A 57,671-nucleotide genomic window follows, 5' to 3' on the forward strand; every position below is an offset into this window, starting at 1 on the left:
AACGAGTAACGACGCGAACTGGCAGCTGATGCCCATAAAATCGTTTCCAGAGGGCATTTACTGCCTGTTCGCGCTAAGGCCGCTACCGCAGCCCAAACCCTTAGCGTCGGAGCGCTATTACGACGACGGCGACGGTCGCCACAGCGAGGATCGCCAACCCCACGTATGCAAGCACCTGAAGGCGCTGCTTTCGAATTTCCCGCTTCGATTCACGAGCCGACAGCCCAATCATCTTGTTCCCCATACGGGGAGCGTACGCCGCGATTGTTTCGCTCGGGCAACAAGAAAGATAACTGTTACGAAGTTCCCAGCTGGCAACCCCTGGCTAAGAACCGTGTCCCCTATACTGACATCTGAATACTTGTTCAGATGTTGGAGGTCCCGTGGTTGCCAGTGAAGCTGTCGATGAATGCGGCGTGAAACTCGTCGACCCCGACAGGGTCGAACTCGTCCGTGCAGCCCTGCCCTCGGATCATGACATTGTCGAGCTGGCGGACGTGTTCTCGCTGCTCGGCGATCCTGGGCGCTTGCGGCTGTTGACGTCGCTGCTGGAAGGCGGGGAACTGTGCGTCTGCGACCTTGCCGCGACGACGGCGATGAGCGAGAGCGCGGTCAGCCATGCGTTGCGGCTGCTGCGCGCCCACCGGGTGGTTTCCGTTTCGAGGCGCGGCCGGATGGCGTACTACCGCCTGGATGATGCGCACGTGCGGATGCTGCTGGACCTGGGTCTGACCCACACGGGACATACCGTCGCTGTCCACCCCGAGCGCACGGCCAAGGAGGCCAAAGGCCAATGAGCACCCACAACCACGACGCGCCCGGCACCGCGCCAGGCAACCCCGCCAAGCACCACGCCCACGGCCACAGCCACGCGATAGCAGCGAATGCAGACCGGCGCTATCTGGTTATCGCGTTGGCCCTGATTGTCGGGTTCATGATCCTCGAGGTGATTGTCGCCGTCGTTTCCGGCTCGCTGGCGCTGCTCTCCGACGCCGGGCACATGCTGACCGACGCCGGTGCGATCGCCGCGTCGCTGTGGGCGATCAACCTCGCGGCCCGTCCAGCGCAGGGAATCTGGACATTCGGATTCAAGCGCGCGGAAATCCTCTCAGCGGCCGCCAACGGAATCACCTTGCTGGTCATCAGCGCCCTCGTGGCCGTGGAGGCCATCCACCGCCTCCTTGATCCGCCACCTGTCGAGGGCGGCCCTGTCCTGGTGGTCGCGATCCTCGGGATCATCGTGAACCTCGTGGCCGTGTGGGTGCTGGCCAAAGCAAACCGGTCCAGCCTGAACGTGGAAGGATCCTTCCAGCACATCCTGACCGACCTCTACGGATTCATTGCGACGGCGGTCGCCGGGCTCGTCGTCCTGACCACCGGTTTCACCCGTGCGGACGCGATAGCTTCGCTCGTCGTCGTGGCCCTGATGCTGCACGCCGCGTGGGGCCTGCTGCGGGACTCCGGGAGGATCCTCCTGGAAGGCGCACCGGAAGGTGTCGACCTGGACCAGGTCAGGGAACACCTCCTCGAAACCGGGCACGTGCACGACGTCCATGACCTGCACGTCTGGACAGTCACCTCGGACCTTCCCGCCCTGTCCGCGCACGTCGTCCTGGACGAGAGCTGCTTCCACGACGGACATGCCCCGCTCATCCTTGACCAGCTGCAGAACTGCCTTACCGGGCATTTCGACGTCGAACACTCCACCTTCCAGCTCGAACCCGCCGGCCATGCCATCCACGAAACCGGAACCCATTGATGACCCCCCCCTGCCCCAACCACAGACTCCGGGAGGTTGTTGCGTCGCGGGCTGCGGCTGGAATACGCAACCCTGGGCTGGAACGTGGTGGGCCTCGGCGTTCTGGCAGCCGCCGCCATTCAAGCCGGTTCCCCGGCCCTGGCCGGTTTCGGCCTGGATTCCCTGATCGAGATCTTCGCTTCGATCGTGGTGGTGTGGCAGCTCAAAGGTGCCAACAAGGAACGCGAAGCCCCCGCAATGCGCCTGATAGGGATAGCCTTCGCCGTCCTCGGCTCCTACCTGCTCATCCAGGTGGCCATCGTGTTTGCCACCGGAGTCCGCCCTGCCACCTCAGGTGCGGGCATCGCCTGGACGGCCCTGACCTTCGTGGTCATGCTCGCCCTCGCGTGGGGCAAGATCCGCACCGGAAGCGCCTTGGGCAATCCGGTGCTCCGGGCAGAAGGAAAAGTGACCCTCGTGGACGCCTACCTGGCCGGCGCGGTCCTGGCAGGCCTGGTTCTGAATGCCCTTTTCGGGTGGTGGTGGGCCGATCCCCTGGCGGGGGTGGTCATCATTTACTACGCAGCAATGGAGGCCCGCCACGCCTTCAAGCACACCCCTTAGTGGTGTGCTTGCGTCTCCTGGAGCCGCTTGATGAACCAGCGTGATTGCTCGGGTCCGTAGGGAAGCACCGGGATCGCCTTGGTAGCGTCCGACGGCGTGTCCCGGATCGACTGCCTCGCTTGCCTTACCGCTGTGGACATGGTGTTGGCCATGGTCTTCACGAACTGGTCGCTGCAGGGCTTGCCGTGGCCGGGGATGAGGAACTCGTAGCGGTGGCGCAGGGCCGAGATGTGCCGCAGCACGTCTGCCCAATCTTCCGGGTACGAGTCCTCGAACGACGGATGTGCGCCTTGTTCCACGAGGTCACCGGCGAAAAGGGTGCTGGGCGTGCCTACCAGGAGATCGCCGTCGGTGTGGCCGCGGCCCAGGTAGAACAGGGTGGCGGTGAGGCCGCCGAGGTCGACCAGGACGGGCTGATCCTTGACGATCGCGTTGGGAATGACGAGTTCGACGGCGTCACCCTTGCCCGCGGCCATCTCCGGTTCGGTGGCGGAGACGAAGCGGCGCTGGTGGTCGCCGTCGTCGTCGATTGTCGCCGCACAGTTAACGTGCCCCCAAAACTCGGTGACGCCGTCGTCGGCAAAAACGGCGTTGCCGAAGTAGTGGTCGTAGTGGGCGTGGGTATTTACGACGACGAGAGGCACTTGGGTCTTTTCGCGGACTGCGGCGAGGATCTGCCGGCCTTGGCGGGGGCCGCAACCGGTGTCGATCACCATGGCTCGTTCCGTGCCTACTACGAGGCCCGTATTGAGCAGGCACCCTTCGGTCTCCAACACGTAGTTGTTAGGGCCGACTTCGAGCCATGCTGACATTGTTTCTCCGTCTGATGCGTTCCGGCAGTGTTCAGGCCTCGATTCTACCCACGTGGAGCCGGGAGGATCGGGACAAAAGCCCCAGTTGAGACCCGGGCCGTTCGAAATTGCTCAATGCGCAGGAAGAAGGCTTGAGGAGCAATGCGCGGGAAGCTACGCTATCGGGGTTGGCGATGCTACTTGTTAACTAGTTGCTGCTATTCGGCGGCCTGACTGGGGAGGACGTGATCGTGATACCGGAAACTGCGGACGGTGAAAAGGCCACTGTCGATTTAGGCGTCGACGGTCTTCTCCATCTGCGCTGGCGGCCCGGGGTCGCCATTGAGGTTGAGGATGCGCGGGCGGCCATGGCGAAAGTCGACGAGCTCTGCCAGCAGGAGCAGCATCCGATGCTTGTGGACATGGCCACGGTCGCTTCCGTTAGCCGGGAGGCCCGTGGTGTGTGGTCCATTCCGTGCGGCGCTTCACGCATCGCTTTGTTAGGTACGTCGCCTGTAGACCGCGTCCTGGCGAACTTCTTCCTCGGCGTGCACGTCCCGCCTTGCCCGACCCGTTTTTTCACATCGCGCCGCGATGCGCTGGACTGGCTTAATGCGGGTGCGTAAGCCCCGGAGGTGCGTCCTGCTGCAGCCCACTGGGACTACATGACCTCGAGGGAGAGCGTCGAGGACCCGCGCCTGCAGCTGTTGGTTGACGGGGTTGTCCGATTGGCTGCCGGCGATCTGGACGCACGCATTGAACCTTCGAAACATCGGGATGACATTGATGCCGTCATCACGGGAGTCAACCTCCTCGCAGAAGAACTGGGCCACATTCATGCGGATTTGGAACAGCGGGTGGCCGCCCGCACGGCCATGTTGCGGCGTACACAGGTTGAGCTTGAACAGATGGCCAAGACAGATGCCCTAACCGGCCTTGCAAACAGGACGTTGCTTACCGAGCGGATCCAGGGAGCGATCCTGTCCAGCCCCGACGGCGGAAAAGCCCCGGCCGTGTTGCTGCTGGACCTGGACTCATTCAAGGCCATCAATGACATCCTGGGCCACAGCGCCGGTGACGCCGTGCTAGTGGAAGTTGCCAAACGTCTCCGGTCCGCCGTCAGGGAACAGGATACGGTGGCCCGCCTAGGCGGGGATGAGTTTGCCATCCTCGTTGCCGCCGCTACCGAAGAGGAGATCCTTCGAATTGCGCACCGCGCATCGGAGTATCTGCAGGACAGCATGTCTATCGGCATGGAGACGGTTTGGGCGATGGCCAGCATCGGCGTTTGCATCGGCACGCCGGGGTACCGGGCTGAAACGCTGATGCGCGATGCCGACATTGCCATGTACCAGGCAAAGGCGCGGGGCCGCAACAATGTCCAGCTCTTCCAGCCGGAGATGCTCGACGCCGTTCAGGAACGGTCGCGCATAACCGCCGAACTGCGTACCGCTGTTGCCGGAGGAGAGCTGGCGCTGGTGTATCAGCCGGTGGTCGAATTGGCTTCCAGCCGCGTCATCGGCGTCGAAGCCCTCCTCCGATGGCATCACCCTGTCCGCGGCACCATCATGCCGGGCAGCTTCATTGGCATCGCAGAAGAAACCGGCTTGATCTTTGAGCTGGGACGTTGGGTGCTGCATGAAGGTCTCGCCCAAATGAGGCGCTGGAGCCAGACCCACCCGGACCTGCCGGACTATTGTCTGCACATCAATCTCTCTGCCGCCGAACTGCTTCGAACCGACTTGCTTGACGATATCCGGGACACGCTGGCCAGGTATTGCCTGGATCCTCGGCGTCTGATCCTGGAGATCACCGAGACTGTATTGATGTCGCGTGAAACCGGACAGGAACAGGTCCTTAGCGGCCTCCGGGAGCTCGGTGTAGGGCTGCAGATTGACGACTTCGGTACCGGCTATTCGTCCATCAGCTACCTCAGGTCGCTTCCGGCAGACACTGTGAAGGTCGATCAGTCCCTCATTAAGGACATGGAGTCGGACCCTCGGCAACAAAAATTCGTCGCGGCCATTCTGCAGCTGATTTTCGCTGCGGGGCTCAACGCGACCGTGGAAGGCATCGAAACCGCAGAGCAGGCGGCCCAGCTGGAGGCCATGGGTTGCCTCTACGGGCAAGGCTACTTCTACGGATATCCGGTACCAGCCGCGGAAATCCCGGATCAGCTCCGCCGGCCCGCACGGCGTCTGTAGAGTTAGCGCATGTCGAAGCTTTGGGACCAGATGTTGCTTGTCCCCACAGTCGTACGCCTCGCTTCCCGGGCACCGAGAAATCCGGACACCGCGTGGGAAGGATACTGGCGCGGAATCCGCACTACGGGCCCTTCCGGAGACGTGCTTTGGGACTCGGACTCCGCGGCCGAGCGCGCGCAGTACACCGACGCGATTGCAGCCCACTTTGATCCTAATCTTCCGGTAGTTGACGTAGGGTGCGGCAACGGAACCCACACCCGCTGGCTTGCAGGCCTCTTTCCACGGGTTCTCGGAATCGACGTCTCCGAGGGAGCGATAGAGATGGCGAGCAGGGAAGCAGAAGGCGTCCAAAATGCCGACTTCATGGTTCTGGACGCTTCGGGGGCAGGTGCTGGGGAGCTCCTGTTGGAGCGGTTGGGGCCCGCCAATGTCTTTGTCCGCGGAGTCTTCCACGTCTTGAAACCCGGCAAGCAGGCTGCCATGGCTGCCAACCTCCGAGCCGTCATCGGGGACAGGGGCCGGGTGCTACTGGCCGAAACGAACTTCCGCGGAAATAGCCTCGGTTACCTGACCGAGCTCGGCGCCACCCGGCAAAGCATGCCCCTGCAGCTGCGGCGCGCTTTGGAGAACCTTCCCCGGCCCGGGCATTTCGGCTCCAGGGAACGGCACGACGTATTTTCGGCTGCAGAATGGCAGTTGATTGCTGACGGCCCGGTTAACATCGAAGTGGTCCCGATGAACTCCAGCGGTCTTCCGCAGTGGGTTCCGGGATATTACGCACTTCTGTCCGGCGCGAAGGATTCCGAAACAGAAAAAGAACGGGTGTAATTTCATCCGGCGCGCACCCGCGGGTTACATCCCAATGAAGATTTCATTTCAATCCGGGCCGACCGGTTTGTTCGGCTGTAGTATTCCCTTAGCTTGCAGGTCCCGGACTCAGCCGGAACTAAACGCAAAGGAATGATTTCATGTCGACGCGGAAACGGTCTTTACTTGCATTGACCGACGCCGGGATGCAGGCCAGTCAGGAGACTGTGGAGCAGCCCATCGAGCAGTTGCGTGAGCTGCGCCTCCAGGTCCTGGAAATCATCGATGAAGTCCTGGGGGACTCTTCGCAGGCAACGGATGCGGTGCGGGAACAACTTCGCCAGCACATTGCCGCCCACCCCGGGCATCCGGAAGAGGCCTTGCTGGAACACTTGTCTGCGCTCAGGTCGGGACAGCCGGCCCCGCAGGACGATCCGGACCGGCCCGCCCCGGCCCCGCATGGCGAGCCGGAATCCCAGCACCCAAACAGCCAGCACCCTGGCAGTCCACGGCTCGAGGCCGTTCTCAGGGACCGGATGCTGATGACCGCCTTCCAGCCCGTTTTCGACCTGACCACGTCCACTGTCGTCGGCGCCGAGGCTTTGACCCGCTTCGTCAGCGATAGCGGGGACCCTGCCGATTACTGGTTCGCGGAAGCCGGGGATTCGGGGCTCCGTACTGATCTTGAATTCGCGGCGTTGGAGTGCGGGCTCGAGGCCGCGCTGAAGCTGCCGCCCCACCTTTTCGTGGCGTTGAAGCTTTCCGACGAAGTCTGCTTGGATCCGCGCCTTCCCGGGCTTTTCGATCAGAGTCCGGTGGCACCAGCCCGGGTCATCCTTGAAGTCTCCGGGAGGTTCCCTCAGGAACAGGCTGCTTCGCTCGATGCGGCGCTGGCCCCGCTGCGCAGTGCCGGCGTGCGCTTGTCCATTGAAAACACCGGTTCGTTCTTCGTCGGGGCCAGCCATATTCTTCGGCTGAAGCCGGAGATGATCAAGCTGGAGCGGAATCTGACTGCAGGCCTCGAGCTGGATTCCCTCCGGCAGGAACTCGTCGAGGCGGAGGTGGCGTTCGCGCGGGAGACCGGGGCGGCCTTGACTGCGCAACGCATCGAAACCACGGACGAACTCGCCACTCTTGCTGGCCTGGGCGTAACCCTCGGACAGGGCTATCACCTTGGGCGGCCGTCGGTCCAGCCCAGCGAATGGGCTAAGTGGGGCGGGCGTGCACGGCATCTTGCCTCCCCGGGCAGTCGCGGCCGGACCACGCGGAGCTGACGAACGGGCGCCTCAGGCAGTGACGGGGCGGTCCGGGCCTCGATGTTGTTCTATCAGCCAAGCGGCCATCTGCCGGGCGCGCTTCGACGCGAGGGCGTCTCCCTCCGTGGCCGAGATGATGGAGCCCTTCATCAGGATGTGCCAGGAGCGTGCGAACTCGTCGGTGCGCTCCAGCCCGGCTTCTTCAGCCAACTCCTGGATGTGTCCCCTGATCCTGGCGAGGTAGCCGATGCTCGCTTTCCCTAGCGGATGTTCACGCCCCATTTCAAGCAGGACGTTGATGAACGAGCACGCCTCAAAATCCTCGCGCTCAAACCAGTCGCCGAATACGTCGAACATGGCAAGCAACTGCTCGTCGGCGGTGTTTCCCCGGCTCTTGGCATCGGAGATGATCAAGTCGACGGTCGAGAATTGGTCACGAAGCGCGAGGAAGGCAAGAACCAGATCGTCCTTGGACGGAAAATGGCGGTAAAAGGTGGCCTTGGCCACTCCCGAACGTTCCATGAGCTGATCGACCCCCACAGCACCGATCCCGCGCCGCGAGAACAGTTCGTAGCCAGCGTCCAAGATCCGATCCACCGCGTCATCACGGGTGGTCGTTTGTCCGGCTGGCAATGAAGACGAACCGGGCGCTTCCGAGGCATCTGGCGTACTCATGGTGAAAGCAATATTACTCGCGCCCCTACAAGACAGACCGGTCTGTCGGGCCCTTTTTGCGCCAACGCAGGGTCACTTACGGCCCATGTCGGGCAGCAACATAGGCCGTAACTGACCCCGCGTTGGGTAAGGTGCCAGTGCGCTCCCCTATTGCTTCTCTGATGGCCTTCTGCTTCTCTGACACTACCGGGCCGCCGCCGCGCTACTTCCGGTGTGGACCGCACCCGGCTGAAGGGACGTGGGACCGCTATGACTTCTTTGTGGCTAGACGCGCGCGAGGCTTCCGCAGCCGCGAGCCCCGATGAATTCACGCCTGGGAACAGTTACGACGTCGTCGTGGTCGGCGCGGGAATCACGGGCATGGCGACGGCGCTCATGCTGGCACGGACCGGGAGCAGCGTGCTGGTCCTCGAGGCCCGGCATATCGGGGCGGTCAACACCGGCAACACCACGGCCAAGTTGAGCCTGTTGCAGGGCACCGCATTGTCCGCGCTGCGTAACCAGTATCCCGTGGACGTGGTCCGTGCCTACGTTGATGCGAACAGGGCGGGCCAGAAGTGGTTGCTCACCTATCTCGAGGAGCGGGGTGTGCCTTTCCAGTATCGGGATGCCTACACCTTCGCCACCACCCCGGCCGGCGCGGATCGGCTCCGCGCGGAAGCCTTTGTGGCCCGGGCTGCGGGACTCAACGTCAAGTCCACCCGGGAGACGGGGCTGCCGTTCGACGTCGACGACGCCTTGCGGCTTGCGAAGCAGGCGCAGTTCAACCCGATGGACGTCTTGGATGCGCTCGCTGCCGATGTTCGGGCTGCCGGCGGCAGCATCGTGGAAGGTATCCGCGTCATGAACGTCAGCAACGGCGATCCCCTGACGGTGGTCACCAGGAAGGGCGAGGTCCGCGCCCGTTACGTGGTGCTCGCCACCGGGACACCGATCCTGAACCGCGGGCTCTACTTTGCGAAGCTGCGGCCGAATCGCTCCTACGCCGCCGCGCTGCGGCTGCCGGAAGGCATGAGCCCGCCGCCGGGAATGTACCTTTCGGCGGAGCCGCCCACCCGCTCGCTGAGGGACTACCCAATGCCCGACGGCGGGTCGTTGCTTTTGGTGGGCGGGTTCGGGCATGCAGGTGGCCGGGCGCCGTCGACGCAGGTTCACGTGAATGAGCTGCTCGGCTGGGCCGAACAGCACTATCCGGGTGCCGAGGTCACCCACACGTGGGCCGCCCAGGACTACCAGGCCGGCAATCTCATGCCGTTCTTCGGCAGGTTCCCCCGGGGGCACGGGAAGATCTTCTTCGGCACGGGCTACAACAAGTGGGGCATGACAAACGGTGTTGCGGCGGCGCTTGATATCACCGCCGATATCCGTGGCGAAAAGCTGGAGTGGGCCCGCACCATCCACCGCCGCGTTACGGGTCCTCGCGGGGCAGCGTCGACGATTTCGTTGAACATAGAGACACAGCAGCAGAACTTCCGGGACAAGGCAGCCCTGAAGGAGAAGCCGGCCATCACGGAGGAAACCCACCCCGCCGAGGGCACGGGCGTCACGGGGCTTTTCCACGGGAAACCCGCGGCCATCTGCACGGTGGATGGCGTGGTGTGCAGGGTGTCAGCGGAATGCGCACACCTGGGTGGGATCCTGCACTGGAACGACGCCGAGAAGTCCTGGGACTGCCCGCTGCACGGCTCCCGCTACACGGCCGCGGGAAAGCTGCTGGAGGGTCCGGCGACGCACAATTTGTTCAAACTGCAGTAGGGCGTTCAGTGTTCGATATTTCCCCTCGTTCAATGCGATTGAACGGGGAGGACTACTGAGTGTGCCGGTAGAGACTCACAAGATTTGCCGTTCGAATACTCAATTTTCGGATTCAGCCACTCATTTCTCGTCCATCGGATAGTCAGTGGCAGATGCCGGCACATATTCTGAAGCTAAGGACCGGCGCCGATCAGCGGCGTTTTTAGTTGGCGGCGCGATTATCGACTTCAATATGAGCTGTTGAAATGGCGGACAAGAGACTAATGACCGCGCGATCTAGATACTGGTTGACTTTGAGTGCGTTGCTCGGCGCGACGGTAATTGTGGTCGGGTTCGCTCCTGTTCCGCTCGTTCTCGTTCTGGGCGGTTTCCTCATGGCGGGGTTTCTTGCGACCGCGGCACTGTACGGTCATTGGCAACGCGAAGCGGTCAGGTCTAGTGCGATGGCGGCACCGGTCCCTGTGTTCAGCGCCATCATCACCTTCAACGTTGCACTTTTGCTCCGGGGGAGCGAACTCGGCTGGTACCTCATTCCGGTCCTTGCAGCGGCCCTTTTCATCGGCTGTTTCGCATGGGCACGCAAGCACGGACCCTACGTGAAGCCGGACGATGTCCGTGGAGGTCAATCGTGATCGCCGCACCGCTCAGCGTGGGTTAAGGCCTAACTGCGCCGCCAGCTCGCCGGGGCGGTTGAAGCGGTAGAAGAACGGACCGAGTTCTCCCCTGTCGAGCGTTGAGGTCAAAGTGATGAGACTTTCCAGGAGCGGAGCCTTTGCCAGGTCGCCCAGGTGTATCGGCTCGAATCCTGCGTCCCGAATGAGGCTCTCGGTGGCCTCGCGGGCATCGGCGTCGGACGCGAAAAGGGTCCCCGGCGGCATTGGCTCCGCGTCGACGGCGTCATAGATCGAAGCGAAGTTGGTATTGAACGCCTTTGCGGTGGGCCCGCCGATGATCGCTTTGACCTGTTGGGCGATCGAGTCGTAGCCCGGCGGCCGATCGCCGAAGGTATTGCTTGCGTCGATTGTCACCTGGCCGTCAAGTGGCTCATCGCATTCGAGGGTGTAGCGGGGGTGGGCGCGTCGGTGGCCGGATAGAGGTCGAGGTCTTCCGATGATGGAAGTTCCTACACTGCCCATCCGGAAGACCTCGCCGTGTCCCACGCTACCTTCCTGCCTCCTGACCTGACTACGTTCTGCCGGCTCGATGAGCTTGGGCTCGAAGCCGCCGGGCAGTGTCTCGCCCCCGGCCGTGCGGTGCTGGAATGCCGTGCCGTTGATCCGGACGACTGGTGCCATTCGTGTGGGGGCCAGGGCATCGCCCGCGGCACGGTCACACGGCCGCTCGCGCACGAACCGCTGGGATGGCGGCCGACGACGCTGCTGGTGCGGGTCCGCCGCTACAAATGCACCGAGTGCGGGCGGGTGTGGCGGCAGGACATCTCCAAAGCCGCGCAGCCGAGGGCGAAGATCTCCCGCCGCGGACTGCGCTGGGCGCTGGAGGGCATCGTGTGCCAGCACCTCACTGTCGCCCGCGTCGCGGAAGGCCTGGGCGTGTCCTGGCATACGGCGAACAGCGCGATCCTTGCCGAGGGCAAGCGGGTGTTGATCGAGGACCCGGCCCGGTTCAACGGGGTGGCCGTGATCGGCGTCGATGAGCATGTCTGGCGGCACACCCGGCGCGGGGACAAATACGTCACCGTGATCATCGACCTCACCCCGGTCCGTGACAGGACCGGGCCGGCACGGTTGCTGGACATGGTCGAGGGCCGCTCGAAACAGGTCTTCAAGGCCTGGCTCGCCGAGCGGCCCAAGGCTTGGCGGGACGGGATCGAGGTCGTCGCGATGGACGGGTTCACCGGGTTCAAGACCGCAGCCGCCGAGGAGCTCCCGGACGCGGTCGAGGTCATGGATCCGTTTCACGTCGTCCGGCTTGCCGGCGATGCCCTGGACAGGTGCCGCCAGCGCGTGCAGCAGCAGACCATTGGTCACCGCGGACGGTCCGGGGATCCGCTCTACGCAGCCCGCCGGACCCTGCACACCGGGCACGATCTGCTCACCGACAAGCAGAAGGACAGGCTGGAGGCCCTGTTCGCCGCGGACAACCATGCCGAAGTCGAAGCGACCTGGGGCATCTACCAGCGCGTCATCGCCGCCTACCGCGACCCTGACGGCACCCGAGGCAAACAGCTCATGCAAGCACTGATCGGCGCGATCAGCGCCGGCGTTCCCGCTGCGCTGACCGAGGTCATTACGCTGGGCCGCACGCTGAAACGCCGTGCAGGGGACGTGCTCGCGTACTTCGACCGGCCCGGCACCAGCAACGGCCCCACGGAAGCACTCAACGGCCGGCTCGAACACCTCCGCGGCTCCGCCCTCGGCTTCAGGAACCTTGCCAACTACATCGCCCGATCACTCCTCGAAACCGGCGGATTCAGACCGCGATTACACCCTCAAATGCGATGAGCCCGTCAAGTCCGGCAATATTGGCGAGCCCGACGGCGATCGAGTCTCCCGGAATGGCAACCACCACGACGTCAGCGGCTGTGGCATCGCCGCCGTCCCGGCCAAGCGCAGTCACGTCGTGGCCTGCAGCCGTCCAGCGTCGCGCCAAGGCGCCGCCGACGTGACCCCGTCCAATCACGGTAATCCGCATGGATTCCCCCTATTCATTTCGAGGCAACATCGACGAAGGACAACGCTCGGAGGCCCCACGCCGGCTATTCGCTGGGGCCTACTGGCCCGTGCCCACCGGATTCACCGCTCGAATTTTGTTCGGCGTCGCGGCAATCATCGCAGCGACCAACGAATTGATGCGGGCAATCAGGGCCGCCCTCGGCCTCCCCACGGAGCAAGGTAACTTTCATTCCGGCATCCTAGTCCCCAGCGCGGGCCCCGGGAAGGCTTCGCAGCCCGTGTCCCTCCGGGGAAATGCGAGAGACCAACGAGTCGTAGAACGGGAAACCCTAACCACAGCCAACTACGCTAATCCTTCCTTTGAAATGCCAAATTAGGAACTCAAGTAAAACGAGTTTTGCTCGAAATTCCCTTCCAACAAAGGCAAAAAGGCCGTATGATTTCGTGCAAGCTGTGGGTCTCAGGGGGCACCTATATGAATAGGAGCTTTCCTTGCCGCGTCTAAATATTATTGCCTCAGCTACCGCATGCCTTTCTTTGATTGCGACCATCCTTATTGCCGCACCGGCACAGGCAGGTACTGCTCAAAGGAACCCGGCACCCCAGGAACAGGAACATCAGCGGATACGAGCTGACACCGGTCGCGGAGTCCAGCCTGTCGCCTGGGATCAGGGGTTGTCGCCCGGGCCAAGTGCCAGTCCGCCGCATGAAATCGCCAAGAAGCACGACGGCGTGAATGTGATGGACGGGAACGCACCCGGAACCGCGGCAGTCCAAACGCAATCCCCCTCGGGTGCGGTACGGATTACCGTTCCCGGCAAAAAGTCAGAGACGAGACCTGCCCAGCTTAAGGGCGTCCCGATCGGGCACTTTATTGGCGAAGGGGCACCGCTTTTGACCACCGCACTGTCCGGCGCGACAACGACCACCTACAGCACTCCGCACGGCTCGCAGACGCTGATCACCGTCGAATCGGATAAGTCACCTCGCGATTACCGATTCCCGCTGGCTCTCTCGGCTGGATCCACGGCGAAGGTGGAAGCTGACGGTTCCGTCCTCATTCGAGACATCGAGGGAAGAGTTACAAGCGCCATTGTCGCCCCATGGGCATTCGATGCCGCGGGGAAGCCGGTGCCGACGACATTCAGGTTTGAGGATGGCGCCTTGGTTCAGCGCATCGACTTCAATTCCTCGAACGCATTTCCCCTAACGGCCGATCCGAGCGTTCAGTGGGTACCGTGGCCAGTCCTCGCTATCACCGGCGCCGAGTTGCAGGTACTGGCCGGCCTCACGGCCGCGGTGTTCGTGGGCGGAGTATGGACAGGATGTAAGTTCAACAAGCTGAGCGGATGGATAGCAACCGTCGTGAGCCAGATTTGCGGGTTGAGCGGCGTTACCGGAGTTGCATCTGTCATCGCTACCATCAGTGGCGCGTTCAGAAATGCCAGCCTGGTTGCCACAAAGTGCTACGGCATCAATCTTTCTAGACCGTCCGCTCCGCTCCGGGATATGCCGGCCCGAGACTGTGGCCTCTGAGAGAAGGCAATCGTGAAATGGTACAGTTGCGCGCACCCGCCGATCTTTACGGCTTCTCTGGCGCCCCTTTTTATGACCAATTGGGATCTGTGGCTTCGAATCCTCTTGCCATCGGTGGTCCTGGTTTCCTACGTGATCAATGAAGTAGTTCTTCACCGGAGGAAGAAGGCTGCACGTGCGCGCGCAGCCGAGCTCGATCGCACAGATCCGATGGCGCACGCCTACCGGGAGCCGCCTTCTTAGTCCCTCGATCAACGACGCGCAATTATGGCGCGGAGGGGGCGTCTCACCCCTGGGTGGGGCGCTCCCTCAAGCCCGTCGGGGCTAAATCTGAATAGGAGCTTAAATTGCTAAGAGCACATACTTTTGCCCAGGTAAGAAACCGACTACTCATTATTGGCGTGATTGTCTGCGCGGGCGGAGTTATCTTCGAAACGTTGGCCACAAACCTACTTTCGCTGCTTTTCTCCCTCCAAGGAGGGGCCGGCGCGGGTATCGGCCTGTGGTTCACAGGCTTCATCGTTTCAGTCGTACGCTTCGGGCTTGCCCCACTCGGCGCATCACTGATAGCTCTCGGCATCGCGGCCCACATCCTCCAAAACCAGATCCCGGACCTCCTCAACAACAATGAGAAGGACGGCTGAACTAGGTGGTCAGCCGCCCAGAGCACGCCTCATTGCGTCGTAGGCGGGCGTCGGCTGCCCGTTGTTGAAGAGAAGGTCGTGGCCCTGCTGCAGCTTGCCGTCATTGTCGATGAACCAGTCGTAGCGGTTGTCCACACCCCACGTCGTGTAGGAGACGCAGGCAGGCGAGCGCAGACAGGTCGCCAGCACCGTGGCGTACTGCTCCGCTTGGGCGCCTGTCCCCTGGCCGTCGGTGACGTCGTTCTCCGAGATGCGAACATGGAGACCGGCCGCCTCGAACGTGGCGAGAGTCTTGGACAGTTCCCCCTGCGGAATGGCGTCGGTCTTGAGGTCGTAGACGTGGGCCTGGAGTCCAACGCCGTAGATGTGGCCACCCAGGGCGTTGGTGTCGAGCGCGAGCTTGAGCAGGGCGTCCTGGCGGGGCCCCGGCACGTCGGCACCGTTTTCGTTGATGAACTGCTTGACGTCCGGATCGGCGTCGTGAACGGCCTTTGAGACGACCGCCGGGTAGCCGGGCCCGAAGACGCGGTACCAGATGTTCTGCTGGAAGCTGGTCCCTTGGTCGACGTCGAACGGCTCGTTGACGACGTCCAGCGAATCGAGCTTTCCCTTGAATTTCGGCTGTACATTGTAAATATTCGCTTCAGCATTTGACATCCATACTTCTGGATCTATGCAGTGATAGTGCTGTTCGCTTTCTTCTTTCTGCGCTGGGCGACCGTCATTCACCCAAGTTGGTGACTGCTCGTGGGAGCTATTCTTTATTTCGTGATGGTCTATTCTATTCACTGGAAGCATCGAAACAAATGGCTCCTGCTGACGCCCTTATATACACTGCTTACGCAGCCTTATCCTTCTTCCCATGGGCATTTTCTGGTATTTCGCCATGGCAATACCGGAAAAGAACTTCGGTCTCATCAGGTTCAGGCGAGGGAGGTTGAGGGATCAGATGGCCGGCGCCTTGCGAAACAACGCACCGTGAAGAATTGGCGGATAGGTCCGTCCCTAATTGAGCGCGATGACCAGCATCTGGGTGGTACCCGGGATGCAGGTCTGAAGTATCGCGCGCGGGAAGCCGCCGAACACCGCTGCGACGTTGTTGGTGGTCCCGCCCTGGGGCACCTGGCCGCGTGCGGTCACCGTGTACGTGCCGTAGCCGGAGATGCTCACCGTCTCGCCGACGCCGACGCCAGAGAAACGCGCCCACCCGCCGCAGAAATCATGTTCGGTGATGAACAGCGAGTAGGCGTCCGTGGGGGTGAAATGGATCGGGCCGATGCAACTGTCCACGGCCGCCTGGCCGCCTGAGCCCGCAACATAGATGGTCCGCACCGCCGGAGCGGGAGCTGGGGCGGCTGCTGGTGCTGGCGCCGGAGCGGGGGCAGGTGCAGCGGCCGGGGCAACCGGCGGCCCTGTCAGCTTTAGCACCTGGCCGGGCACGATGACGGAATAGGCGCTGAGCCCATTGGCCGCCAGCATCCCGTTGACGTCGACGCCGAACCTGGCGGCTATGGAGCCAACAGTGTCGCCGCTAACGACTGTGTAGATGTTCGTGTTAGGTGCCGGAGCTGGTGGAACTGCCACCGGCGCCGGCCCAGATGCTGCTGGGGCTGGTGGGGCGGCCACCGCGGACGGTGCTTGCGTAGCCGCCGATGCTTCCGCTGCGGGGTGAGGGGCAGCGGCTGGGACGGGTGTAGGCATCGCGGCCGGAAGAGGGCTCTGGGTCGACATCGGGCTCGCCGGAGTCGATAACGCGGCCGTGGAGCCCGCGCTTGGGGCGATCATGGCGCCAATTCCAGCTCGCGACACGTTTGGTGTGAAGTCCTGCGTAACGAAGGCGGCAAAGATCACCGCTGCCACCAGCATCCACATGACAATTGATGCCTTGTATCTGGTGAGGGTTCTTGACTTCGTGACACTCGGGGATAGGGCGCTGCTTCCGCCTATCCGGCCATGCTGGTATTCCTGCGAGTACAACATCTCAGGTCCCGGTAGCTCATCGTTCTTGGCATGGGTCGACTGACCCGGGACGTGATACGCAGCCGCTGAGATGGTGCTCGTGAGACCCGTTTACTCAATGCGCAGCACGGATGAGTCTCTCAATCCCTCACTTCTGGACAGGTCCATCTGTGGGATGAATAAAAGAGTTGTTTTTTTCTGCGCAGGGTGCCTTGAGTTTACGAATTCGCCAGTCGCAACACACGAGTGCGTGCCACTTGAATTCCTTTCCGCTCCCACGCTAAACACTCGTACTGACCCCCTCATTAGTGAGAGTAGGGAGCGGTAGCCATGACTAGTGAGTGCCGCAGTGCCGGTGTGATCTATTCGGCTATGTCGGTTTCGTAGTGTCACTGCGACGGGACCAGTCGGTGATCTGGCGGCAAGCGACAAGTACCGGCGCGAGGACGGCAGCCACCAGTCCGACGTGACCCATCCGAAGGTCGGGCAACGGCCAAGCAGGCCCACCAACGGAGGTGCGGCGGCACTGGACCACTGACCGAGACACCTGAAGCTTAAGAGCGGGGTGCATCCACGACACACTAATCTGTCTCCTCGGCCCAGAAGGTAGTCTTGGGCCAGTGCAATGGCGCCGCCCATATCCCGCATTATTTAGAGGACGGTATGACCTTAATCTGCAAGCCCGAGGCAAGGACCGCGTTACGCAGGCGGAAGAGGCGACTGCTCCTCAAGTCTTTTGCTGCAATCGGCGTCTTAGTGATGGTCTGGGCCATTGCTGGCATCTTTCTGTACGTGGCACCGCCCGCTGACGAGCCGCAACACGCGGATGTGCTCTTCGTGCTCGGGCCGCCGGATCAACGGATCGGGTACGCAGAACAGCTGATGCAGCAGGGGTATTCGCCGACGCTTGCGGTATCAAGCCCAATAGGCAAAGACGGAAAATTCGAAGCGAGCATATGTACCGCCCAGCGCCCTTACCAGATTATCTGCTTTAACCCCGATCCATTCACCACACAAGGCGAAGCACGCGCACTGAAAAACCTGTCGGACCACTACGGATGGAAAAGCGCGAACGTCCTCACAGTTCAGTTCCATATGACCCGCGCCCGGGTGATCCTCAGCCGTTGCTACGGAGGAGAATTGCACATGATCGCCCACCACCGGAGCTTGCCGCTGGTCTCCTTGAGCAGCCCCACCTCCTCTTGGGCGTACCAGTACCTCTACCAAACCGCCGCTTTCGTCAAGGTTGCGATCCACCCGGACTGCTGAAAGGCGGGTTTAGCTCGCACTCACAAATCCGCCAACACCGCCCCCGGATTCTCGATTGCGTCAGCAACGTAACGCAGGAAACCCGCAGCCGTTTCGCCATCGCAAACCCGGTGATCGAAAGCCAGCGTCAGCTCGGTAACCTTGCGGACGGCCAACTGGCCGTCCACCACCCAGGGCTTGTCGATGATGCGGCCCACGCCGAGCATTGCGACCTCGGGGTAGTTGATGATCGCGGCGGAGCCGTCCACGCCGAACACGCCGTAGTTGTTCAGCGTAAAGGTGCCGCTGGCCAACTCAGTCGGTGTTGCCTTACCGTCACGCGCCACGGCGGTCAGCCGGCGGATTTCGGCATCGAGTTCGCGGGCACTCAGCAGGTGGGCGTTGCGGATTGAGGGAACCACGAGTCCGCGGTCCGTCTGTGCGGCGAAGCCAAGGTTGATGCCGCCGAATGCGATGATCTCCTGCATCTCACCCCCGGCCACATCCTCAACTGTGACGATCCGGGTGTTCAACTCGGGGAATTTTTTTAGCCCAGCTGTGACAAAACGAGCGATGAACGCGAGCAGTCCCGGAGCGCCGTGCGGATCGCGTTTCTTGAGTTCTCCACGCATCTCAAGGAGCGCGGTGGCGTCAACGTCCACCCAGACAGTTGCTTCCGGGATCTCGGAACGGCTGCGGGTCATGTTGGCCGCAACAGCCTTTCGTATCCCGCGGACCGTCGTTCGCGAAACCACCGTCAAGCCAGTGCGGGCATCCTGGGCCCCGGTGGAAGACTGGACATCGGCGGGCATCTCAACGGGCGCGGTCTCGCGCATGGCACCTCCGATGGCGGCCTCAATGTCGCGACGCAGGATGAGCCCGCTCTCCCCCGAACCAGGCACTGCATCCAGCGAGACCCCATGGTCCCGCGCCATCTTCCGCACCAAGGGGGAAATCACGGCGGAGAGCTTCCCTGGAATCCGCGTGCGGGACAACGAGAGTTCGGAGAAGTCGGGGGCCGGGGTAACAGCAACAGCAGAACCAGCCGAATCCTTCCGCGGCCGGGTGCGGCGAGCCTCGCCACCCCCGGATGTGCCGTAGCCAATGAGCACGTTCCCGGATCCGGCTTTCTCTTCGGTCCGGTAGGTCTCGGCAGCGGCGGCCGCGGGTGCCTCGGAGGCCCCTTCTTCCAAAGGCTCGGGCTCAGCAGCAAACGAAGCACCAACTGGAGCCACTGAGATCAGCGGCTTCCCGACGTCGAGTGTCTGGCCGGCTTCGCCGTGCAGCACTGCGACAATGCCTGCGTACGGCGAGGGCACCTCCACCATGGACTTGGCGGTCTCAACCTCTGCGATCGGCTGGTCCACGCGGATCTCGTCACCCACGGCAACAAGCCAGTTGACGAGTTCGGCCTCGGTGAGGCCCTCTCCCAGGTCCGGAAGCAGGAACACCTGCATTTCTGCGCTCATGGTCAGTTCTCCCATTGAAGGTCGTCAACGGCGTCGAGGATGCGGTCGACGCTCGGCAAGTAGTAGTGCTCCAGCTTTGGAGCAGGGTACGGAACATCAAAACCGGTCACCCGGCGGATGGGCGCGGCCAGGTAGTGGAAGCAGCGTTCCTGCACCCGGGCCACGATTTCGGAGGATACGGAGGCGAATCCGTGAGCCTCGGCAATGACGACCGCCCGCCCGGTCTTGCGCACCGATGCGCAGACAGTTTCGTCGTCAAAGGGCACGATCGAGCGGACATCGATTACTTCGAGGGAGCGGCCTTCTTCAGCGGCCGCAGCCGCGGCGGCGAGCGCCGTCGGGACCGAGGGGCCGTACGCGATGAGCGTTGCGTCAGTGCCGGGGCGCGCGACGGCGGCGCGCCCCTCGCTGCTGGATCCTGTCGAAGCGTTCGTGACGTGTTCGGCCCGCAGGGCGCCCAGGTCGACCTGATCTTTGGACCAGTAGAGCTTCTTTGGTTCCATGAACATGACGGGATCGTCGGAATCGATGGCCTCGCGGAGCATGCGGTAGCCGTCCGCTACGGTCGCCGGGGTGAAAACCTTTAGGCCTGCGGTGTGGGCGTAGTAGGACTCGGACGAGTCGCAGTGGTGCTCTACGCCGCCGATCCCGCCGGCATACGGGACGCGGATGACCATCGGAAGCTTCACTGCACCCTTGGCCCGGTTGTGCATCTTGGCGACGTGGCTGACGATCTGTTCGAAGGCCGGGTAGGCGAAGGCGTCGAACTGCATCTCGATGACGGGACGCATTCCATTCATGGCCATACCCACGGCCATGCCCACGATGCCGGATTCAGCAAGCGGGGTGTCGAAGCATCGTTGCTCTCCGAACGTGGCCATGAGGCCATCGGTGATCCGGAAAACGCCACCCAGTCGGCCAACGTCTTCACCGAATACCAGAACGGAAGAGTCGGCCTGCATGGCGTCCGCCATCGCGGTGTTGAGCGCTTTGGCCATGGTGATGGTCTGTGGACCGGAGGCTTCGGCGACTGCGGCGGCGCTGGCTGCCGCACTGGCGGTGGCGGAGCTGACGTCACCGGTTGCGGCGTGCTCGGTGGCTTCGGAGGATGTGGTGACGGCGGGGCTCATTTGCCTGCCTCCTTCTGGCTGGATGCCTCACGGGCGAGTTCGTCGGCGAGCAGGGCGGACTGCTCCTTCAGTTGCGGAGTCGGGGTGGAGAAGACGTAGCGGAAGAGATTCTGCGGATCTACCGGTACGTCCTCACCCAGGCCTTCGCGAAGCTGCGAGGCAACGGCCTCGGCCTTCGCGGCGATTCGTGTGGAACCGTCGTTGTCGAGGAGTCCACGGCCCGTGAGATAAGACGTCATGCGGCTGATGGGGTCCTTGGCGGTCCATTCGGCTACTTCGCTGTCCTCGCGGTATCGGGTGGCGTCGTCGGCGTTGGTGTGGGCCTGCATGCGGTAGGTGTGGGCCTCGATGAGGAGCGGTCCGGAGCCTTCCCGGGCGAGTTTCACGGCGCGGTCCAGCACCGCAAGCAAGGCGACCAGGTCGTTACCGTCAACGCGTTCACCGGCCATGCCGTAACCGACGGCCTTGTGCGCCAGCGACGGCGCCACGGATTGTTGGCTCAGGGGTACCGAGATGGCGTATTTGTTGTTCTGTACGAAGAAGATGACTGGCAGGTGGAAGACGGCCGCGAAGTTGAGGGCTTCGTGGAAGTCCCCTTCGCTGGTGGCACCGTCGCCGCACATTGCCAGCACCACGGTGTCTTCGCCGCGGAGTTTGGCCGCATGGGCAACTCCGACGCCATGGAGAAGCTGGGTGGTCAGCGGCGTGCACTGGATACCGACCTTGTGCTTGGTGGGGTCGTAGCCGCCGTGCCAGTCGCCGCGGAAGATGGTCATGGTTTCGACCGGGTCGACGCCACGGGACATGACCGCAACGGCGTCTCGGTAGGTGGGGAACAGCCAGTCGCCTTCGCGGAGGCACAGAGCGGCCGCTACTTGGCAAGCCTCCTGGCCGTGGCTGGACGGGTAAACGGCCATGCGGCCCTGCCGGACGAGGGCGGAGTTCTGGTCATTGACGCGGCGCCCGACGACGAGTTGTTCGTAAGCAGCCATGAGTTCGGCATCGCCGGGGATGGGATATTCGTGGCCGGGCTCCGTACCCTGTTCAGCTTCAGGCTTGAGCACGCCTGAGGGATCGACCATCTGGATCTGATGGCGGGCAGGCAGCATGTAGTCTTCGACGCTGATTCCGAACTTGCGCCGCACTTCGGAAGCTTGGTCGTTTGCTTCGGTGTCGTCCGGCCGAGCGTCAGCCAGACCCTGGGCCTCATGGTCCGCGGAGATCGTCATTGGTCCGTCCTTCTGTATCCACTATTTGTCACCAGTATGTTCCCTGGAGAAGTTTCGTATCCAGCTCTGGGCGGAATCGTGGAAAAGCTTGCCTGAAGCCTTTATTCTGGAAGACGGATTGCAAATGTGAGCTGGCTAACGGGCCCACGCTGTGGACGAATTGGAGATGCAATGGCCGAAGTCGAAGCGGTTCAGGCGGAGGTTCCTCTTGACCAAGTGGATAGGGACATCATTGCCGAGCTGACGCGGGACGGCCGGATGTCGGTGACCCAGGTGGCGGAGAACGTACACATCAGCCGGGCGCACGCGTATTCGAGAATTTCACGGCTGACGGGCGAAGGCGTGCTCACCAAGTTCACCGCGCTGGTGGACCCCATCAAGGCCGGCTTGAAGTCATCGGCCTACGTCACGCTCAAGGTGCAACAGCATTCCTGGCGCGAGCTCCGTGAAGAGCTTCGGCTGATTCCGGAGGTGCAGCACATTGCGCTGGTCGGTGGCGATTTCGACGTCATCCTGCTGGTACGTGCCACCGACAATATTCACCTGCGCAGGGTCATTTTCGACCAGTTGCAGTCGATGCCAGGTGTGCAGGATACGCAGACGTTCCTGGTGTTTGAGGATCTGGATACGCGCTAGGACGCGGTGAGGATTTGGCCGCGTTCTCTATGTTGGCGGCCACGCCTACTTACCAGTGCGCGAAAAGACCGGGAAGTCCCCCACGAGACTGAAGTGGCTCATCGCATTTGAGGGTGTAATCGCGGTCTGAATCCGCCGGTTTCGAGGAGTGATCGGGCGATGTAGTTGGCAAGGTTCCTGAAGCCGAGGGCGGAGCCGCGGAGGTGTTCGAGCCGGCCGTTGAGTGCTTCCGTGGGGCCGTTGCTGGTGCCGGGCCGGTCGAAGTACGCGAGCACGTCCCCTGCACGGCGTTTCAGCGTGCGGCCCAGCGTAATGACCTCGGTCAGCGCAGCGGGAACGCCGGCGCTGATCGCGCCGATCAGTGCTTGCATGAGCTGTTTGCCTCGGGTGCCGTCAGGGTCGCGGTAGGCGGCGATGACGCGCTGGTAGATGCCCCAGGTCGCTTCGACTTCGGCATGGTTGTCCGCGGCGAACAGGGCCTCCAGCCTGTCCTTCTGCTTGTCGGTGAGCAGATCGTGCCCGGTGTGCAGGGTCCGGCGGGCTGCGTAGAGCGGATCCCCGGACCGTCCGCGGTGACCAATGGTCTGCTGCTGCACGCGCTGGCGGCACCTGTCCAGGGCATCGCCGGCAAGCCGGACGACGTGAAACGGATCCATGACCTCGACCGCGTCCGGGAGCTCCTCGGCGGCTGCGGTCTTGAACCCGGTGAACCCGTCCATCGCGACGACCTCGATCCCGTCCCGCCAAGCCTTGGGCCGCTCGGCGAGCCAGGCCTTGAAGACCTGTTTCGAGCGGCCCTCGACCATGTCCAGCAACCGTGCCGGCCCGGTCCTGTCACGGACCGGGGTGAGGTCGATGATCACGGTGACGTATTTGTCCCCGCGCCGGGTGTGCCGCCAGACATGCTCATCGACGCCGATCACGGCCACCCCGTTGAACCGGGCCGGGTCCTCGATCAACACCCGCTTGCCCTCGGCAAGGATCGCGCTGTTCGCCGTATGCCAGGACACGCCCAGGCCTTCCGCGACGCGGGCGACAGTGAGGTGCTGGCACACGATGCCCTCCAGCGCCCAGCGCAGTCCGCGGCGGGAGATCTTCGCCCTCGGCTGCGCGGCTTTGGAGATGTCCTGCCGCCACACCCGCCCGCACTCGGTGCATTTGTAGCGGCGGACCCGCACCAGCAGCGTCGTCGGCCGCCATCCCAGCGGTTCGTGCGCGAGCGGCCGTGTGACCGTGCCGCGGGCGATGCCCTGGCCCCCACACGAATGGCACCAGTCGTCCCGATCAACGGCACGGCATTCCAGCACCGCACGGCCGGGGGCGAGACACTGCCCGGCGGCTTCGAGCCCAAGCTCATCGAGCCGGCAGAACGTAGTCAGGTCAGGAGGCAGGAAGGTAGCGTGGGACACGGCGAGGTCTTCCGGATGGGCAGTGTAGGAACTTCCATCATCGGAAGACCTCGACCTCTATCCGGCCACCGACGCGCCCACCCCCGCTACACCCTCGAATGCGATGAGCCACTGAAGTTCCCGACCTTGCGGCTTAGGAAGAGACCTGATCCGAGTACCCGAAGGGGTTCGCACTCTGCCAACGCCAATGATCCTCGCACATCTGGGGAAGAGTCCTGCGAGCAGACCATCCAAGGTCAGCCAAGGCAGCAGACGGATCTGCATAGCTCACGGCAGCGTCACCGGGGCGTCGTGGGGCGAATTCGTACGGAATAGGGGTCCCCGCTGCAACGCCAAAAGCCCTGATGACATCCAACACAGAAGCCCCGCGCCCAGTTCCCAAATTCCAACGGAATGCCCCAACCCGGTTTTCCAAGTAATGCAATGCAGCGAGATGTCCTGATGCGAGGTCCATCACATGAATGTAGTCCCGCACTCCGGTCCCATCCTGGGTGGGGTAGTCATTGCCGAACACCCTAACCTTATCGCGGCGACCAACCGCAACCTGGGCCACGAATGGCAACAGATTGTTCGGCGTTCCCCGCGGGTCTTCCCCAATGCGCCCGGACTCATGAGCTCCAACTGGATTGAAATAGCGAAGCAGGGCAATGCTCCATCGCGGGTCCGCGGCGCTTAGGTCTGAAAGGATATCCTCGATCTGTTCCTTGGTCCTGCCGTACGGATTATTGGCATCCAGAGGCGACTTCTCGATGAGAGGAACTTCCTCCGACGCACCATAGACCGTGGCTGACGAGCTAAAGACCAACCGGCGCACGCCAGCTTTTTGCATGCCCTCCAGCAAGTTGAGGGTGCCCACGACGTTGTTCTTATAATACAGAAGTGGTTGTTCAACTGACTCGCCAACCGCTTTGAGGCCGGCGAAATGAACGACTGCATCGAATCCACCGTCCTTGAAAACATGAGCAATCGCATCGAGGTCGAGCAGGTCGGCTTCTCGGAAGTCGACGCTCCTGCCGGTAAGTTCTTGCACGCGAGACAGGGATTCGCTACTCGAATTCGCAAGGTTGTCAACGACAACCAATTCGTGCCCTTCTTCAAGGAGACAGAGAATTGTGTGGGATCCGATGTAGCCTGCGCCCCCAGTTACCAAGACCTTCATGGGGATGATACTAGACCACTTCCATATAGCAACCGAAAATCCTTCGACTGCCCGTTGCAATATGTCGACACCGACCGCCGGCCGGGAGGATCGAGCTTCGGCATTGTGACAACGCGGTCGTAGCAACCCGCTTCTAGCAGATCCTGAACCTCAAGCATTGCCAGCCCCATGGAGATCCAGCCGAAGGAAGGAGACCTGGGTCTCGTTACTCTAAAAGCTGCCGAAGACCCGACGCGTTCGACTCCCCAGTCCATCCTTGGTGGTTATTCATCCAATATTCCCGCATCTGCCGCCCCCGCTCCCCGAGGGTTCTCCGAACAACGTGCGGATCCCTTGACGCAAACCCGATTGGATTCCTGGACAAGAAATCTACGGCGAAAGTTGCCTCGGGCGGAACAATGAGGGGCGTCGATGAGCAGATCGCCGTTGCAAATCGAGTAGAGAGACTGGTCGAAACTCGCCTGGAAATAGTTGAGTTTGTCACCTCATAGTAGACAAGATGACCGTCAAATCCGGAAATCATGTCAGCGAAACCACCATTCATGATATGACTCCTCGGCACATCGCTGTAAAAGGAATAACCGAGGCCAGCTAAGAGTCGTCGATGCTCATTATCTCTTGGTGCCTGCACAAACACGTCCATTTCAGCCTGTATCAGGCTATCAAAGAACACCCCAAGATCGTCTTTCCCCATCTTCAGACTTCCACTGTGCAGGTAGTCACTTCGCCCCGTGAAACAGAGCCGCGGCCGCGCATGAGTACCCCGGGCGGAATCCCGCACCGCTGAAGAGTGTGCCGAAAGGGGGAAGGGTGACACAACTGTGCACATTTCCTTTCCCCGAATCCAGGGAAAGCGCCTCTTAAGCAAATCTGCCATTTCCTCGCTGGCAACAACAAATGAGTCGACCATTGCAATTGGAAACGCGGAACGCGCGAACTCACGCAGTTCAGTCAAGAGTCTGGATGCGTTTGGGTATGTGTCAACACAGAGCGACACCTTGGCGTTCGGCCAAGCTTTGGCGGGCGCTTTTTCAAACAAGGAAGCCAGACCCCACCAGTAGAATATCGCGCTAGGCTGCCCTCCCACCTTGGATTCCAACTCGGCCTTCCACTGCGACATGGAGCCAGGGTCAGTGGCATCAAAGTAGACCGTGCGCTCATGAAGGTAGTCCGGAGTGTCCGATGAATCCGAAGGATGCACGTTTGCAAGGACGGCAACCTTGGCGCCCGACGCTTCCCAAGTCTTCAGCCAAGCCTCGATGAACGGATTCTTTAAGCTGGAACAAAAAATAGCAATCCTAGGAATACTTTTGAAGCTTGTAATCATTGCCTACCTGCCGGTCGAAGGCCAACGGTCATGAATAATATTCTCAGACACATTATGAGAAGGCCCAACGGACTTTCTTCGCCAGAGTTATAATATAGGCACCGAAGAATTTAATCGTAGGTCGAGCTTGCCCCGGGGGGAAGCTTCCCATGTGATTTTCAATGACTGTTTTCAGTGCTTGGAATGCGTCGTCCCAATATCTCACCGCATGGCTTTGCAATCTCACCCTTGAAGCCTCAGAGAAGTCGTGAGGATTAGGAGCGTCGATGTATTCGCTGGACAGAACACCCGGCAGATCGTCCGCAAAAACTGAAGGCTCGGATATGATGTGGCATCCGTTCAGTGGTGCATGCCAAAACCGTCCAGAAAGGGAGACTGTTCGCTGGTTGGGATACATCATCCCCAACGCAACACGGGATTTGGCGTATATTTCAGACACCTTGCTGATCCCCAACCGCCCGTGGCAGTATTCTCCGTCTAGCCTGTCTTCCCATCCCGCGCCCCATACATGAACACGGCCAAGTTGCACTAATTTCAGAAAACGAGAGGCATACTCATCCCGCGATTCTGAATAGTAAGGTTTGTAGTTGCCGATGTGAACGAGATCGTATTTTGGCTTTCCACCCAAATGGTTGCTCTTCCAAAGTCGGGAGCATACGGGCGGAGCACTAACACGAATCTTCTCGGAAAGTTCGGGAAAGCGTTCTAAGAGCTCGTTCCTGCGGGCGGCCGAGGACGCAAAAATGAGCAGGCCCGGGTGATCACCGCATGAATTCAGGAGCAGTGATATATCGTTTGCGACATAGTCGTACAGATGAACCACGCCATACCTCGTCAGATTCAAAGCGGCTGAGGGTGGCCGCTGAATTATGAGGAGATCGGCCGGGATGAGCTGTTTCGAAATCGCAATCCGATAGTTGAAAGACGAGTATAGCGCTTGGAGATTTCGAAGCACGTCAACATCAAATCCGTCGTGCCCATAGATAATGCAGGTTTTCAATGAGACCTCGCGGTAGCTGGGACCTCGCGCAACTCCGGTTGGTCGGCGAAGACGAAGCTAGAGTATCGCCAGTTGGGCTCAACCACCCAACCGTTGTCAGCAGCTCACGATACGGCGCCGAGCCTCGCCACCAAGGCTACGGTCAAAGCCAGTGCCCCTTTTGACTGAAGTGGCGAAGACCGTAAACTTTATCGGCCGGTTCCCGGGCGTCGATCCGGGCCTGACGGCCGCCAACGGAGTGCGGTCACTTATCCTGAGGACATCAGCGGGCATGTCCGCCTATCGTTCATTCGAAAGATGGCCGGCGTCGGACGTGGCGCAGTTCGCAAACCGACTCGAACGGTCCTCCAGTGTCACAGTTTGCAGTCACGGGGGAGCCCGCTTGTATAGAGGTAGCGTCCAAGACCCGTAATGGGTAAAGCAGTAGACTCTCAACGTTTGCTTGGCAGAAGAAATCTGCATTAGGGAAGGGCACCATGGAGAAGCAAGCTTGGAGGTCGGGGCTTGGAAAACTCGGCGGATTCGGCAGCTCAACCGTGATAAACGGCCTTGTAGGCCTTATCACGATCCCGTTTATCATTGCTTTTGCTGGCCCGGTCGCGTGGGGCGGCATGGCCGTGGCCCAGTCGATAGCCAGCATGTTTGTCGTGCTGATTGCTTTCGGATGGGGTGTCATGGGTCCATCGAGGGTTGCGTCGTCGCCGTTCGGAAGCCGAGGACAGCAATATTCGGACGCCATAGTCCTGCGAGTGCTGCTGCTTCTTGCCGTGCTTCCTCTTGCGGTCTATCTTATCGCCGTATATGCGCCGGGTAACAAAGCCGCCAATATACTTGCTGGGTTTGCGCTCATGGTTGCGGGCTTGGGCGGCTCCTGGTTTTTTATTGGTGAAGGGAGAGCCTGGAAACTGTTATTCATCGACACGGTGCCCCGCTGCGGGGGTACCATTGCCGGTACTCTTCTTCTCGGTTTGACAGGAGAGGTAACTTATTTCGCTGCGGCGCAGCTGGCAGGTTCAATCATTTCCGTATCCCTTGCCGCGAGTGACATCCTTCGGCGGCACCGAGATCACGACTGGCGCCTGTCCATTTCACCAAAACGACAGGTGATGAGTTTCCGGGAGCAAATTCCGGGCGTGCTGACGGCTGCAGCATCATCCATGTACATGAACGCACCCCTCACGGTTCTGGCAGGATGGGCCCCGGCCAGCGTTTCTGTCTACGCGATGGCAGACAAACTCACGAGGTTCGCCGTCATGGCCGCGTCCCCTATGACACAGTTGGCCCAGAGCTCGGTACCTAACCCGGACAATTCCGTCCTCACCCAGAACATAAAATTGACTACCAAGTTGTCAGCTGTCGGGGCGCTGATCGCAGGCATCGTCTTGTCTCTTGCGATGCCCGCTGGCGCAAAATTCCTTTCGGCGGGCGAAATTGACGTGTCTCTTGCCATCTCAACGGCTTTCGGCCTCACCTTAGCTGCAATCATATTTTCCCAGATTTCAGGGTTGGTTTCGCTTATGGCGCTTGGTCGAGCGAAGACCGTTGCGGCAAGCGTCATAGTCGGACTTTTTGTAGCAGTTCCGGCGGTCTTTTTGGGGGCATCACAGTGGGGTGCCGCTGGTGCAGCCTGGGGCCTCACCTCCTCGGAGGTGGCGGTGGCAGTCTTTCAATTCGCAGCTTTGCGAACGGCATTGAGGGCAAGAGCCAAAAAACCCTCTGTCGAAGAAAATGACGAGCTCGGTGCCAGTACGTGAAGGGTATCCGCGGACGGACGCTTGGGTCACATTACGGCGCGACACCACCGGCAATCAGCAGGCAATCAATCGCCACGGCCACCGAATCGCCCCTGGCTTCGAAGGAGGGCAGGGGTCTCTGCGTTCCCCGGGGCGCCGGATTGCGGGGGTTGGCTTATGAACGGAGCCTCAAAAGGGATCCAGCAAAATCGCGCCAGATCGGCAGGAGAATGCGATCCACCCCGTGCTGACACCACGGACGTGTTTCTGGGACTAATTCAACTCGTATCAGCTGTAGAATGGTCCGGATGGCACCAAGGCAGCCATTCCGATCGCCTGCCGCTGCGCCGAGATTTATCAAAACGACCAGGGGGATCCCGCTTTGGACATTCACGAGTATTTGCGCATTCTGCGCCGCAGTTGGATTCTGATAGCTGCCATGACGCTTCTCGGACTGCTGGCGGGAGGTACCGCCACCATACTGATCAAGCCGACGTATACATCGGACACGCAGTTGTTTGTAGCCCTGCAGAACTCTGGAAGCGTGCAAGACCTGCAACAAGGTAACACATTTAGCCAGGCGCGGGTGCAATCCTATGTCAAGACAGTAACAACACCTATTGTCCTTCAGCCTGCAATAGATAGCCTAGGTCTATCTATGTCGGTGGACGATTTGGCAAAAACAGTCCGTGCGTCAACAGACCTAAATACCGTACTCATTAACATTTCTGTCACCAACGAATCTCCGGCACAGGCCGCGGCTGTTGCTCAAGCCATTGCCAATAGCCTCGTCAAGGCTGTGGACTCTCTTGAGAAGCCTAAAACTGGAGCTTCGTCCCCGATCAATCTATCGATCATTACTCCTGCCAAGGTGCCAACGGAGGCGTCTGCCCCGAATGTCCGCCTAACCCTCATTCTCGGGTTTGTCATAGGGCTTGCTTTAGGAATTGGCGCGGCTGTTCTGCGCTCATTGCTCGATAACCGAATTCGAGTGGAAGCCGATCTTCGTGGCCTAACGAACGCGCCCGTTCTTGGTGGAGTCACCCTTGATGGCGACGTCACAAAGAAACCCCTCCTTACTCAAATTGACCCGCAAAGTCCGCGTTCCGAGTCATTTCGCCAGTTGCGGACAAACCTACAATTCGCCAACGTTTCCGGAAAGGCCAGCAGCGTAGTTGTTACATCGTCGATTCCTGGTGAAGGGAAAACCACAACAGCCACGAACTTGGCCATCGCCTTGGCCCAAGCAGGGCAAACAGTCTGCCTAGTGGATGCAGATCTCCGCCGCCCCATGGTTGGCGAATATCTTGGACTGGAACGAAGCGTCGGGCTGACGACGGCATTGATCGGCCAAGCCGATGTAAACAGCCTGCTTCAACAGTGGGGTACAGATCAGCTCTATGTCTTGACCTCTGGGCAAATTCCACCAAATCCCAGCGAACTGTTGGGATCTGGCGAAATGAAAGACCTCATTCTTCGACTCGAATCGGCCTTCGACACGGTGATTATTGATGCCCCCCCGGTAATTCCAGTCACTGACGCTGCGGTGCTGTCGCAACACGTTGGCGGAGTGCTGGTCGTAGTCAACACCCAGCTGATGAAACAGCAAATACTCCTTAAATCCCTGACCTCCCTCGAGCTGGTTGGCGCCAACATTCTTGGGGTGGTTTTGAATCGATTGCCCGCGAAGGGCGTGGACGCATACTCCTACACCTACCAAGGGTATGCATCGTCGAATAACGAAGACGTGGCGACTTCATCCCGAAATCGAAAAAAGGGAACGGTTGAGAGTAACGTTCGAATTGGGGACGCACAAACAATAGTCTCGCAGGAGACCATTCTTTTTGAAGATGCCATCGAATATCCAGCGCAGCGAGTACCCCAGACTTTTCCTCAACGGTTCCGGGATAGGGACTAATCGCGCATCCTCGATCGGATTATTGGCTGCGAAGACTTCCGCTGGTCTGCGGGCAAGTTGAGTACCTTGACCTCCTGGACACCAATTCTCACCTTGGTGCCCTTCACATGAAGGACACCACACAAACCGATGGCCTTGCTGCGTAAGAAGCGGCGCTTTCAGGCTCGCGTCTCCTTAGGACCCCCTGCTGAGATGGGTACCTATCGGTTACAGGGTGTCCGCGAATCGGGTTCCGTGTCGCGAGTGCTGACGGGCTCGTAGCTCTTCTGTGACAGATGTTCTCTACGCATTCATCAAGAATCAGGAGCTACGAGCCTTGATCGGGCCCACTTCCGCGCGCCCCGATGCTGCCGCAAGATCTTCTACCTGCCGCCTACCGGGTCATTGGCGCCGAACTCGGTCCTTCGGACAGCGCCGGATCCGAGTAGAATCCGTCCCAAATCGGCTCTCGACGGTTCGTGGTGATTGTTCTGCCGTGATTCATGTTCATGTCGCTGTTTCAGCGGCACTGCGCAACAGGATACGCGTTTGTAGTTGTCCGGGTTGGTGAATCCCAGGCCTGTTCGTTTGATGTGTTTAACGGGCTCATCGCATTCGAGGGTGTAGCGGGGGTGGGCGCGTCGGTGGCCGGATAGAGGTCGAGGTCTTCCGATGATGGAAGTTCCTACACTGCCCATCCGGAAGACCTCGCCGTGTCCCACGCTACCTTCCTGCCTCCTGACCTGACTACGTTCTGCCGGCTCGATGAGCTTGGGCTCGAAGCCGCCGGGCAGTGTCTCGCCCCCGGCCGTGCGGTGCTGGAATGCCGTGCCGTTGATCCGGACGACTGGTGCCATTCGTGTGGGGGCCAGGGCATCGCCCGCGGCACGGTCACACGGCCGCTCGCGCACGAACCGCTGGGATGGCGGCCGACGACGCTGCTGGTGCGGGTCCGCCGCTACAAATGCACCGGGTGCGGGCGGGTGTGGCGGCAGGACATCTCCAAAGCCGCGCAGCCGAGGGCGAAGATCTCCCGCCGCGGACTGCGCTGGGCGCTGGAGGGCATCGTGTGCCAGCACCTCACTGTCGCCCGCGTCGCGGAAGGCCTGGGCGTGTCCTGGCATACGGCGAACAGCGCGATCCTTGCCGAGGGCAAGCGGGTGTTGATCGAGGACCCGGCCCGGTTCAACGGAGTGGCCGTGATCGGCGTCGATGAGCATGTCTGGCGGCACACCCGGCGCGGGGACAAATACGTCACCGTGATCATCGACCTCACCCCGGTCCGTGACAGGACCGGGCCGGCACGGTTGCTGGACATGGTCGAGGGCCGCTCGAAACAGGTCTTCAAGGCCTGGCTCGCCGAGCGGCCCAAGGCCTGGCGGGACGGGATCGAGGTCGTCGCGATGGACGGGTTCACCGGGTTCAAGACCGCAGCCGCCGAGGAGCTCCCGGACGCGGTCGAGGTCATGGATCCGTTTCACGTCGTCCGGCTTGCCGGCGATGTCCTGGACAGGTGCCGCCAGCGCGTGCAGCAGCAGACCATTGGTCACCGCGGACGGTCCGGGGATCCGCTCTACGCAGCCCGCCGGACCCTGCACACCGGGCACGATCTGCTCACCGACAAGCAGAAGGACAGGCTGGAGGCCCTGTTCGCCGCGGACAACCATGCCGAAGTCGAAGCGACCTGGGGCATCTACCAGCGCGTCATCGCCGCCTACCGCGACCCTGACGGCACCCGAGGCAAACAGCTCATGCAAGCACTGATCGGCGCGATCAGCGCCGGCGTTCCCGCTGCGCTGACCGAGGTCATTACGCTGGGCCGCACGCTGAAACGCCGTGCAGGGGACGTGCTCGCGTACTTCGACCGGCCCGGCACCAGCAACGGCCCCACGGAAGCACTCAACGGCCGGCTCGAACACCTCCGCGGCTCCGCCCTCGGCTTCAGGAACCTTGCCAACTACATCGCCCGATCACTCCTCGAAACCGGCGGATTCAGACCGCGATTACACCCTCAAATGCGATGAGCCGCTTTGGTGCCGGCATGAATGCACGCGGGTGCTGATGACGCAACAGGACAGACGGCCGACCTCGGCAGTGGCTTCGACGCGGACCCGCCGCTGTCCGAACGCGAGGACCTCGGTATGGGTGACACGGTAGTCGGGCAGATTGAAGAGAGCGGCGGCAGCATGGGGGCGGGGGAAGTAAGCCCGATTCGTAGCTGGTGACTCTTGATGAATGCGTAGAGATCATCCATCACGGCAGGGCAACAAGCCCTTTAGCTATCAAGACACGTAATCCTCATCCGCTAACTAATATCTCCCCGATGCGGCCAACGAGAGTCGTTCTCTGCACTCCCGGAAGCCAACGCCTGTTGGATGCCTCTGAAGAACCGTGCCGCCATCTCTTCAGTAGTAAATCGTCCGCTGGCCGACCTGCAGGCGGCCTGCATCAGTTGCAGTCGTTGCCTGTCAGTGATCAAGCTCAACAATGCGTCGGCAGAAGATAATGCGTCATCAGCGGATACGACGCATGTCTTGCCATTTTCTAAGTATTCAAACTCTGGGCCGTGCCAAGGCCACGCCGTTGTGACAATAGGGCGACCAGCAGCAAAACTATCGACTGCCACGAGCCCTACGCGGCCCGGCATGTAGATCACGTCTGCAGCCGCCATCGCTAGGGCTTTCTCCTTTCCGAATAGCGGACCTAAATATCGAAGCCAAGGCTCCGATTCCGCCAGCCTCTCAACGGTCCCGCTTAGGGAGCCGCTGCCCACGACGAGGAGACGAAACTCGTCATTCATTCGATAAGCGTTTCGACAAGCCTCAAACAGAAAAGGCAGTCTTTTGGACTCGTCGAGACCTCCAACAAAAATGGCATTCAAGGTGCCCAGCTGATTCTCGACGCGAAAATCCGAGATTTGAGCTGATGAGACACGGGCAACATACTCCTCGAGGTCCGTGGTATCAATTGAGTTCTGGACTACGGTCACCCGTGCGGGCGGATAGCCGATCGATACGACTGAATCTCGGGAGGCTTCCGTATAAGCGAAGAACCAGTCTGCGGCGCGGGTTAACCTGGCCATGGCCCGCCTCTTAAACCAAGATGGGGTTGTGACGAAATCTCGGCCGTGACCCCAGAGGCAAATCTTTCGCCGCCGCCATGGCGAAAGAAGAAGCCAGTAAGCGTCAATGTTCCGCCGTGCTTGTTCCATGATGACAAGATCAGCCGAGTCAATTATCGAAGCCACTTGTCGGAAGACCAGTCTAAAATTTCCAATCCTGATTTCCTTTTGAGAAATAGGGATAACGAATTTTGCGAGCGCCCCATCCTGCCGCTTGCCCTGCCCTTTGTTGGCTCCGCCCGCGGCAACCCGAATTTCGACTCCATTTTGGGCGCCCAGTTCAATTAGGCGATAGAAGAACGGAACTCTATACCTTGGCACGTATTCTTGGAGTATTACTACGCTCGGGGCTGCCATTATTCTCCTGATACGCATAGAGCGCTCCCGTCGGGCTCGACCCGCAAAAACAAGAGAGCGCTGATCGTCCTGACTGATCGGATGAGTATGCCCTCGACACTCAGCAGCGCGTCTGAGCGCTCACACCACCGACCGTATGAACATGTCATGGAGTTCGTCACTTCAGCGCGTCCTTTGGGCTTGGTTGCATCGACGCCACCAATTAAAGAGACTGTGACTTCTTTCCCGCGGCACCACGCCGCAGCGGTCGCCAGCCACGCGCATCTGCAGAGGGCCAGAAACCTTACGGGGTAACGGCCCTGGCCATTATACCCCGATGGCTGACCGTATCGCTGCTTCATATCCAGCTGCGGAGCTCTCGTACGTATAGTTCCGCACAATCTCTCTGCTATATTCTGACATCGCACTCCACAGCTGGACATCGCCCAATACTCTAGCCGCTGCCTCCACCCACAGGTGGGTATCCTTCGGGAGGACATAACCATTTTCGCCATGCTTTACCAACTCTCGAGCCGCCCCGGCTTCGGGCGATGCGAGCACCGGAAGACCAGCTGCACACGCTTCGTTCACGACGAGTCCCCAAGGGTCCCAATTCGTTGGGAAGAGAAACAAACGACTGCGTTGAAACCAAAGTGCGACCTCGCCCACTTGAACAAAGCCTGGTCTCGTAACCTCAATCATTGGCGTTTCGTCAGCCATCGCATCCACTGCCTCTGCGAGGGGCCCACTTCCGAGAACCAAGATTTTCACTCTCCGATTGAGCTTTTCTGCCACGCCAGCAGAGACGGCCAATGCGAAGAGGGGATCCTTCACTTCAGCAAGCCGTCCACAGAACAGAAAATCGAACTCGCGGTTTCCCACGCGGGCGCCGACAAAAGCATCATTATCGACCGATAGCGGTGCCTTAAATAGCAGATTGCCATCAACACCCCAAGATTTGAATAGGCGCAAACTACTGTCACTCGGACCGATGTAGGCTTTCGTTCGAACGCTCACCGCCCACCGTATTGCACGGTGTACAGCAGACAATCGAGCCTCCGACTGATAATCGCCGTCGGTATTGGAAATGTGTCGCGCGCCACGCAATAAGCAATAGAGGAAAGCCAATAAGTGCGTCGGGTTGTATCCACCGGTGATCACCACGTCCGGTCGGAGGAGACGTAATTCCCTCCAGACTCCCGTCGCAAAATGGATGTACCGCCCACGCCAATTAACCACGCGCTCATCAATGAAGATCTCCGACAAGCCGGACGGACTCTGCACCCATTCTCGATCAGGTTCGCTGTGGCTGCAGTAGATGAGTGTGAGATTTATGTCCGGTCGCTCTGAGAGTCGCTGGAATACTGGGGTCTTGTAAGGCGTTGGCATGTTGAGGACAAATGCCACATTTATCATGATCATCCTTCGGTCAGATTATCATCGAAGCAATCAATGGCCAGCCGCTTGATCCGTAGCGGACCGCCAGACAAGCTGCAGCGTGTTAAGATGCCAAAACCTCAGACCATCGCTTTGTGTAGGTGTCCGCGGAAAAATGCCGATCAAACTCATCAAGTGCACACTGACCCAAACTTTCGAGTAGCTCGGGCGCCGATAACAGTCCCTCAATGGAACGCAACATATCCTGATTCGACCCGACCTTGACCAAAGCGCCAGTCTTTCCATCTATGATCAAGTCAACAATCCCCCCGATGCCAAACGCCACGACGGGCGTCCCGGAGGCGAAGGCCTCAATGATAGTCAGCGGCTGGGCCTCGACAAGTTGACTCGGGAAAATCAGCAGAGTCGAGTTCTGCAAATACTTCCACTTTTCAGGGCCGTGAACTGGTCCGGCAAAGTTGAATCTATCCGCAAAACCCGCGTCATGTACCATTTTCTCCAACTGAGGAATTTGACCATTATCCGATGGAGCTCCCACGATATCAAAAACAACATCAAGGTATTTGGATGCCAGAGCTATCGCAATATCAAGGAAAACGTCAATGCCTTTGCCCGAGATAAGGTTAGAGAGAAAAGTTATATGTCGCGGATTTGTCGAACGAACAATCGGAAACCCCGGGACGTCTCTTGGCGTATTGGCGATAAACCACACCGAATCTTGGGCCACCCAAGGGGAAATATCATTATATAGAGATTGGCTAAGGCAAACTGTTTTTGACGCAGTGGTCAGCAGCCGTCGCGTCATCCACGAAAAGAGCACATTTCTTTCGGCAAGACCCTTGTAGCCCTGGGTGTGAATGTAATTAACGGTCTTGACGCCCGCGAGTCGGAGTATTTCAGAAAGGAACCAGTCCACGACAAACGACATTGATCGCGTTGTGCAAAAAAACACCACAGTTCGGGGGCGCTTAGAAAGCAGGGCTCCTATCAAACGGTTCGCCAAACCGAATGCCGAAAGGATCTTCCGCGGCGTGAACTTGCCGACCGCGTTTATGCTGGCACTGAACCTTCGATCAACCAGCGTCCATTCGATTTCAAGTTCGCCAAGGCTCCTCAGGAAAACCTCGGTCATGACCGTAGATCCATGAACGGGGGGAGGTAACTGACTAATGACCAGGAGATGGTCACCCCCGCCGGGAACGATCCGAGGCATCTTGTTCACGACTTTCCCCCGACTGCATTCCGTACTACGGAAACGATAAAATTGACGTTACCAAAAAGATACCGCTTCCACAGGCGCCGCGGTTCTTTGATGAGTCGGTGAAGCCATTCCAGCCCCATCTTTCGAACCCACTGCGGTGCAGCCACGAGCGTTCCCGCCGAGAAATCAAACGCCGCCCCGATCGCCACGGCGACCACCGGCATTCGCTCAGCTAATCGTTTAGCCTCAAAATCCTGCTTGGGAGTTCCAAGACCAACCCAAACGATCTCTGCTCCGGACTCAAGAACGCGACGATCCTGCTCCGCATATTCCGCCTGCGACAAAGCACGAAAAGGCGGGCTTTCTTTCCCTACAATGCTGAGTCCACCGTAACGCACGATTAGGGCAGCTTCCAATGCTTCCAAGACCGCCGGAGTGGACCCGAGTAGAAAATGCTTGACACCGTATACCAGCCCCTCGCCCATTACATTTTCAAATAGATCCGGTCCGCGAACCTGTTGAAGGGCAGGGTCATGACCCAACGCGTTGGATACCACGGAAATTGGCTTGCCATCAGCAAAATTTATCGCATCTCCACTCAAAACGGACTGGAAGTAGGCATCGTTTTCCGCTAATGAAACGGTGTATGCGTTCGCCAAGTGGATATGAAATCCGCGTCCTAACCCATGAACGGATTTCGCAAGTTTCGAAACAAACAAAGCCGCCTCAGCTGGACCCATGACCATGAAGCTCAAGGAGCCGACAGTTCGGCGCTCACCGTTCAGTTCCTCTTCGTGTTCTTGCTTGTACCTACTCATGACTATCCCCATTCGTTGACTCTTGGAGCCATCCGTCAAAAGCGCGATTGTGGATTCAAAGAGAAGAAGACCGGACCCCGGCTTTCAGGCCGGCTCCAGCGAAGGTATGCCGTGTTGACAGAGCACAACTGGCCTACCGCAACTCAATCGCACCACCGAGTATAGGCCTCTGCTAAGACCCCTGGACGACACGACGCCCACGGTGAAACAATGCCGCCCCGAATAGATATCAGCGCTACCATGTTGTCGAACCTAGCTTGGCAACGCAATCCGGTCTGCACCGGTGGCAGCCAGCAACAGACGACTCTTAACTTCACATCATGGGGGCATTATGACCAAGCGCGCGCTTATCACTGGGATAACAGGTCAGGATGGGTCTTATCTTGCCGAACTCTTGTTGGCTAAGGGCTACGAAGTACATGGCCTTATCCGGCGAGCATCAACCTTCAATACGGCACGGATAGACCACTTGTATGTGGACCCGCACGACGCCAAAGCGAAACTCTTTCTCCACTATGGTGACCTCAGCGATGGCGCACGCCTTGTGACCCTGCTTGCCCAAATCCGACCCGACGAGGTCTATAACCTCGCTGCGCAGTCGCACGTCCGGGTCTCCTTCGACGAGCCTGAACACACTGGAGACACGACCGGTATCGGCACCATTCGCCTGCTCGAGGCGGTCCGAATGTCTGGTATCGAAACGAAGTTCTACCAGGCGTCTTCCTCGGAAATGTTCGGCGCCACGCCCCCTCCGCAGAACGAAGAGACTCCGTTTTATCCTCGTTCCCCTTACGGCGCGGCAAAAGTGTACAGCTACTGGGTGACAAAGAACTACCGTGAGGCCTATGGGATGTTTGCCGTCAACGGCATTCTTTTCAACCACGAATCGCCCCGCCGCGGAGAAACCTTCGTAACCCGGAAGATCACCAGGGCTGTGGCAGCCATCAAGGCTGGCAAACAGGATACCCTCTTCATGGGCAACCTTGACGCCGTACGCGACTGGGGATACGCAGCCGAGTATGTGGAGGGAATGTGGCGCATGCTCCAAGTTGACGAACCCGACGACTTTGTTCTGGCAACGGGAGGTAACTACACCGTCCGTGACTTCCTCCAAATCTCATTTGAACACGTTGGCCTGAATTGGGAAGACCACGTGCGATTTGACGAGCGCTATCTGCGCCCAACCGAAGTCGACGCACTGGTGGGTGATGCTTCGAAGGCACAGGAGAAACTTGGTTGGAAGGCAAAGGTCCACACCCCAGAACTGGCTCGAATCATGGTGGACGCCGATATCGAGGCTTTGAAACACGCGGGCAACGATTGGATCGACGGAGTCGACCTCGACAGTTGGAAGAACTGATGTCCGAGCCCATCTCATTCACGCCGGGCAACCTCGACCGTGACTCGACCTTCTATGTAGCTGGGCATCGCGGCTTGGTGGGATCTGCTATTTGGCGCAAGCTGGAAACCGAAGGTTTCAACCAGCTAGTGGGCAAGTCGTCAGCTGAGCTGGACCTCAAGGACCGGGACGCAGTCTTCGAATTCTTTGCGAGGAACGAGCCCCGCTACGTTATCTTGGCTGCAGCGAAAGTGGGCGGTATTCTCGCCAACAACACCTATCCGGTGGACTTCCTCAGCGACAATTTGCGGATCCAGGTGAATGTTCTGGACGCGGCCCGCGAGCACAACGTCGAACGGCTCCTCTTCCTTGGGTCATCCTGTATCTATCCGAAATTCGCAGAACAACCAATTCGCGAAGATTCCCTACTCACGGGCCACCTTGAACCGACCAATGACGCCTACGCGATCGCGAAAATCGCAGGCATCATGCAGGTGCAGGCGGTTCGCCGGCAGTATGGACTCCCATGGATATCAGCTATGCCCACCAACCTCTATGGGCCTGGCGACAATTTCTCGCCTGAAGGTTCACACGTTCTGCCTGCGCTGATTCGTCGCTACGACGAGGCGGCCAGGTTCAATACCCCCGTGGTCACAAACTGGGGCACCGGGTCGCCAAGGCGTGAATTCCTACACGTTGACGACATGGCCGCCGCTTGCCTTCATCTACTGGAGAATTACGACGCCCCTGAACAGGTGAATGTCGGAACCGGGACCGACGTGACTATCAAGGAACTGGCCGAGATTGTGGCAAAGTCCGTCGGTTTCTCCGGCGCCATCGAATGGGACACTTCAAAGCCTGACGGCACGCCACGAAAACTACTGGACGTTTCCAAGCTCTCCAAAGCTGGATGGTCTGCTTCCATTGGTCTAGAAGATGGAATCAAGGCCACGGTGGACTGGTACAGGTCAAATCTGGCTGAAATCCGTAACTGAGAAGTCCAAGCGGCGCTCAAGTTGAAATGGGGGACTCTTTGAGTCAAGAGGCAAACTGGAGGGCGCGGACTTCGCGTACCCTCCGAATAGTTGACGCCTTGGTGATCGTCTGGGCTGTTGCTGGGGCCTACAGCATCCGGTTCGGACTGGACTCGGGCGTTTCAATTTCTGGACAAGATTATGTTTCATTGTCGATAATCCTGGCCGTTACGTGGTGGCTCATGCTTGGGGCTTGGAACACCAGACAGAGCCGCATCCTGGGCTCCGGACCTGACGAGTACAAGCGGGTAGCAGCTGCTTCCCTTTGGCTATTTGGTCTCGTTGCCATCTTCTCCTACGTCTTCCGGGTAGACACCGCCCGCGGATACGTCGGGATTGCCCTGCCTGCAGGCCTTGGAGGTCTCCTTCTAGCGCGTTGGCTACTTCGGCAGCACCTCAGCATCCACAGGCAGAAAGGCCGGCGCATGTCGCGACTTCTGCTACTGGGCAGTCCTGGGGCAGTCGTCCACCTCGCTGAGACCCTGGTCCGCGAGAAGCACGCCGGTTACACTCCCATCGGCGCTTACACCACAGGCGACTCCTCCCTCTCTCAAGAGCTTGCCAACATCGGGCTTCCGGTACTTGGGCATGAGCCCACGACCCACGCGATCCTTAACGCGATCGAACGGTGCGCGGCTGATGCCGTCGCCGTCACAGTTGGGATGCAACTCAATCCGAGAACACTACGCCAGCTTGGTTGGGAATTGGCCGACCGCAACATCGCGCTCATTCTGGCACCCGCCCTCACCGACGTTGCCGGACCACGCATCCACACACAACAGGTGGCCGGACTTCCGCTGATCCACGTCACCACGCCTAGTCTTGAGGCCGGTCAACGCGTCGCGAAACGGTTGTTCGATGTGGCAGTCTCGGCTGGCCTGATTGTTCTGTCTTCACCACTGTTGACAATGCTGGCGCTAATGGTGAAGCTCGACAGTCCTGGTCCGATCCTCTTCCGGCAAGAACGCGTCGGGTTCGAGGGCGCACCCTTCAAGATGCTCAAATTCCGCACCATGGTGGCTGACGCAGAGGCAAGGCTCGCTGAGCTTGCTCACCGGAATGAAGGGAACGGAGTTCTCTTCAAAATCAGGAACGATCCACGCGTAACTCGCACAGGGGGTTTCCTTCGCAGGTATAGCCTGGACGAGCTTCCACAGCTGTTCAATGTTCTGTTTGGTTCCATGAGCCTGGTAGGCCCGAGGCCTCCCCTGCCCCGGGAGGTTGAGGCCTACGAACGGGATGTACGGCGGCGGCTTTTGGTGAAGCCAGGTGTGACCGGTCTGTGGCAGGTCAGCGGACGATCCAATCTCTCTTGGCAAGACTCCGTCCGTTTGGACCTCTACTACGTGGAAAATTGGTCATTGGCAGGGGATCTCATCATTCTGCTTCGCACCGCCAGGGCCGTCCTCGACGGCCATGGAGCTTACTAATCACCTGTGATGCAGGAACGACCCTCTGGGGGAAGGCACCACAATGCGCATTTCAGTAATCGGCTGCGGCTACCTCGGGGCTGTACATGCTGCCTGCATGGCCAAGCTTGGCCATGAGGTGGTTGGGATCGACGTGAACGAGCAGAAGGTCATCGCACTTTCCGCAGCCCGTGCCCCGTTCTTTGAGCCCGGTTTGGACGAACTCCTCCAAGACGTCCAAGAAACAGGCCGACTGTCATTCACTCTTGACATGGCCGAGTCTGCGGGAAGCAGCGTCCACTTCATTTGCGTGGGGACGCCCCAGAAGGTTGGCGAAAATGGTGCGGACCTCAGCCATGTGGATGCCGCTATGAATGCGCTCCTTCCCTACATTGCCCCAGGCGATGTAGTGGTCGGAAAGTCCACCGTCCCGGTCGGAACTGCCACCCGTCTGCTCAGAATCCTCGCCCAACATGAACCCGAAGCCCACCTCGTATGGAATCCTGAGTTCCTGCGCGAAGGCCACGCCGTCACAGACACCCTTTCCCCAGACCGTTTGGTCTATGGCGTCGCGGACGGTTCGGAGGATCACACCGCGGTGTCGGTTTTGGACGAGGTCTACGCTGCCCCCCTCTCCGCGGGCACCCCCCGTTTGGTCACCGATCATCCGACTGCCGAACTGGTCAAAGCCGCAGCCAACTCGTTCCTGGCTACCAAGATCTCCTTCATCAATGCCATGGCCGAGGTGTGCGAGGCGGCAGGTGCAGACGTCACCCGACTGGCCGATGCCATCGGAATGGACGACAGAATCGGACGCAAATTCCTCGATGCCGGAATCGGTTTTGGCGGTGGATGCCTCCCCAAGGACATCCGGGCATTTATGGCCAGGGCGGGGGAACTCGGAGCGGATCAAGCCTTGACTTTCCTGCGGGAAGTGGACTCGATCAATATGCGGCGCCGCACCCGGGTTGTGGAGCTCTGCCGCGAACTTTGCGGGGGAAGCTTGCTGGGACACCGCATCACGGTGCTCGGTGCCGCATTCAAACCCGAAAGCGACGACGTTCGAGACTCGCCTGCGCTCAGCATCGCCGTCCAGCTTCAACTTCAGGGGGCCGTTGTGACAGTCACCGACCCGAAGGCCTTGGAAAACGCGGCCAGGCGATTCCCTGAACTGCGGTATGAGGCGGACCTGGATACGGCAATGGCCGGAGCGGACACACTACTCCTGCTCACCGAATGGCAGCAATACAAAGAGCTCGACCCCTTTGAAGTAAGCAGCGGTGTTTCCGGGCTCCGGATCTTGGACGGACGAAACGTCCTTGACGCTGCCAAATGGCGTGCCGCCGGTTGGCAGTACCGCGGACTCGGAAGGCCCTAAGCGTGAAACACACCCAACAATCCAAGATCATCCCGCAAGAATCAGAGTCGCGCCTAACCGGCCGGGAAAACCACCTAGGCAATCGACGCCGTCGCCTGCTGACTGCCGGAATATGTATTGCCGCCCTCGCTGTGATCGCCGGAGTTGCGATGCTGTGGCTCGATGCAAAAGCCTCCACTATCAAGACAGAGCTTGAGGCTTCAACCCAGCTGGTGCCTAAGCTCAAGGAAAGCATCCTCCAAAACCGTCCGGGGGATGCTACCTCGGTTGTCGACGAACTCCGACGCCATACCGCCACTGCGCGGGAGGCAGCCTCCGATCCTCTGTGGTCGGTGGCCGCAGCGGCTCCCTGGCTGGGGGCGAACTTCTCCGCGACCGCCGAAATTGCTCGCTCGGCAGACGACCTAGCCACACTTGGAGTCGCCCCTTTGGTGAAGGTCTATGGCTCCCTCAACTGGGACAAGCTAGTGCCAAGCAGTAGCGGCACGGATCTGGAGCCGATCCGCAAGTCGGCCCCCGCGATAGCGTCCGCTGCGCACGCTGTGCGCGCTTCGGCCGAACGTCTGAACGGGATCGACGCTAGCGGTCTGCTCCCTCAGGTTGCCGGACCGCTGACGCAGGCCAAACAACAACTCGGCTCTGTCGTAGATGAGCTGAACACCGCCTCCGATGCCGCGGGACTGGCCCCAGCCATGTTGGGTTCCGACAAGCCACGGCATTATTTGCTCCTTGTCCAGAACAATGCTGAGGCCCGCGCTAGCGGAGGCATACCTGGCGCCCTAGTGGTCCTTACCGCGGACAGGGGCAAACTCAGTCTTTCCGCTGAGTCAAGTGCCAACGAACTCGGCTTGTTCGACCCGCCGGTTTCCGTAGACGACGAGCAACAACGCATTTACAGTTCACGTCTTGGGATGTTCATGCAGGATGTCAACTTCACTCCGGACTTCCCCACCGCCGCCACCACCGCGTTGAAGATGTGGGAGCGGAAAAAAGGCGAACGGCTAGATGGGGCCATCTCGATCGACCCCGTGGCACTTGGTTACATCCTGGACGCAACAGGACCGGTCAGCCTGCAAGACCCGCAGGTGCTGGCGCTGACCGCAGGCAAACTGCCGAACCAGCTCACGGGCAAGAACGTGGTGAAAACTCTACTCTCAGATGTCTACGCCCAAATCCAGCAGCCATCAGCGCAAGACGTCTACTTTGGAATGGTGGCTAAAGAAATCTTCGGCGCCCTTTCCTCCGGCAAGGGCGATGCGAAAAGCCTCCTGGCAGGCGTTGCGAAAGGCGTGGACGAGCACAGAGTTCTCCTGTGGTCGGCGGACACTGGCGAGCAGTCCGTCCTTGGCAAATACCCGCTGAGTGGTTCCATTTCGGGCCCGAGCGTGCCCGCAGCGCAGTTCGGCGCTTACTTCAACGACGGCACCGGCGCTAAAATGGACTACTACGTGACACGCACCGTACAGCTCATCAAGCAGTGCACGGCTGCCGACGGGTACGGAACCGTCAAGGTTCGAATCACCAGCACGAACACCGCTCCGGCCGATGCAGCCATCTCGTTGCCCGCCTACGTCACCGGCGGCGGAGGTTTTGGGGTGCCGGCCGGCACTGCCCAAAGCAACGTGATCGCCTACGGACCTTCCCAGTCGCGTATTGAAACCGCCACCTTGGACGGGAAGATCGTCCCCTTCGGCGCGCAGCAGCACGACGATAGGCCTGTTGGCAGCTTCACCGTGCGTCTGGCACCAGGCCAGAGCAGCACGGTGGAATTCACATTCGGAAAGATCGTGCAGCACAGCCAGCCGGAACTAGTGGCGACGCCAACCATTCAATCCGTAGACAAAGTGGTTCTTCCCACGGAGTCAGAAAACTGCGGCGCTGCCGGATAGACAGCAGGTTAACCCTTTGTAACAGCTTTGGATTTACTTTGCGGTAAGCAGCCTTATGATGGTAGCTTTCTGTCTGGGGTGGGTCACAGATTTCAGTTCACGTGCTCGTGGTGAATGGAATCACGTCATCACAATGAATTGCGTATCAACTCTCAAGCACGAATCAAGGTCTCAGGGGGACAAATTGAAGAAATCACTTGCAGTGCTCGCGCTTGCCAGCACCATCGCTCTTGGCGCTTCGGCACCAGCCATGGCCGTGGATTACCCGGCACCGGGCTCGGGCGAGCAGGGACAGGTTGACAATGGCAACGTTGAAAACGGCCAACAGTTCAACTTTTCCGGCGGCGGATTCCAGCCGAATGAAGGCATCAACGTCCAAGTTGAGCAGACGGGCGGACCTCAGGCAAGCGGTGGAGGCGTCTCCGGCCGAGTCGGCGCAGCAGTACCTGCCAAGATCACCTTGGCAGTGCAGACATTCGCAACGAAAGCCAACAGCAGCGGCAGGTTCTCGCTGCCGCTGACTCTCAACGCAACCGGAACCTTCACCCTTACAGCGACCGGCGTTACCTCCGGGCACAAGGTCACTGCAGTGGTGACAGTCAAGGCTGCCGCGGCTTCGGGCGCGGGCCTGTCCAACACCGGTGGTACCGGCCTGGCTAACACCGGCGTCGACTCCAGCCTGGTTCTGTGGGGCTTGGTTGGCGCTGGCGCGCTCGCAGCCGGCACCGTCTCCGTCGTGGTGGCCCGCCGCCGCGCAAAGAACGAAACCGCAGCAACAGCCTAAACGCTAATCAATAGGAGGGGTTGTTTCCGGTGATCCGGAAACAACCCCTCCTTGTTTGCGCATACGGTAATTTATGAACATGGGGAGACATTGGCGACGCCGCAAGCGGCTGAGCTTCAGGGTGGAGTTGCCAGTGATTCCACGAATTCCAGCGATTCCGAGTCAGGCCTGGCCGATCATTTTTCTGATCCTGCTGACCGCGGTTTCCTTCGGTGTGGCTGCTTTTGCACTCATGCGGCACACATGATTATGACTCTCGTGTTAACTTGTAAAACACAGGTGTCACGCGCGCCTGCCTGCTAGTGAAAGAGCAATACCTTTGGAATCGCCCCAACCCATTCGGTTACTGACCGTTTGCACCGGCAACATCTGCCGCTCTCCCGTAGCCGAACGATTGCTTCAGGCAGGCCTGGACCAGGTCCTCCCCGGCGGCTTCGCAGTCCGCAGTGCCGGCACCCGCGCCATGGTGGGTAGCCCCATCCAGCCGCTGTCAGCGGACATCATCCGCACCTACGGCGGAACACCCGACGACTTTGCCGCGCGCCAGCTCACCTCAAAAATCCTGAGGGAATCGGACCTGGTACTCACCATGGCGGCCCACCACCGCGGGGAAGTTCTGCAGCTGGACGCCTCCCTGCTCAAACGGACGTTCACCATCCGCGAGTTCGCGCGGATGGTGACGGCCCTTGAAGAACGAGGCGACGCATCGCCGTCGGGCTCTGACTACACCCAACTCTGGCGAGAACTGCCGGCACGGGCATCCTCCGTGCGTCACCTCGTCCTGGCGGCAAATTCCTCGGACAACGACGTCGCCGACCCCTACAAACAGGGTGCAGAGGCATATTTACGGATGGAAGACGAGCTGGCTCCGGCCATCCTCAGGATTCTGCGCTATGCCCGGCTAAGCATGCAGCACTCCTAGCCGAGGAATTCCTTCATCCAGGTTTTGAGGTCTTCGCCGAACTCGGCCCGCTCCGACGCCAGCGTGATGACGGCCTTCAAGTAGCTGAGCTTGTCTCCGGTGTCGTAGCGACGTCCGCGGAAGACGACCCCGTAAACACCCGAACCTTCGCCTTCGCCTTTTGCGAGGGTCTGGAGGGCGTCGGTCAGCTGGATCTCGCCGCCGCGCCCAGGCCCCGTCTCTTCGAGGACATCGAACACGGCCGGGTGCAGGACGTAGCGCCCAATGACAGCCAAGTTTGACGGCGCCTCCTCAACAGAAGGCTTCTCCACAAGGCTGTTGACCCGGACGTATTCCTCCCCCGCGATGGATGTAATGTCGGCGCAGCCGTACGCGCTGATCTGCGACGGCTCCACTTCGATGAGGGCAATCACCGAGCCGCCGGTCTTCGCTTGAACGTCGATCATGGTTGACAGGAGCTCCTCGCTCTCGTCGATCAGGTCGTCGCCCAACAGGACTGCGAAAGGTTCGTCACCCACATGTTGTTTGGCGCAGAGCACGGCATGGCCCAAGCCCTTCGGTTCGCCCTGCCGCACATAGTGGATAGGCCCAAGCCCGGAGGCATGCTGCACGGCGTCCAGGCGAGCTTCGTCGCCTTTCAGCTTCAAAGTGCGTTCGAGATCAGGTGCACGGTCGAAGTGGTCTTCAAGAGCGCGCTTGTTGCGGCCGGTGATCATCAGCACGTCGGTGAGGCCGGCCCTTACGGCCTCCTCAACCACGTATTGGATGGCCGGTTGATCCACCACCGGCAACATTTCCTTCGGCATCGCCTTGGTGGCAGGCAAGAAGCGCGTGCCCAAGCCGGCTGCCGGAATAACTGCTTTTCGAACTAGTTTCCCCATAGACATAGGGCAAATCCTACGAATGGATTTTCAAAAACGCTAATCCCTGATGCAAGATTTCGGCGTGTCCGGTCAGGAAGTCGTCAGCAGCGGGCCTTGCGCACTGGGTCATGCTCCTACGTCCTTCGCGACGGATTCCGAAGCCGATTACGGAAATCCGGTGACAGTTGCTGGACGCCCGGAGTAGTCTTGCGCACAAGTGTCCAGCCGAGACGCAGAAGGCCGGACGGCCCGAGACTGAGCCAAGACCTGAGATCGGGGGGAACTTGGACGGACAGCAGTGGATCTGGGTTGCAGCGGTGCTAATGAGTGCTGCACTGGTAGCCCTTGTTATGGCCTTCGGACGCCGGTGACAAGCCCAGGGTGACCGCAAGCGGTGCGCGAAATATCTGCGTGGATGCTTGCCGCCCGTGGGAACCCGGGCATAGCCTAGGTGTTCGCATCACATCAGATGCAGGACGCATTGTCGTCTACCCGGGGCTGGGGCCGGAACCTGCGCAACATCATCGCGTCGGACTCATCCGTGCCTGCGCTAGGAGCACCCCGTGAACATCAGGACCATTGCCAGAAACGCCATCGCCGCCGTAACAGCCCTATTGATCCTCCTCAGTCTTGCTTTTGCCCCCGCCGCAAATGCGGCGGACCCCTCGGTCAAAGTCCTCGATACTGCAAACACCATCACGGACCCCAACTGGTTCGTGAAGGCCTATCAGGCCGGATTCCGGCTGTATGTCATGCACTCCACCGCATGGGGAACCTGCAACACTTGGTCCCGGACCCAGACCCAGCTGAAAATGGCCCTCGACGCTGGTCTGAAAATCGCTGTATACACGCGGGACCCCAACTGCTGGCAAGGCGGGATCAACGCGGCCGGACCCTACGCGTCCCAGCTCCAGTTCTTTGCTCTTGACGCCGAAACGGGCGGACCTCAAATTACGCGCGCTATGGTCGACGGGGTTAAGGGCATGGGTGTTCGGCCCGTGATCTACTCAGGGTCCGGGATGTGGCCGCAGCTGATGAACAACACCACGGCGTTCTCGGACGTCCCGCTCTGGGACACAAACACCCACAACATCAACTACAACAGGTGGACGGCCAACTACCTCTCCCCGCCCCCGGTCCAATACGGAGGCTGGAATACGCCAACCACGATGCGCATCGGCGTCCAGCAGAAATTCAACCAAAGCCTCAACGGGGTCGTGGTCGACCTGGACTCCTTCGACGCGACCTTTCTGAACTGAAAGGGAACAGCGGACAGCCGTGTTCGCACGCCTTCATTTCGCATGCTTCACGACGATGAACGGGCCTTGCGCACCGGGTGCTCGCTCAGGATAGACAGGCGATTGAAGGCGTTGATGCCGATGCACGCCATGCACAGCACGCCGATCTGTTCCTCGTCGGCCAGCTGCTTACCCATGCTCCCAGGCGAAGCACGCCGACTCACAGAGAGCAGTCTGCGAACCACTCAATTTGCTCAGCTTTGGTACTCAATTATTCAGATTTGGTACTCAATTCTGCGGAATCCAGACCAAAGGTGGAAACGGCTGGTTAGGATCAGCACAGGACCGGCGCCGATCCTAATTCAAAGAGGAACAGTGCAACTCATCGCGTCGCAGTTATTCCAGAACATTTGGATCCTACGGCAGGCAAAGCATCGATGGCCCTCGGCGGGTCGTGTTCGCGCGCATTGGTCAATCGCCGAGTGAAAGTAGGGGTCAATTCATGGCGGCAAACAGAACCTTCATGTTACCGATGTTGGCGGCTCCTGCGTGCTTCGCATTCGCAGCAGTCGGAGGAAGGTTCGCGATAGTCGGCTGGATCGGCGGACTACTGATGCTGGTGGCGGCTATGTTCCTACGAACCCGTGAGTGGAAATCGGAAGAACAGGATGACTCAAATGAAGATCGCGGGTAGCTCTCAAGTTTTTAGTGGCCGCCCCCACCGAGAAGCGTGGCAAGCCCTCCGCGCCCTGAAAAAATCAAAAAGATTGCACTAATCCTGGCAGTCAGCGCAGGTTTGGTGTTCGCCGGGCTAGCCCCTGCCAGCGCCGCGGAACCCCCGGTCACATCACCATCTATCTCAGAGTCACCAGCAGGAGCCGCCAGACCGGAGCTGCGAGAACCGGCAGGAAAGTACTACTCCTTCTGCATCAGTATGGGGGTATCCCACAATTGGACCAACAACCGCCCGAGCACTTGTCCCAGGTACCTTCATGTCTACATCGGAGGCAAGCAGGTCGCAAACCTGAACATCGGCGCAAGCACTGCGAGCTTCACCTGGACCTGCGCTGCGGGTGTGGGCCTGAACATGGTCCTTGTATTGGCCCCAGGTGGGGCGGTGGTTGGCTGGGCCTTGGCCGGTACGCTGTCGAGCATCGGGCTCACCCTCGCCGGTTGTGCCGGCTGGTAGTGTGCTTCCTTCCAAGAACTCACATCCGAAAGGTGGCCCGATGGCCAACAAGATTCCGAATCCTTGGATAAGCGCTTCGTTCTTTGCCTATGCAATCCTGTTCGCCTCATGGCAGCCCTTTGTCTGGTGGCGGCCTGTCGCATCAGTTCTGTTCTTGTGCCTCGGATGCTGGGGCCTTTACCTGTGGTGGCGCACTAGGCGGAAGAATTCAGGCACCGAGCCTCCACGAGGCTGAGGGGAATCCTGCGACCCTCTTCACGACGACGAACGGGCCTTGCGCACCGGGTGCTCGCTCAGGATGGACAGGCGGTTGAAGGCGTTGATGCCGATGCATGCCATGCAGAGTACGCTGATCTGCTCTTCGGTGTAGACCTTCCGCGCCCGGGAAAACAGCTCGGGGGTCGGACGGGCGGTGCTCATCCGCGTGATCTGTTCGGCCAGTTCAAGCGCCACCTGTTCGGCCTCGTCGAAGAGCCCCACCTCGCCATGCACGGACACCAGGGAAAGCCGCTGCTCAGTCTCTCCGTAGCCGACGGCCCTACGGTGATGCAGATCCAAGCAGAAGGCGCAGCCATTGATCTGAGAAGCCCTGTAGTTCAACAACTCTAGGGTGCGACGCGGGATCCCGGTCCTGTCCGCTTCCGCAGTGACCTGACCCGCATAGTCGGACAGGGCCTGATAAAGCCCAGGCTGTTGCTTGTCCAGGTAGCCAGCGAGTTTCGGTGTATTTTCGCTCATTCGCCGAGCCTATCGGAGGAACCTTCCTGCTCCCTGGAGACCGCTGGGCCATTTCGCCCCGCTATTTCACGCAGGCGATCGCACCGCCCTGGAGGGCCCCGGTGGAATCCTCGTAGACGTTGCTTGCGGGTGCCGACGGAGTGGCTGGTGCTGCAGCACCTGAGGCGCGTGGCGCTTCGGGTGCGGGTGCCGCAGGCGAGGTGGCCGCCGTCGTCGGGGTCGCCGTCGTCGTCGGTGCGGGAGCGGGCGGGACCGGGGTGAGGAGTTCCTTCACGGTTGCCTGCACCTGGTTGATGTCCACGGTGTTGATGGACGCGCCATCCGGGGACCAGCCGAAGCCTGTGATCGGCAGTGTGGAAAAGGAGATGTTGCCCCCGGTCAGCGACGTGGCCTGCTGGGCGAGCTGGATCAGGTTCAATTCAGAATCCACCACGATGTTCTTGCTCACCGCATCCAGGACACCCTGCATTTTCCCGATATCAGTGAAGGTGCCGGCGTCTTTGAGCTGGTGGGAGACCGAGGCGATGAAGGCCTGCTGCCGGCGTTCGCGGTCCAGGTCCGAGAAAAGGTACGTCGGATCGGTGGTGTCCCGGCGCTGCCGCACGAAGGCCATTGCTTGCTTGGCGTCGATCTGCTGCATGCCCGCTTTGAAGTCGGCCCCCGAGAAGGTGTCCTGGGTGGCCCGGTTCACGCACACCGTGATGGGCGCGATGGCCTGGGCCGTCTGATAGAACGCGGCCATGGTGACTTCGAGGAAGTGGTCAATGTGGACGCTGCCCAGGAACTTGGTCACGGTAGCTATTTCGGCTTTGCGCCCGGCGTCGCGCGCCGCCTGGTAGGTCGTGTCGTCGTCGGGCCTTCCCGCATTGATCAGGGAGGTCTTCTCCGCCGCGAAACCGTAGCCGTACGCCTCCTTGATCTTCGCTTTGAAGGGGCCGCTACCGGGTATGCCGTCCACTTGGACGTAGTCATCCCGGGGAATCGAGATCCCCACGGCTTTGGAACCGTCCGCCGGGATATGGATGAGCATCAGGACATTTGAGTTGTAGCCGCCGATATTCTCATCCCCCGCGTGCAAGGCGTCATACATCTCCGGAGGAAGAGGCTTGCCCTTCTCATCAACTCTTGTGTCCAGGCCCATGATCAGGATGTTCGTGTCCTGGCTCAGCTTCGGCACAGCTTGGGGAAGTGTTTTCAGATCCTTGAGGACATCCGAGCGGTGGACGTTGTTGTTGACTGCCACCGCCGTCGCGCCCACATAGGTGAGCGCGACGGCGACCGCCAGCGCCAAAGTTGCGGCGACCGCCGTCGCCGAGATCAGGATGACGGACTTGCGCCGGGACTTGGGGCGCATATGGCGAGGACCTTGAGAGCTTGTGCGGTGCCCATCATTCATGAAATTCTCCTGTCCCCGCCGCGGTTGGCGTGGTGGCTGGGTCCGCGGCGCGACCAGCGGGTAAGCAGATTGTAATCGGCCATCCGCGTAATGGCCTCGATGACGCGGAAACCATCAGGCGCCAAAGGCTAGCTGGACCACCCGGACGATGACCAGGATCATCGCGATCAGGAGGTACGTTCGCAGAACCGTCAGCCCGATCCGGTACCCGGTGGACAGTTTGGGTGCGGTGAGCAGGGCAATCGGGGGCATGCGCGAGGTCGACCGCTGTGACCGGTCGACTGCATCGGGGCTAGGCGCTGCGGGATGGATTCCGCGGTAGACCAGGAACACAACCCCCGCGACGGCGGAGAGACCTGCACCCCCGATGAGGATGCCCAGGATGGCCTCCGAGCCCATGTCAGGAAACAACACCCCGGCGGTAAGCACCAAGGAAAGGATGACCAGGACCGCGATCACAGCCGAGGTGAAGAAGTTCATGAACCGACCGTTCACCCAGGGTCCCAGCACTTGCTTGTCATTGCAGAGCAGCAGCAGGAACACCGTGGCCGAGGGAAGCAGGACCCCGGCCAGCACCTGGACCCCGACCGTCAGCAAACCCAAAGGGCTGCCCGGGATCAGGACAACAATGGCCGAGAGGAGCAGGACTCCAGCGAACACTGCATAGAAGCCTTTGGCGTCGGACACTTTCCGGTGCAGGGAGTGCTTGAGCCCCAAAACGTCACCGAGGGCGTAGGAGGTGGACAGCCCGACGGCGGCGGCCCCGATAATCGAGGCATCGATCAGTGCCAGCGCAAACAAGACCCCAGCAACCTTTCCGACGTGCTGTTCCAGGCCGACGGCGACACCGCCTGCGTCGGTGAAGTTGCCGAACTGCGGGGTGCCGGCAAATGTCGCCGCGGTAAAGGAAATGATCGCCGCTGCACCCACGATGACGATGGTGATTCCCAGCCAGAGATCGGCCTTCTCGTACTTCAGGAAGCGGGGAGTGATGCGCTTGTCAATGATGTACGACTGCTGGAAGAAGAGCTGCCATGGCGCCACGGTGGTTCCGACGATGCCGATGATCAGCAACGTCACCGTGGACAGGTCCGCGCCTTTGGGCATCCCGGGCACGACAAAGTCGTGGGCGACTTGTCCGACGTCGGGATGGACCATGAAGATGATCGGCACCAGCAGCAGGGACCCGGCTACCAGGGTCAGGCAGACGCGCTCGAAGCGCTTGAAGGAGCCGGTGCTCGCGGCGCCCACGATCACCGCCGTGGCCAGGAGAATTCCCGGGATCTTGGGGATGCCCAGGTAATCCAGGCCCAGGCTGATGCCGATGAACTCGGTGACGATCGTCAGCGCATTGAGGATGAACAGGTCGATGACGCTGAACGCGCCCCAGAATTTGCCGAAGCGCTCAAGGATCAGGCGGGCATGTCCCACGCCGGAGACGACGCCCAGGCGCAGCACCATTTCCTGGTTCACGTACAGCACCGGGACCAGCAGCAGCAGAGTCCAGAGGAGCGACGTGCCATAGTTCTGTCCGGCCTCGGTGTAGGTGCCGAAAGCGCCGGCGTCGTTGTCGCCGACCATGACGATCAGCCCGGGTCCGATGATCGCCAGCAGGGTCTTGAGGCGTGCTTTGATGCCCGAGCGCGGCTTTTCGTCATCGACGCGGATGGTGCCGAACGCACCTTTGATGTCGCCGATGTGGGCTGTGTCGAGGGCTGCGGAGGGCGCTAGCAGGGTCTTGGTTTCGGTCATGATGTACCGGCCTTCTGCCCGGAAACGGGCACAAAAAAGTCATGGATAAGCCTCGCCGGGGCACGTGGCATGGGCGGGCGTTTTTGCGTGAGTGTTGTTGCCTAAAGGGGGCACCTTAGGTGCCGAGTGGATCAGGCTCCGGCGTGCCGGACTGAATCAGCGCAAGGTTTCAGGAGGCTGAAGCGGTGTCCGGAAAACGGGACGGGAGACTGGGTTTATGACCATCGTTCATGATGGAACCGTCACCTCCTGCTGCTGTTGGATGCGCCGCGGGGAGGGCAGGTATAGATGCCTGCGCATGCCCCTCCTCGTAAGACCTTTGGCACTTCGCGGCGTGAACCCGGACTGTATCCAGGAGCCAATCGGGACCACCCCTTAATGCCGGGGCGGCCTGTCCTGACCCGGGGCGTCTCTCGACGTTGGGGGTCGCTGGCATGTTTCCGCGAAGGAGCCTCAGCTAACGAACGGCACCTTGCTCAATATATATACCTCATTTTATCCGTATGAAACAATATAAGCATGGATGCAGATAACGCTGTGTGCGGCCGGGAGCCTGACAGTCAGTACGTCGAGCTGGCCGTAGAGGTCTTTGCGATGCTCGCCGACGCCACCCGGGTCCGCATCATTCTTGCACTGCGCGACGGCGAAATGCCCGTCAACCAGCTGGCGGAACTGGTCCACAAATCCCAGGCAGCAGTATCCCAGCATCTGGCCAAATTGCGCCTCGGGCGCGTTGTCACCACGAGGCAAGCCGGAACCCGCGTGTACTACCGCCTCGCGAACGAGCACGTCCGCCAGCTCGTTACCGATGCGATCTTCCAGGCCGAACACTCCCTAGAGGGAACCCCGCGCCACCACCACGCCGACATCACTGACTAACTCGAGCCGGACGCCCGCAATGGCGAGCCGCACCGCCGTCGTGGTTTCCCCTAGCGGCGCATGAGCAGCACCGCGATCGCGGTCACGATGCACACTGCGACGGCGAGGACCCCAGGGCCGGTCACGGCCTGACCACGCCACCCCTCCCATGGTGCGGCAGTCGGCAAAAGCAGCACCGCAGCGAACGCGGCCAGCACGAGGACCGCAATGTTGACCGCAACGCGCATCCGACGTCCCAATGGCTCCGGTTTCCCGCGCTTCTGCCGGTCGGTGCGGCGCCGCCAGTCCTCGGCGATTAGCTGCGGTACCCGCCTCACGTACGCGAAGACGTGCACTGCGATGGTGGCGAGCCAGAACAAGAAGCTGACAACGTGCACCCGGACCAGGAACTCCGGGGCCGGGCCGGTGACGGCCAAGGCGATGCCGCTGCCGATGAGCGCGAGCGTCGAGGCGACAAGTATCGGTGCCATCACGCCCAGAAGCAGCCGGGGCGGACCCTTGCGGCAGTAGGCGGGATCCCGCGTGTAGTAGCGGATGAATCGCCAGCCGGTGCTGGCCGTCTTGGCCACGACGGGGCCAGCACCACGGCCCCTGTCAATGCGGTCAGGCGCTCGTTGCCGACGACGCCGGAGCGGACATTGCGTGCTCTTTCTGTCACGCCTTGATGTCCTGGCGGGGGAATACGACGGCGGTCACCACAACGAAGCCGACCATCCAAAGCAGTGCTGCTCCCAGGGCCGCCGGATAACCTTGGAGAGGCGTCGGCCCCACCAACGGCACGGTGGTCCCCACAATGGTGTTGAACACCCGGCCCGGGAACCACTGGCTGACCTGCGGCAAAACCACCGCGATGATGCCTTCAACCACCAAGACGTAGGCCAGGGCAATCCCGACGGCGGCCGCGACCGAACGGGTGAGCACGGCGATGACCATGCCCAGGGCGCCCACCCCGATGAGGCACAGCACCTCATTGCCCAGGAACGCCAGGAAGACCTGCAGCCCGTCAGGCGACGTCCAGGCATCCGTCTGAATCCCCTGTCCTTGAGCAACCACAAGGATGAATGTGCCGCTGATGAGCAGGGTCAGCAGCATCGAGAGCACCACAAAAAGCATCAGCGCGAGCATTTTGCCCGCCAGCCACCTCAGGCGGCGCGGCTCACAGACCAACAGGTTGCGCAGCGTCCCTTGGGACCATTCCGCGGCGAGATTGGCGGTCACCATCACCAGCGCGATGGCAATGATCACGGAACGGGCCTGGCCAATGATGGAGACCAATCCCTGAGGTGTGGGAAACGCGGCAATGAGGCTGGTCATCTCACGGCCGGTGGCTCCGGATGCGATCTGGTGGAACGTCAGATAAGCAATAAAGGTGCTCACCACCAGCATCGCCCCCGCGACCGCCAGAACACTCCAGCGGCGGAACTTGAGCAGTTCGCTGCGAAACGCACGGATCACGGAAATCATGACGGGTCTCCTTTCAGCAGTGCCAGGAAGAGCTGCTCGAGGCTGGCCTCCCTTACTCGGATGGCCAGGTCCGGCGCGCCGGCTTCCCTGGCCATCCGGTTCAACGTGTCGGCAAAACCGGCAGGACAGGCGATGCGCAAGACCTGGTCCTCCCTCGTAACCGTGTAGCTGGCCTCGCCCGCGATCCGGGCCACCAGATCCAACTGGACAGCGTCCCGGGCTTCGACCACTACTTCGACGCGTTGAGCCAACAGCTCCCGGGCCGGCCCGCAGAACAGGGCCTTCCCCTGATTGAGCATGATCAGCCAGTCCGTGAGGTGTTCCAACTCGCCGAGCAAATGGCTGCTGAGCAGGATGGTTTTCCCCTGGCCGGCCAAACGGCGGAGCATCTCGCGCATCTCGATGATGCCCAGCGGATCAAGGCCATTGGCTGGCTCGTCGAGAATGAGCAGCTCCGGATCGGGCAGCAGGGCCATCGCCACCCCAAGGCGCTGCTTCATGCCCAGCGAATACGTTCCCGCCCGGTCACGCGCCCGATCGGAGAGTCCCACCACCTCCAGCAATTCGTTCACGCGGGAATCGGGGTGGCCTCCGAGGCGGGCGAGCACCTCCAGATTGGTCCGGCCGGAGAGGCCCGGATAGAACGCCGGCGCTTCCACGAGTGCCCCGACGCGCGGCAGGTAGCGCTCGAATTCAGTGAGAGGGTGGCCCAGTACCGTAGCGCTGCCCGCATCCGGCCGCACCAGCCCCAGGAGCAGGCGAAGGGTGGTGGTCTTGCCTGCCCCATTGGGACCGATAAAGCCCGCGATGGCTCCCGCAGGCACGCGCATTGTCAAGCCATCGACGGCGGAATGCCTGCCAAAGTGCTTGCTCAGGCCATGTGTTTCAATGGCGAAAGCTCCTGCGGGATCAGAGGAGGCGGACATAAGTAAGAATGTATCTTGAGGTAGCGGAGGGAAGCGTGATGGAAACGAAACCAGCTGAAACAACCCTGCTCGACCGGACATTTCGCGTGAGCCTCATCTTGAAGGGCCTGGACGGCGTCCTGGAACTGATCGGCGGCATCCTGCTTTTGGTGGTCACGCCGAAACAAATCGGAGATCTGGTCCGGTTCCTCACCCAGCACGAACTCGCCCAGGATCCGCACGATTTCCTGGCGAACAGCCTGGTGCACCTGAGCTCCAACCTCTCAGGTTCGGCGACGCTGTTCGGCGCGATCTACCTACTCCTCCACGGGCTGGTCAAAATCGTCTTGGTCTGGGCCGTCCTGAAGGACAAGCTCTGGGCCTACCCGTGGATGATCGCCTTCCTGCTGGTCTTCATCGTTTACCAGGGCTACCGGATCGTCGTCGCCTTCTCCTGGGGTCTTGTCCTTTTGACGGCCTTCGACATCTTCATTGTCTGGATCACCGCGCGTGAGTACCGGCTGCACAAGGCCCGGAATCAACGGGCTTCCGCTACGGCTCCGCGGGGAGGCTGAGGGCACGACCTGTTGAAAACCGGCGCCCGCTTCTCCCGGAACGCCCGGAAACCCTTCGACGTAGTCCTCGGTCTTGCAGAGCCGGACCCGGGGACGCTCACGGTCGCGACACACTGCGCCGATGAGCGCGCAGGGCCTGGAAGATTTCGATGAGCACGTGGACCGCATGGTATCCCACCACCAC

Annotated in this window: 54 protein-coding genes and 1 riboswitch (1 of these 55 cut by a window edge); of the genes, 28 read left to right on the plus strand and 26 right to left on the minus strand. The window is 60.5% G+C overall.

Annotated features, from left to right (window positions below; translation table 11 throughout):
- Positions 1-383 precede the first annotated feature (383 nt).
- From ACSKT0_RS19590 to ACSKT0_RS19600, 3 genes are read left to right on the plus strand one after another with little or no spacing between them, the layout of a single operon-like run.
- Positions 384-797, plus strand: a complete 414-nt coding sequence (locus ACSKT0_RS19590) for an ArsR/SmtB family transcription factor (protein WP_437771202.1) — start codon at positions 384-386, stop codon at positions 795-797.
- A complete protein-coding gene (locus ACSKT0_RS19595) occupies positions 794-1,759 on the plus strand; it encodes a cation diffusion facilitator family transporter (protein WP_437771203.1) in 966 nt (321 codons plus the stop codon). The genes ACSKT0_RS19590 and ACSKT0_RS19595 overlap by 4 nt, the downstream gene beginning before the upstream one ends.
- A gap of 36 nt (positions 1,760-1,795) precedes the next feature.
- A complete protein-coding gene (locus tag ACSKT0_RS19600; protein ID WP_437771204.1) occupies positions 1,796-2,362 on the plus strand; it encodes a cation transporter in 567 nt (188 codons plus the stop codon).
- Here ACSKT0_RS19600 and ACSKT0_RS19605 read toward each other — a convergent pair.
- Positions 2,359-3,174, minus strand: a complete 816-nt coding sequence (locus ACSKT0_RS19605) for an MBL fold metallo-hydrolase (protein ID WP_437771205.1) — start codon at positions 3,172-3,174, stop codon at positions 2,359-2,361. The genes ACSKT0_RS19600 and ACSKT0_RS19605 overlap by 4 nt on opposite strands.
- A 230-nt stretch (positions 3,175-3,404) precedes the next feature.
- On the opposite strand from ACSKT0_RS19605, the gene ACSKT0_RS19610 reads away from it, so the two are divergent.
- From ACSKT0_RS19610 to ACSKT0_RS19625, 4 genes are all read left to right on the plus strand, one after another.
- On the plus strand, positions 3,405-3,779 hold the full coding sequence (locus ACSKT0_RS19610) for a DUF7793 family protein (RefSeq protein ID WP_437771206.1): 375 nt from the start codon (positions 3,405-3,407) through the stop codon (positions 3,777-3,779).
- 9 nt (positions 3,780-3,788) lie between these two features.
- The gene (locus ACSKT0_RS19615; RefSeq protein ID WP_437771207.1) at positions 3,789-5,357 is read left to right on the plus strand and encodes a putative bifunctional diguanylate cyclase/phosphodiesterase; all 1,569 of its coding nucleotides are present in this window, start codon (positions 3,789-3,791) and stop codon (positions 5,355-5,357) included.
- Between the two features lie 9 nt (positions 5,358-5,366).
- Complete coding sequence (locus ACSKT0_RS19620) at positions 5,367-6,185, plus strand: class I SAM-dependent methyltransferase (RefSeq protein ID WP_437771208.1); 819 nt, start codon at positions 5,367-5,369, stop codon at positions 6,183-6,185.
- Between the two features lie 140 nt (positions 6,186-6,325).
- Complete coding sequence (locus ACSKT0_RS19625; protein WP_437771209.1) at positions 6,326-7,438, plus strand: EAL domain-containing protein; 1,113 nt, start codon at positions 6,326-6,328, stop codon at positions 7,436-7,438.
- A gap of 12 nt (positions 7,439-7,450) precedes the next feature.
- Here the strand turns inward: ACSKT0_RS19625 and ACSKT0_RS19630 are convergent, their stop codons facing one another.
- A complete protein-coding gene (locus ACSKT0_RS19630) occupies positions 7,451-8,095 on the minus strand; it encodes a TetR/AcrR family transcriptional regulator (RefSeq protein WP_437771210.1) in 645 nt (214 codons plus the stop codon).
- A 249-nt stretch (positions 8,096-8,344) separates the two neighbouring features.
- Between ACSKT0_RS19630 and ACSKT0_RS19635 the strand changes: the two genes are divergently transcribed.
- The gene (locus ACSKT0_RS19635; RefSeq protein ID WP_437771211.1) at positions 8,345-9,850 is read left to right on the plus strand and encodes an FAD-dependent oxidoreductase; all 1,506 of its coding nucleotides are present in this window, start codon (positions 8,345-8,347) and stop codon (positions 9,848-9,850) included.
- Positions 9,851-10,113: 263 nt separating this feature from the next.
- The gene (locus ACSKT0_RS19640; protein WP_437771212.1) at positions 10,114-10,482 is read left to right on the plus strand and encodes a hypothetical protein; all 369 of its coding nucleotides are present in this window, start codon (positions 10,114-10,116) and stop codon (positions 10,480-10,482) included.
- Positions 10,483-10,494: 12 nt separating this feature from the next.
- Here the strand turns inward: ACSKT0_RS19640 and ACSKT0_RS19645 are convergent, their stop codons facing one another.
- On the minus strand, positions 10,495-10,878 hold the full coding sequence (locus ACSKT0_RS19645) for a hypothetical protein (protein ID WP_437771213.1): 384 nt from the start codon (positions 10,876-10,878) through the stop codon (positions 10,495-10,497).
- Positions 10,879-11,001: 123 nt separating this feature from the next.
- On the opposite strand from ACSKT0_RS19645, the gene ACSKT0_RS19650 reads away from it, so the two are divergent.
- A complete protein-coding gene (locus ACSKT0_RS19650; RefSeq protein ID WP_437771214.1) occupies positions 11,002-12,312 on the plus strand; it encodes an ISL3 family transposase in 1,311 nt (436 codons plus the stop codon).
- On the opposite strand, the gene ACSKT0_RS19655 is transcribed toward ACSKT0_RS19650, so the two are convergent.
- On the minus strand, positions 12,281-12,502 hold the full coding sequence (locus ACSKT0_RS19655; RefSeq protein ID WP_437771215.1) for an NAD(P)-binding domain-containing protein: 222 nt from the start codon (positions 12,500-12,502) through the stop codon (positions 12,281-12,283). The genes ACSKT0_RS19650 and ACSKT0_RS19655 overlap by 32 nt on opposite strands.
- 875 nt (positions 12,503-13,377) lie before the next feature.
- On the opposite strand from ACSKT0_RS19655, the gene ACSKT0_RS19660 reads away from it, so the two are divergent.
- Both ACSKT0_RS19660 and ACSKT0_RS19665 read left to right on the plus strand, forming a co-directional pair.
- Entirely contained in the window at positions 13,378-14,019 is a 642-nt protein-coding gene (locus tag ACSKT0_RS19660; RefSeq protein ID WP_390278310.1) for a hypothetical protein, read from the plus strand.
- 437 nt (positions 14,020-14,456) lie between these two features.
- Entirely contained in the window at positions 14,457-14,663 is a 207-nt protein-coding gene (locus ACSKT0_RS19665) for a hypothetical protein (protein WP_437771216.1), read from the plus strand.
- A 9-nt stretch (positions 14,664-14,672) separates the two neighbouring features.
- Here ACSKT0_RS19665 and ACSKT0_RS19670 read toward each other — a convergent pair whose 3' ends face one another.
- Together ACSKT0_RS19670 and ACSKT0_RS19675 are read right to left on the minus strand one after the other, a co-directional pair.
- Positions 14,673-15,461: an endo-1,4-beta-xylanase gene (locus tag ACSKT0_RS19670; protein WP_437771217.1), complete on the minus strand. Its 789-nt coding sequence runs from the start codon at positions 15,459-15,461 to the stop codon at positions 14,673-14,675.
- A 207-nt stretch (positions 15,462-15,668) separates the two neighbouring features.
- Positions 15,669-16,529, minus strand: coding sequence for a LysM peptidoglycan-binding domain-containing protein (locus ACSKT0_RS19675; protein ID WP_437774084.1), 861 nt, complete (start codon positions 16,527-16,529; stop codon positions 15,669-15,671).
- 705 nt (positions 16,530-17,234) lie between these two features.
- On the opposite strand from ACSKT0_RS19675, the gene ACSKT0_RS19680 reads away from it, so the two are divergent.
- Entirely contained in the window at positions 17,235-17,891 is a 657-nt protein-coding gene (locus ACSKT0_RS19680) for a YdcF family protein (RefSeq protein WP_437771218.1), read from the plus strand.
- A 20-nt stretch (positions 17,892-17,911) separates the two neighbouring features.
- Here the strand turns inward: ACSKT0_RS19680 and ACSKT0_RS19685 are convergent, their stop codons facing one another.
- From ACSKT0_RS19685 to ACSKT0_RS19695, 3 genes are read right to left on the minus strand one after another with little or no spacing between them, the layout of a single operon-like run.
- Entirely contained in the window at positions 17,912-19,339 is a 1,428-nt protein-coding gene (locus ACSKT0_RS19685) for a dihydrolipoamide acetyltransferase family protein (RefSeq protein ID WP_437771219.1), read from the minus strand.
- Between the two features lie 2 nt (positions 19,340-19,341).
- Entirely contained in the window at positions 19,342-20,469 is a 1,128-nt protein-coding gene (locus ACSKT0_RS19690) for an alpha-ketoacid dehydrogenase subunit beta (RefSeq protein WP_437771220.1), read from the minus strand.
- Complete coding sequence (locus ACSKT0_RS19695) at positions 20,466-21,698, minus strand: thiamine pyrophosphate-dependent dehydrogenase E1 component subunit alpha (protein ID WP_437771221.1); 1,233 nt, start codon at positions 21,696-21,698, stop codon at positions 20,466-20,468. The genes ACSKT0_RS19690 and ACSKT0_RS19695 overlap by 4 nt, the downstream gene beginning before the upstream one ends.
- 171 nt (positions 21,699-21,869) lie before the next feature.
- Here ACSKT0_RS19695 and ACSKT0_RS19700 point away from each other — a divergent pair, with 171 nt between their 5' ends.
- Positions 21,870-22,334, plus strand: a complete 465-nt coding sequence (locus tag ACSKT0_RS19700) for an Lrp/AsnC family transcriptional regulator (RefSeq protein ID WP_437771222.1) — start codon at positions 21,870-21,872, stop codon at positions 22,332-22,334.
- A gap of 98 nt (positions 22,335-22,432) precedes the next feature.
- On the opposite strand, the gene ACSKT0_RS19705 is transcribed toward ACSKT0_RS19700, so the two are convergent.
- The 4 genes from ACSKT0_RS19705 to ACSKT0_RS19720 all read right to left on the minus strand — a co-directional run bounded on the left by ACSKT0_RS19705 (position 22,433) and on the right by ACSKT0_RS19720 (position 27,052).
- Positions 22,433-23,743 carry an ISL3 family transposase gene (locus ACSKT0_RS19705; protein WP_437771223.1) on the minus strand — a complete coding sequence of 437 codons (1,311 nt, stop codon included), beginning with the start codon at positions 23,741-23,743 and terminating at the stop codon, positions 22,433-22,435.
- A 133-nt stretch (positions 23,744-23,876) separates the two neighbouring features.
- Positions 23,877-24,902 carry a UDP-glucose 4-epimerase GalE gene (gene galE / locus ACSKT0_RS19710; protein ID WP_437771224.1) on the minus strand — a complete coding sequence of 342 codons (1,026 nt, stop codon included), beginning with the start codon at positions 24,900-24,902 and terminating at the stop codon, positions 23,877-23,879.
- A gap of 205 nt (positions 24,903-25,107) precedes the next feature.
- Positions 25,108-26,229 (minus strand): hypothetical protein, encoded by a 1,122-nt coding sequence (locus ACSKT0_RS19715; RefSeq protein WP_437771225.1) that lies wholly within the window; start codon positions 26,227-26,229, stop codon positions 25,108-25,110.
- A gap of 52 nt (positions 26,230-26,281) precedes the next feature.
- Positions 26,282-27,052 (minus strand): glycosyltransferase family protein, encoded by a 771-nt coding sequence (locus tag ACSKT0_RS19720; RefSeq protein ID WP_437771226.1) that lies wholly within the window; start codon positions 27,050-27,052, stop codon positions 26,282-26,284.
- A gap of 653 nt (positions 27,053-27,705) precedes the next feature.
- Here ACSKT0_RS19720 and ACSKT0_RS19725 point away from each other — a divergent pair.
- From ACSKT0_RS19725 to ACSKT0_RS19740, 4 genes are all read left to right on the plus strand, one after another.
- Entirely contained in the window at positions 27,706-28,983 is a 1,278-nt protein-coding gene (locus ACSKT0_RS19725; protein WP_437771227.1) for a hypothetical protein, read from the plus strand.
- Positions 28,984-29,344: 361 nt separating this feature from the next.
- On the plus strand, positions 29,345-30,880 hold the full coding sequence (locus ACSKT0_RS19730; RefSeq protein ID WP_437771228.1) for a polysaccharide biosynthesis tyrosine autokinase: 1,536 nt from the start codon (positions 29,345-29,347) through the stop codon (positions 30,878-30,880).
- Between the two features lie 692 nt (positions 30,881-31,572).
- Positions 31,573-32,883, plus strand: a complete 1,311-nt coding sequence (locus ACSKT0_RS19735) for an ISL3 family transposase (RefSeq protein ID WP_437771229.1) — start codon at positions 31,573-31,575, stop codon at positions 32,881-32,883.
- A 21-nt stretch (positions 32,884-32,904) separates the two neighbouring features.
- Positions 32,905-33,084: a hypothetical protein gene (locus ACSKT0_RS19740; RefSeq protein ID WP_437771230.1), complete on the plus strand. Its 180-nt coding sequence runs from the start codon at positions 32,905-32,907 to the stop codon at positions 33,082-33,084.
- Positions 33,085-33,164: 80 nt separating this feature from the next.
- On the opposite strand, the gene ACSKT0_RS19745 is transcribed toward ACSKT0_RS19740, so the two are convergent.
- From ACSKT0_RS19745 to ACSKT0_RS19760, 4 genes are all read right to left on the minus strand, one after another.
- Entirely contained in the window at positions 33,165-34,337 is a 1,173-nt protein-coding gene (locus tag ACSKT0_RS19745) for a glycosyltransferase family 4 protein (protein ID WP_437771231.1), read from the minus strand.
- 306 nt (positions 34,338-34,643) lie between these two features.
- Positions 34,644-35,732 (minus strand): glycosyltransferase family 4 protein, encoded by a 1,089-nt coding sequence (locus ACSKT0_RS19750; protein WP_437771232.1) that lies wholly within the window; start codon positions 35,730-35,732, stop codon positions 34,644-34,646.
- Between the two features lie 85 nt (positions 35,733-35,817).
- Positions 35,818-36,846: a glycosyltransferase family 4 protein gene (locus tag ACSKT0_RS19755; protein WP_437771233.1), complete on the minus strand. Its 1,029-nt coding sequence runs from the start codon at positions 36,844-36,846 to the stop codon at positions 35,818-35,820.
- Positions 36,847-36,932: 86 nt separating this feature from the next.
- Complete coding sequence (locus ACSKT0_RS19760; protein WP_437771234.1) at positions 36,933-37,733, minus strand: WecB/TagA/CpsF family glycosyltransferase; 801 nt, start codon at positions 37,731-37,733, stop codon at positions 36,933-36,935.
- 331 nt (positions 37,734-38,064) lie between these two features.
- Between ACSKT0_RS19760 and gmd the strand changes: the two genes are divergently transcribed.
- From gmd to ACSKT0_RS19795, 7 genes are all read left to right on the plus strand, one after another.
- Positions 38,065-39,093 carry a GDP-mannose 4,6-dehydratase gene (gene gmd / locus ACSKT0_RS19765; protein ID WP_437771235.1) on the plus strand — a complete coding sequence of 343 codons (1,029 nt, stop codon included), beginning with the start codon at positions 38,065-38,067 and terminating at the stop codon, positions 39,091-39,093.
- Entirely contained in the window at positions 39,093-40,067 is a 975-nt protein-coding gene (locus ACSKT0_RS19770) for a GDP-L-fucose synthase family protein (protein WP_437771236.1), read from the plus strand. Before gmd ends, ACSKT0_RS19770 begins: the two co-directional genes overlap by 1 nt.
- 26 nt (positions 40,068-40,093) lie before the next feature.
- Complete coding sequence (locus ACSKT0_RS19775; protein ID WP_437771237.1) at positions 40,094-41,536, plus strand: sugar transferase; 1,443 nt, start codon at positions 40,094-40,096, stop codon at positions 41,534-41,536.
- Positions 41,537-41,579: 43 nt separating this feature from the next.
- A complete protein-coding gene (locus ACSKT0_RS19780) occupies positions 41,580-42,893 on the plus strand; it encodes a UDP-glucose dehydrogenase family protein (RefSeq protein ID WP_437771238.1) in 1,314 nt (437 codons plus the stop codon).
- Between the two features lie 2 nt (positions 42,894-42,895).
- Positions 42,896-44,782 carry a DUF4012 domain-containing protein gene (locus ACSKT0_RS19785; protein WP_437771239.1) on the plus strand — a complete coding sequence of 629 codons (1,887 nt, stop codon included), beginning with the start codon at positions 42,896-42,898 and terminating at the stop codon, positions 44,780-44,782.
- A 184-nt stretch (positions 44,783-44,966) separates the two neighbouring features.
- Positions 44,967-45,566, plus strand: coding sequence for an LPXTG cell wall anchor domain-containing protein (locus ACSKT0_RS19790; RefSeq protein WP_437771240.1), 600 nt, complete (start codon positions 44,967-44,969; stop codon positions 45,564-45,566).
- A gap of 319 nt (positions 45,567-45,885) precedes the next feature.
- The gene (locus tag ACSKT0_RS19795) at positions 45,886-46,488 is read left to right on the plus strand and encodes an arsenate reductase/protein-tyrosine-phosphatase family protein (RefSeq protein WP_437771241.1); all 603 of its coding nucleotides are present in this window, start codon (positions 45,886-45,888) and stop codon (positions 46,486-46,488) included.
- On the opposite strand, the gene galU is transcribed toward ACSKT0_RS19795, so the two are convergent.
- Positions 46,485-47,375 carry a UTP--glucose-1-phosphate uridylyltransferase GalU gene (galU, locus tag ACSKT0_RS19800; protein ID WP_437771242.1) on the minus strand — a complete coding sequence of 297 codons (891 nt, stop codon included), beginning with the start codon at positions 47,373-47,375 and terminating at the stop codon, positions 46,485-46,487. The two genes, ACSKT0_RS19795 and galU, sit on opposite strands and share 4 nt — an antisense overlap.
- A 539-nt stretch (positions 47,376-47,914) precedes the next feature.
- Between galU and ACSKT0_RS19805 the strand changes: the two genes are divergently transcribed.
- Positions 47,915-48,610, plus strand: coding sequence for a hypothetical protein (locus tag ACSKT0_RS19805; protein ID WP_437771243.1), 696 nt, complete (start codon positions 47,915-47,917; stop codon positions 48,608-48,610).
- A gap of 47 nt (positions 48,611-48,657) precedes the next feature.
- Here the strand turns inward: ACSKT0_RS19805 and ACSKT0_RS19810 are convergent, their stop codons facing one another.
- The 4 genes from ACSKT0_RS19810 to ACSKT0_RS19825 all read right to left on the minus strand — a co-directional run bounded on the left by ACSKT0_RS19810 (position 48,658) and on the right by ACSKT0_RS19825 (position 53,664).
- Positions 48,658-48,786, minus strand: a complete 129-nt coding sequence (locus ACSKT0_RS19810) for a hypothetical protein (RefSeq protein WP_437771244.1) — start codon at positions 48,784-48,786, stop codon at positions 48,658-48,660.
- Positions 48,787-50,033: 1,247 nt separating this feature from the next.
- Positions 50,034-50,516 carry a carboxymuconolactone decarboxylase family protein gene (locus tag ACSKT0_RS19815; RefSeq protein WP_437771245.1) on the minus strand — a complete coding sequence of 161 codons (483 nt, stop codon included), beginning with the start codon at positions 50,514-50,516 and terminating at the stop codon, positions 50,034-50,036.
- A 61-nt stretch (positions 50,517-50,577) separates the two neighbouring features.
- The gene (locus ACSKT0_RS19820; RefSeq protein WP_437771246.1) at positions 50,578-51,870 is read right to left on the minus strand and encodes an LCP family protein; all 1,293 of its coding nucleotides are present in this window, start codon (positions 51,868-51,870) and stop codon (positions 50,578-50,580) included.
- A gap of 156 nt (positions 51,871-52,026) precedes the next feature.
- On the minus strand, positions 52,027-53,664 hold the full coding sequence (locus tag ACSKT0_RS19825) for an NRAMP family divalent metal transporter (protein ID WP_437771247.1): 1,638 nt from the start codon (positions 53,662-53,664) through the stop codon (positions 52,027-52,029).
- 297 nt (positions 53,665-53,961) lie between these two features.
- Positions 53,962-54,136: riboswitch (M-box (ykoK) riboswitch) on the minus strand.
- 47 nt (positions 54,137-54,183) lie between these two features.
- Between ACSKT0_RS19825 and ACSKT0_RS19830 the strand changes: the two genes are divergently transcribed.
- On the plus strand, positions 54,184-54,543 hold the full coding sequence (locus ACSKT0_RS19830) for an ArsR/SmtB family transcription factor (RefSeq protein ID WP_437771248.1): 360 nt from the start codon (positions 54,184-54,186) through the stop codon (positions 54,541-54,543).
- A gap of 50 nt (positions 54,544-54,593) precedes the next feature.
- Here the strand turns inward: ACSKT0_RS19830 and ACSKT0_RS19835 are convergent, their stop codons facing one another.
- The 3 genes from ACSKT0_RS19835 to ACSKT0_RS19845 all read right to left on the minus strand — a co-directional run bounded on the left by ACSKT0_RS19835 (position 54,594) and on the right by ACSKT0_RS19845 (position 56,933).
- Entirely contained in the window at positions 54,594-55,112 is a 519-nt protein-coding gene (locus ACSKT0_RS19835; RefSeq protein WP_437771249.1) for a hypothetical protein, read from the minus strand.
- Positions 55,113-55,197: 85 nt separating this feature from the next.
- Positions 55,198-56,007, minus strand: a complete 810-nt coding sequence (locus ACSKT0_RS19840; protein WP_437771250.1) for an ABC transporter permease — start codon at positions 56,005-56,007, stop codon at positions 55,198-55,200.
- Complete coding sequence (locus ACSKT0_RS19845) at positions 56,004-56,933, minus strand: ABC transporter ATP-binding protein (protein WP_437771251.1); 930 nt, start codon at positions 56,931-56,933, stop codon at positions 56,004-56,006. Before ACSKT0_RS19845 ends, ACSKT0_RS19840 begins: the two co-directional genes overlap by 4 nt.
- 38 nt (positions 56,934-56,971) lie before the next feature.
- Between ACSKT0_RS19845 and ACSKT0_RS19850 the strand changes: the two genes are divergently transcribed.
- A complete protein-coding gene (locus tag ACSKT0_RS19850; protein ID WP_437771252.1) occupies positions 56,972-57,487 on the plus strand; it encodes a DUF2127 domain-containing protein in 516 nt (171 codons plus the stop codon).
- A gap of 97 nt (positions 57,488-57,584) precedes the next feature.
- On the opposite strand, the gene ACSKT0_RS19855 is transcribed toward ACSKT0_RS19850, so the two are convergent.
- On the minus strand, positions 57,585-57,671 hold the 3' portion of the coding sequence (locus ACSKT0_RS19855) for a hypothetical protein (protein ID WP_437771253.1). 222 nt of this gene lie beyond the right edge of the window; only the last 87 of its 309 coding nucleotides appear in the window; its start codon lies off the right edge, out of view; it ends in the stop codon at positions 57,585-57,587.

Origin of the sequence: Arthrobacter sp. KNU40 (assembly GCF_051515115.1) — a bacterium.
GTDB lineage: Bacteria > Actinomycetota > Actinomycetes > Actinomycetales > Micrococcaceae > Arthrobacter.

Coding starts and splice junctions, on each gene's coding strand:
- ACSKT0_RS19595 (WP_437771203.1), top strand. CDS start 794: ATGAGCACCCACAACCACGACGCGCCCGGCACCGCGCCAGGCAACCCC.
- ACSKT0_RS19605 (WP_437771205.1), bottom strand. CDS start 3,174: ATGTCAGCATGGCTCGAAGTCGGCCCTAACAACTACGTGTTGGAGACC.
- ACSKT0_RS19620 (WP_437771208.1), top strand. CDS start 5,367: ATGTCGAAGCTTTGGGACCAGATGTTGCTTGTCCCCACAGTCGTACGC.
- ACSKT0_RS19625 (WP_437771209.1), top strand. CDS start 6,326: ATGTCGACGCGGAAACGGTCTTTACTTGCATTGACCGACGCCGGGATG.
- ACSKT0_RS19630 (WP_437771210.1), bottom strand. CDS start 8,095: ATGAGTACGCCAGATGCCTCGGAAGCGCCCGGTTCGTCTTCATTGCCA.
- ACSKT0_RS19635 (WP_437771211.1), top strand. CDS start 8,345: ATGACTTCTTTGTGGCTAGACGCGCGCGAGGCTTCCGCAGCCGCGAGC.
- ACSKT0_RS19640 (WP_437771212.1), top strand. CDS start 10,114: ATGACCGCGCGATCTAGATACTGGTTGACTTTGAGTGCGTTGCTCGGC.
- ACSKT0_RS19655 (WP_437771215.1), bottom strand. CDS start 12,502: ATGCGGATTACCGTGATTGGACGGGGTCACGTCGGCGGCGCCTTGGCG.
- ACSKT0_RS19670 (WP_437771217.1), bottom strand. CDS start 15,461: ATGCTTCCAGTGAATAGAATAGACCATCACGAAATAAAGAATAGCTCC.
- ACSKT0_RS19675 (WP_437774084.1), bottom strand. CDS start 16,529: ATGCTGGTGGCAGCGGTGATCTTTGCCGCCTTCGTTACGCAGGACTTC.
- ACSKT0_RS19685 (WP_437771219.1), bottom strand. CDS start 19,339: ATGAGCGCAGAAATGCAGGTGTTCCTGCTTCCGGACCTGGGAGAGGGC.
- ACSKT0_RS19690 (WP_437771220.1), bottom strand. CDS start 20,469: ATGAGCCCCGCCGTCACCACATCCTCCGAAGCCACCGAGCACGCCGCA.
- ACSKT0_RS19695 (WP_437771221.1), bottom strand. CDS start 21,698: ATGACGATCTCCGCGGACCATGAGGCCCAGGGTCTGGCTGACGCTCGG.
- ACSKT0_RS19700 (WP_437771222.1), top strand. CDS start 21,870: ATGGCCGAAGTCGAAGCGGTTCAGGCGGAGGTTCCTCTTGACCAAGTG.
- galE (WP_437771224.1), bottom strand. CDS start 24,902: ATGAAGGTCTTGGTAACTGGGGGCGCAGGCTACATCGGATCCCACACA.
- ACSKT0_RS19715 (WP_437771225.1), bottom strand. CDS start 26,229: ATGATTACAAGCTTCAAAAGTATTCCTAGGATTGCTATTTTTTGTTCC.
- ACSKT0_RS19725 (WP_437771227.1), top strand. CDS start 27,706: ATGGAGAAGCAAGCTTGGAGGTCGGGGCTTGGAAAACTCGGCGGATTC.
- ACSKT0_RS19740 (WP_437771230.1), top strand. CDS start 32,905: ATGCACGCGGGTGCTGATGACGCAACAGGACAGACGGCCGACCTCGGC.
- ACSKT0_RS19745 (WP_437771231.1), bottom strand. CDS start 34,337: ATGGCAGCCCCGAGCGTAGTAATACTCCAAGAATACGTGCCAAGGTAT.
- ACSKT0_RS19750 (WP_437771232.1), bottom strand. CDS start 35,732: ATGATAAATGTGGCATTTGTCCTCAACATGCCAACGCCTTACAAGACC.
- ACSKT0_RS19755 (WP_437771233.1), bottom strand. CDS start 36,846: ATGACCGAGGTTTTCCTGAGGAGCCTTGGCGAACTTGAAATCGAATGG.
- ACSKT0_RS19760 (WP_437771234.1), bottom strand. CDS start 37,733: ATGAGTAGGTACAAGCAAGAACACGAAGAGGAACTGAACGGTGAGCGC.
- gmd (WP_437771235.1), top strand. CDS start 38,065: ATGACCAAGCGCGCGCTTATCACTGGGATAACAGGTCAGGATGGGTCT.
- ACSKT0_RS19770 (WP_437771236.1), top strand. CDS start 39,093: ATGTCCGAGCCCATCTCATTCACGCCGGGCAACCTCGACCGTGACTCG.
- ACSKT0_RS19775 (WP_437771237.1), top strand. CDS start 40,094: ATGGGGGACTCTTTGAGTCAAGAGGCAAACTGGAGGGCGCGGACTTCG.
- ACSKT0_RS19780 (WP_437771238.1), top strand. CDS start 41,580: ATGCGCATTTCAGTAATCGGCTGCGGCTACCTCGGGGCTGTACATGCT.
- galU (WP_437771242.1), bottom strand. CDS start 47,375: ATGTCTATGGGGAAACTAGTTCGAAAAGCAGTTATTCCGGCAGCCGGC.
- ACSKT0_RS19810 (WP_437771244.1), bottom strand. CDS start 48,786: ATGGGTAAGCAGCTGGCCGACGAGGAACAGATCGGCGTGCTGTGCATG.
- ACSKT0_RS19815 (WP_437771245.1), bottom strand. CDS start 50,516: ATGAGCGAAAATACACCGAAACTCGCTGGCTACCTGGACAAGCAACAG.
- ACSKT0_RS19820 (WP_437771246.1), bottom strand. CDS start 51,870: ATGCGCCCCAAGTCCCGGCGCAAGTCCGTCATCCTGATCTCGGCGACG.
- ACSKT0_RS19825 (WP_437771247.1), bottom strand. CDS start 53,664: ATGACCGAAACCAAGACCCTGCTAGCGCCCTCCGCAGCCCTCGACACA.
- ACSKT0_RS19830 (WP_437771248.1), top strand. CDS start 54,184: ATGGATGCAGATAACGCTGTGTGCGGCCGGGAGCCTGACAGTCAGTAC.
- ACSKT0_RS19840 (WP_437771250.1), bottom strand. CDS start 56,007: ATGATTTCCGTGATCCGTGCGTTTCGCAGCGAACTGCTCAAGTTCCGC.
- ACSKT0_RS19845 (WP_437771251.1), bottom strand. CDS start 56,933: ATGTCCGCCTCCTCTGATCCCGCAGGAGCTTTCGCCATTGAAACACAT.
- ACSKT0_RS19850 (WP_437771252.1), top strand. CDS start 56,972: ATGGAAACGAAACCAGCTGAAACAACCCTGCTCGACCGGACATTTCGC.